This is a genomic window from Autumnicola patrickiae (assembly GCF_031846525.1).
GTDB lineage: Bacteria > Bacteroidota > Bacteroidia > Flavobacteriales > Flavobacteriaceae > Autumnicola > Autumnicola patrickiae.
Map to the genome: position 1 here is coordinate 1 of NZ_JAVRHM010000019.1, position 57,671 is coordinate 57,671.

A 57,671-nucleotide genomic window follows, 5' to 3' on the forward strand; every position below is an offset into this window, starting at 1 on the left:
AACAAAAACATTACAATTTTAAAAGAGTGTTTTTAAAATTTAATTAAACTCACGAAAAATTTGGGTGTAAGCCTACAACGCCGGGGTAACAACTCTACCACATGGTGATGGGTCCTGTGTTATAAAACAAGTATTTTTGAGAAAATTTATAGTAAGAAGAAAAATGAAAAATATTGAAATTGACAAGGTTACTCTTAAAAATACAGATCAACTGCGGGATATAGGAATAAAAACATTTGAAGATACATTTGGTACTCAAAACTCTTCAGCTTTTATGGCAGAATATTTAAAAAAAAGTTTCTCCAAAGAAAAAGTAAGTGGTGAAATATCTGATAAAAATTCAGAAATTTATTTTGCTAAAATTAATAAAAAAATTGTTGGATATCTTAAAGTAAATTTTGATCAATCACAAACAGAATTAAAAGATCGGAATGCTTTAGAAATTGAACGCATCTACGTATTAAAAGAATTTTTAGGTAAAAAGATTGGTCAAGCACTTTATAAAAAAGCAATTGATATCGCTAATCAGAAAAACCTTCATTATGTTTGGTTAGGGGTTTGGGAAGAAAATCAAAGAGCAATTCGATTTTATGAAAAAAACGGATTTCTAAAATTCGATGAACATATTTTTAATTTAGGTGGAGACAAACAAACTGATATTCTTATGAAAAAAGACTTAATTAAGTAATTTTTGATTATGGAAGCAGCTAATCGACTAGGCCACTCCACCATTAGCTAATTCGGAGTACAGCTCTCAAACCACCATACGTACTGATCTTGTATATGGCGGTTCGTAAACAATCCCTACAAACTTAAATCCACCCAAATTGCTGGATGCTCACTGGCCGCGTGAGCTTTACAATGTATACTTGGATATACCCACCACATGGGCCGTTTATCCGGCCAGATGCCTTTACGGTTTAATCCGCTGCTTTTAACTTTATCAAAAAGTTCAGGGGATAAAAGCAGGTAATCTTTTTGCTTGATATTTACTCCCATCCGGTAAGCTCCAAGACTGTAATAGCCAGCATCTTTTCCTTTGTCGAAATCCACATTAAAGGATGGATGCTTGGTGACTAACTTTAAATTGGTTCTTTGCAATAAAGGAGCAAGGGAATTACAATAAGAAATGGTATTGAGCGTACCCATTACTGCAATTTGCTTTTTACCCTCTGCATATAATTTATGATATACTTCAGCAATTTTTTCGGCCTGTGCTTTTCTTTTAGCATCTGAGTGTTCTTTATATTCTGTTTGCTCCTGTAAATGTGTAGCGAGGATCCAAAGAGAATTTCCTCTGGCAGTAAGTATTTCATATTCCATCAGGTCCTTATCAAAACCAATTTCTCCAGGAAAGTTTAAATCATAAACATGGCTTCGAACCGACTTAATCTCGTAACCTTTACGGGTAAGAATACCTATTTCCTGACCGCGTTTGCTATTTCCCTGCATTACGCAAGTTTTTTGGAATGGTTTGCAACCAAACCAGGAAAGAAACTCGTCATTAAATTCTTCAAGTGAGGCACGGTCTTCAATCTCCTGGAGAACTAAAATATCAGGATTCACATCTGCAATTACCCTCGCTTTATTTTCTACCGCTATAGGATCTAGAGGATAATTTTGAAGTGCTATCCAGCCGTTCCAATCTGTAAGTTCAGAGGCTCTTAATTCATTTAAATAATTCTTGCCTTTCAAAAAAAGAAAGCCGGCTTTTCTCCTTAAAACAGCGTAGGGTAACTGATAGCCATTATCCATTCCTACTAAAGGAGCCAATTCTCTGATCCGTTCATTATCTTGACTTGACTTAGTTGGTTTTTCCAACAACTGATCTACCTCCATTTCCCATTCCTCTTTGTTTTTATTGAATGGCTTTTCCAAAAAACTTCTGTCCCTATGGAATAAATTCTGAATATTAAAAGTTACTATTTTCATTTTTTCCAAATACTTTGTTATTCAGAAAATTATAATTAAATCACTTGAATTCCACCAGGTTACATCATTTTGTGAATAAAATTAAATTTGTACTTATTTGAGCTATTTTGATCTCAAATGAGATAAAATTTTATGAAATTCTCGAATTGAGTTGTTAATAAGTTTTAGGGCAGATGGAAAGTTGAAGGTTAAAAACGTCAGATTTGTGATTTTGAAGTTGTAAAATTGAGTATTTGAATACTTAGGCAAAAGTATAATTAAGATTTTTTCTATTTCCTCTTATCAATAGTTTTTTCATCAAATGAGATCAGGTTAAAAAGTTCGCGCATTCTACTCCTAACCCTCGAGCCATAGCGTTCTTCAAGTTCACCGGCATTTAAATTTGTTGTAGCGTGGGTTCTAACTTTATGATTCAAAAACAATTCATAACGGGAAAGGAGAATTTCGCCCATAACATTGCAATCTTTTCCGTAAAACCTGCCTTCTGGCTCAACCCCTAGATCATCAAAACATAGATAGCTGCTGTTCCCATAATCCTCAATTGTTTTATAGCCAAGATGATGAAAGGCAAAAGCGATATTTCTGCAGGGAATTACCTGATATTCTTTTTGGTGCGGTACCAGGTAGCGTAATAATTTTAGAAAACTTGTTTTTCCACAACCTACCGGACCTGTTAATAAAATTCCTTTGGCAGGATCGAGTTCAAATTTTTGACATTTTTCCTTATCTGCGATGATGTAATTGCAAAGCTTGAAAAGTAATTTTTCATCTTTTTTATACAGGTGAAAATCTTTACCAAAAAGGATTTTTCCTTTTATTTGCAGGTATTCGAGCATAAGAGGAAAATCATACAAAACTTCTTTTCCCTTAAATCTCCCGATCTTGTACACCACGCCGCCTTCAATTATTTCACAAGGGTTCTCCATAGTTTTTATTTTTTTTTATTTTTAAATGATCTGGATTTTTTGATTTTATATTCTGCTGGATCTCCTCGGCTTTTTTGATCCAACGCTTAGCTAAAGCCTGCCAGTTTACAACCTGAGTATTTCTATTAATTTTCCAACCAACAGCCTCATAGTGGAGATAGAACTTAGAAGCTTCATTATCTGGCCAACCATTCTTTTTAAAAAAATTCAAAACTTCTAATTCACTTTTTGGCCAATAAGTTTTATTCTGTTTAATATGTTTAATATTGTTTATTTCATATACCGGAGCTATTTCGCTACTCTTTCCGGACTCTTCTGCAACCTGTTCTAAAAAAGTCTCAAACTTATCCAGGTCATTTACACTACAAATTGAATGCTCATATTCTGCTTGTTCATCACTAGTCCAAAAAATGGATATCTTAACCTGGCTACCTTTTAAGGGGTTTTTAGAAGGCATATACAAAATGTAATTCCAATCACTTAGTTCTCTAATGCATTTATGGTAGGTTGAAAGTGAACCAACCTTTGAAGCTTCCATAATTTCCTGCCTTTGTATATAGAATTGCTTACAGAACCTAAATACGTTCCAATAATGGAATAAAGCATAATAAATACTCACGTGTGAAGGATTGAGCCGGCTATCCTCATTGAAGCGATAAAAAATCGCGGTAAGGTGTTTTATGTAATTCATAATTAATCACTATTATCTACCCTAAATTCATCCATAACTCGTTGTATATCTTCCCATTCATAGAAAATCGTACCTCCTATTTTTGTGTAAGGCAGATTCCCGTTAATTCGTATATTCTGTAAAGTTCCCCAACTAATATTAAGTAGTTTTCTCACTTCCCCTGATTTCACGTACCTTTTATGTTTTCCTTTAGACTGCTCATTAAAAAGTCTTTTAAGCTCATCGAATAACTCCAGCTTAAAAATCATTAGATCATCAGTAGTAATTATTTCTTTTGCCATTTTTAAAAAGTTTTAGTTTAAAATCCCACCGATGGTTATACTTTTTTACACGGCGGGATTTTGTTGATTTGACTTCTAGGCAAATTTGAGTAGCTTTAGGAAATTAATTTCACTATGTCTACCGGACTACGAGATAATTTAACACTTCCTGTAAATAGTAATATTTGGGAGCTTTACCGCGGAAAATAAATGGCAATAAATTAAAAAAGTAACTAAATATTGACAGAAAAATAGTTTTCGGAGTTACGTTCACCTACCGAAAATTATAGCTCATTTTCACGGTTCATTTTTTGTTCAAAATTCCAGGTGATTTCGTCCAAAAATTTGGTGATTCTACCTTTCCTACCCTTAATTTCAGAAAGCTTCTTATAGCAATTGCCCAACTTTTGATTAAAAATCACTTCAAAAAGGGAAACGATATCAATAATATTTGCAGAACCATTATTAATAGCTCCTGAGAAATGTAATGCATAAATGAGCTCAATAAGGTCCACTTTGGAGGCCGTCCAATGTAGATCGTGTTTATTGATATATTCAATTTGTGGGTGATCTAATAATTCCATTTGTCTCTGTAGAAACGGAAGCAGTCTTTTGTAGGCTCTTAAATAAGCTAAAAGAATATCGTGAGAAGTATTGAATTCAGGATCCCAATATAGCGAAGTATCATAGTGTGACACTTCATTTTGAAATTTCCGGGTAAAATAAAATTTATCCATACTGGTTTGTTCCAGATCAATATATAGCTGAAATTTCCTGTTACGTTGAAAAAACTTATTAATCTTTTTAATCTTCCTGGATAAATATTTCCTTTTGTATTTAACCGATGAAGTTGATTCAAGTTCAATCGTTCGAAGGCTTGTATAGTAAATAAGCTGACTAAGAGGAATTTGCTTTTCCTCCTTAAAAAACTTAATTTCATCAGAAGATGAATTAAATTTGAAGTTTCTAATATTCTTTCGGTAGTTTTCAAGAACTTCTCGGCAGTATTTTATAACCCTATTGAATGCATTTAGTCTAGAGGGTGAAGATTCCTCTATTTTTGAAATTTCTTTCAAAAGTTCTTCCGATGTTATTAGAAAATTCACCTCTTATGTTATAAACCATTCATTAAATTTCAGGCAAAAGAGGTTAGGATAAAAATTGGAAGGATTTCGGTTTATAAATCAAAATACTACATTTATAAACCAATATTATTAAGAAGTGCTTGCTGAATTATTCCTTTTATTAATAAATAAGTTCATTTATAAATGAATATAAATTTTTAAGCTATCGAACATAGCGAACAAAAATATTTGGAAGATGGGAAAGTGTGAAGCCAGATTGATCATGGCTATTAAAAGGATTGGGGAGTTGCTTAGTGATACTGTCTCATGTTACTCCTGGCAAAACTAAAAATTTTACTATAAAGCATCACGGTCTCATCGTTACCCTGGCCTTCGTGACCATAGCGGTAATCAATATCCATTAAAATGGGTGTTTCTTCCCCTGAAATGCTTTGTAATTTAGCTATATACTTACCGCTATCCCACAAAGGAATTCGGTCATCTTGAGATGCTGGCAGTATTAAAGTCGGTGGATATTTATTCTCCGAATTCAGATTGAAGTAGGGATCCATTTTAACCAGGCCTGCAAACTCCAGGCTGTCCTTTACAGTTCCATATTCCAAATAACTTGTACTACTGGCCGTAGCAGATGATTCCAGACCTAAAGGATTTAATCTAGGCACTTCAGCTATGTATGAAGAAAAAAGATCTGGACGTTCATTTACGGCCATACCTGCAGTAATTCCACCTGCACTGTATGTATATAATGAAATTAATCCTCTTTTGGTAAAACCTTTATCGATTAGTGCTTCAGTACAAGAAATAAGATCTCTCCAAGAATTATGCTTTAATGTTTTCTGACCCTGAATATGCCATTCTTTTCCCTTTTCTCCACCTCCTCTTACGTGAGGAAAAGCAAGAATACCTCCCTGAGCTGCCCAGTCCAAAATAATAGGATAGAAAAATGGACTTAAACTTTCTCCATAAGCTCCATAAACATAGATAAATACCTCATTCTGTGAATTTAGCAAGTTGGGGTCATAAATTAAAGATAATGGCACCTCTACCCCATCATGACCTTCAACCATTATTTGCTCTGCAATAAGATTTTCAAATTCAGGATAGAAGGTTTCTGTTTTCAATCCTTCTTTCTGTAAATTTTTATCTTCTGCAATAATGAACCTGGTATGGTTTGATATCCATCCATCTAATTCTATTCCAATATGATTAGTTTTTACTGATCCCCCAAAAAATGTGACATACCCCGGTACAAAAGGTGTTTTTAATTTGGTTATATTCTTTTCCTTATCAATTTCCCAGAGACTAACTTCAACACCTAACTTAGATTTTGAGTAATATATATGATCCTTAGTAACATTAAATTGGGTAATTGGATTTTCTTTAGTTCCTTCGGCAAGTACCTCTGGATTATTAAAATTGGGAGAATGGAATTGGATACGGCTTATTTGATTTCCGGTGTTATTTCCCTGCCGGAAAATAAATTCCTCACCCCTAACTTCTCCCTCAGTGGTATACACTTTCTGCTCTACATTAAAAAAAGGAATCCAATTAGCATTTCCTGATACTATATCTGAAACTTTAGCAAAATATGCGTCATAGTAATCATTGGAAGTAGCAGAATATCCAATGATATATTTATCCTGACTGGAACCAATTTTTACTTTTGGATAAAAATCTGCAGGGATATTAACTGTGTTACTATTCCCAAAAACTTTCATCTTTTTAGCAGGTATATTCCCTAATGTATGAAGAACAGAATAAGAATTCTTTTTATAGTCCGGTTTATTTTGATCTACTACTGGAAAATAGAGATAAATAAAACCCGAGCTATCAGGCAACCATTCAATCCCCCCAAATGATGGATTAATATTGGTGATCACTTCACTATAAAACTTCTTGTTTTTTACATCAAATATTCTAACTCGAGATGAAAAATTTTCATCGGATTGATATCCAATGGCAATTTTATCTCCATCGAATGAGGGTTCTAGATAAGTCACCTCTGTTATATCATCATAATTTCCAGGATCAAAAAGTTCCACCTCATCTGCTGAGAGATTTTTTTTAAAATATAATTTATCTGTACCAGATATATGATCATATTTTATGTAAAAATAGTTTCTCTCTTCATTCACTTTAATCATACTGATTGTTCCGTTCTCACGATTCTGATATTCTTCAAATTTTTCCTGATAATCTTGCAAAAGATCATTTTTAGAAAAATACTCTTCCGCTAGAGAGTCCTGGGCTTTTAACCATTGGTCTATTTTTGGGTCTTCAAGATTATTCAAGTTGGAATAGTCATCTGAAAGTGAAAAACCAAATTCATTTATGATCCTCACTTGCTTAGAAAGAGATGGGTAATAAGAATGAGTAAAGTTCTGTTGACCAAAAGAAATGGTTAATGATACTAAGCTCAAACATAGGATTAGGAGGTGATCTTTGTTTTTCATTACTCTAAATTTTGAAAAGCCCGGAACAGTCCGGGCTCATTTTAATTAAAACAGATAGTTTCTACTTACCCGGCTTAGGCCGTCTCACCTTGTCGCGATCAATTACAGGGTTTCCCCCTCCTTTAATTTTTTCTAAATTCTTTAAAGCTCTTCCCTGGTAATCTTTTAATGTTTTTTTCATGATTGAAAATTTTAATGGTTAATAAATATTTGTTTGCTACTAAATAACTACATCAGACAACAATTAGCAACATAGACATACCTTCCATTTATAAATGACCGTCCACTTTTCGTAAGTTCAACTCCTTTATGAATTTTGAAGGATATATACCGGTGTTCTTGTAAAAAGCTTTAGAAAAAGATTCACTTGTTTTAAATCCAAACACTTCAGCTAATCCCTGATTACTAAATCTCAAAAGGCTATGATCATTATTTAACATCCGGACGGCTTTTGCTATCCGAATATCTTTAAGATAATTAGGAAATGTTTTGCCTTTATATGAATTGATAATAACAGAAAGGTAAGAAGTATTTGTTTCCAGTTCCTGCGCTAACTTAGACATATCTAATTCCTTATCTAAAAACCTTTCCGAGTTTTCGAATTTTTCCAGTTTATTTAAAATATCTTTTTTAATATCTTCAGGTACAGAACTTGCATGGTTACCAACTGGTTGATCACTTATTATTTTTTTTCTTACTATCCCTTCTTCGAGTAAAACTTTCAACTTTCTTTGTATACGGATTGATCTCACGAAGAAGAATATTCCAGTAAAGCTTCCTAAACCGGCCAATAATCCAACTCCGGTTATAATTGTTCTTTTATTTTCAAGCTGTGCTTCTGCCTCTCGTTTTTGATGTTTTAAGTAAGGTATATCATAAGAAGCCATAGCTGCATTTATAACATTTTCCTGCTTTGTCGAGTGTAAACTATCGTAGGCAATTAATTTCCCGATATATTCTATCTGCCCATGTTTATCATCTTTGTCTATTGAGTTAAGAATTAGTTCATGATAAACATCTTTAACCTCGGGAAAAGGATCTCCCGTTGCGGTAACTATGGAATCAATTTCTTTAAAATATTTGATGGAAAGATTTTTATTATTCAGTTTATCCTCAATTTTACCTAGATAATATAATTTTATTGCTTTGCTGGTTCCATCCAGAGAGCCATTATATTTAAGGAGGGTATCCCTTGCTTTATCATAAGAACTATCATAATAATTAATTTGTGCATCTAAAAGAATAAAATCCTGAAAATTAGAATCATCCCTTAACTTTGAGGTTAATTTAATACCCTGATTAGCATAGAACCTAGCTGAATCTATTGACTGCAATCGAAGATGTGTTAGGGTGAGATTAAACAGCAATAAGGTGTAATCATCGTAATGTTGCGTCTCAAAATTCTCTTCGTTCTTCAATAATTTTAAATATTTATTGTAAAGTTCAACCGCGGCGTAATGTTGTCCGTACAGATTTCTAATTGCGGCTATTGCAAGAGCAAATTCCCTTTGCTGATCAACATTTTCTTTTGTTAAAGCGAGATTATATGCCTTTAGGTAATTGGTAAGTGCAACCTGAAAATTTCCCGATTCGTAATGGAGATGTCCTTTAATAGCATACCCAATCGCAGGATAATTGGGATGAGTACTCTCTTTAGTAATCTTAATTATAGAATCTGCATATACCAATGCAGGACTAGTTTTTTCTAAAGTTGTTTTATAATAATAAGCTCTGGCTTTTTCAATATTATTCTTCTCTAATGAAGCTTTTCGCAAGTGAATCTTGATCAATAATCCCAGAGCAGCAGTGTCTTTATCTATCAATGCCTCATATTCCAGATCTTGAATTTCTTCATAGGATAATTTGGTTGTCACGTTTTCAAGTCTCTTTGAAGGGATATCCTGAGAATAACCAATAAATGATATAGTACCACTTAACACAAACATTAAATAGAAGAAGATTGATTTATATGTTGTCGGGATTTGTGCCATACTTAAATAGAATTAGGTTGTCCAAAGCTGACGAAACTGGTAAAAAATGCGCTTAAGTAAAGTGACTTCTTCAAGCACTATTTCTGCGGTTCCTATTAATTCTTGATGGAGAATTAGCTCCTTTCCATAGGAAGTCACTAAACTATCTACATCTAAATAAACAATATATGCTGGCACTTCCGCTCTGCTGGGAACCTCTGAGATCGACTTAACGCTAGCTTTTATCATTCCCCATTCCCTGTATGGATAATTGTCAAGCTTTAAATAAACCTTCTGACCCTTATTTATCTGACCTGAATTTTGGACAGGAACGATACATTTACCTAGCAGATCTTTTCTCATAAAAGGAACAATGGTAAACACTACATCGCCTTCTTCAACATTCTGATGTACTCCCCAAACCTGATTATAAGAAAGCCTACCTGCAACGGGACTTTTTATAATATTTTTATCCTCCCACTCTGAAATCTCATTAAGAAGATTTTGCTTTGCAAAAACCAATTCCGCCTCCTGAAGGCTTAATTTTCTTTCTTCAGAAGATCTTAATATTTCAAGATCGCTTTTCGCCCTGCTCTTGTCGGCCTGTAACTGAATCATCTGCTGTTTCAGTAAAGAGTATTGTCGATTCTTCTCGGTAAATTCCAACTCAACCTTTTCCAAATCAAATTTTGAGATCACTCCTTTTTCAAATAATTGTCGATGGCGATTTATATTTTCAGTTGAAATAGAAAGACTGTTTTCCATCAATTGAAACTCCTCCTCTTTAGAATTTAAAATTGATCTCTGGTTATTAATATTTTGGAGTAAGCCTTGCTCCATTATTTGTTTATGACCAAGTGTATTTTCTAAAATAAGGTTGTGATATTCTTCTAAAAACCTATTGTATGCTGCCTGTAAGGAAGTTCCCAGACTTAAGTTTACCGGAAATTCGGTTAATAATGCTTCCAGTGATAATACCTTTAGAAAATCCTTCCCTAATCTTTCTTTTAGGAAAGTTATATCTTTTTGGCTTGCAGGATTATCAAGTACTGCAACAATATCTCCTGCTACTATTGAGTCTCCGGGTTTATAATAAATAGCAGAAAGCTTTCCGTCTCTTTTCACTTTAATTTCAACTGGAGGGTTCTTTGAAGTAAGAGTTACAGATCCTTTTACAACCTGATTAAAAGAAATAATGCCGGCCAGAATTAACACTAGAAAGAAGAATCCAAACATATAGGCCGTACCTCGGCGTAGTAAATAACCGGGTTCAATATTCAATGGGTTACTCCCGCTGCTATTATATTTCCTATTTTCCACCTTCTCAAATCTTTAGTTGATATTTAATCAGGTTATGGTAAACACCTTTATTTTGAATTAAATCCTGGTGATTCCCCCGTTCTACAATCTCACCCTTGTTCATAACCAGTATTTGATCAGCAGTCAAGACTGTAGATAGCCTATGGGCAATAATCACCACAGTTCTATTTTTATAGAAGGAAATTAAATTGTCAGTAATGAATTTTTCGTTTTCTGAATCTAAAGAGCTGGTAGCCTCGTCAAGAAATAAATAATCTGGATCTTTATAGATTGCCCTCGCAAGTAAAATTCTTTGTCTCTCTCCACCACTAAGGAGCTGTCCATTTTCCCCAATCTTAGTTTGATACCCAAGGGGAAGCTTCTCAATGAATTCATTTAGATTAACCATTTCCACAGCTTTTCGTAACGAGCTTCGATCCACAGGAATATCCGGTTGTGATTCTGTGATATTCCTCTCAATAGTATCGTTAAAAAGACAGCCGTCCTGCATTACAACTCCACATCTACTTCTCCAAAGGGATGTATTAATATCTCTAAGATCATCATCCCCAACTTTTAAATTACCCTTCCAGGGTATATAAAATTTCAGAAGCAGTTTTAACAAAGTTGTCTTTCCTGAACCGCTTGAACCAACAATTGCAGTAATCTTCCCCTTAGGGATAGTAATATTCAGTTCATTTAGCAATGGAGGTAAGGAAGGGTTTCCATATCCGAAACTTAGATTCCTTATGTTAAGATCTCCAGTGGGTAGGTTATTCTCATAGCCCCTTCTGTTATCTTCAGGTTTTTGATTATGGACTTCAGACAACCTGTCAAAAGAGAGTCTGGCGCTCTGATAATCTGTAAGAAAATTGATGATATTTGAAATAGGTAAGGATAATGAGCCGATAATAAATTGGATAGCCAGCATAGCCCCCAATGTAATTTGCCCTGTGATTACAGCCTTTGCAGACCAGAAGATTATTAAAATATTGGTTAATTCATTAAGGAATAAACCTCCTTTAATTTGAGCCTGTCCTACGCTTAAAATCTTTGACTTTATCCTGAAAAGACCATTTTGATTAACTTCCCACTCCCCTTTTCTCCTGTTTTCTGAATTGTTTAATTTAATTTCTGAAACTGCCAGAATGATCTGCAGAAATAGGGATTGGTCTTTCCTGTTAAGGTCGAAAAGCTGGTTATCCAAAAGTTCCTTCCTTTTCATAAATAATAGTGACCAACCGAAAAATAAACAAGTTCCTGTAAAAAAGATAAGTGCAATATGTGGATGAAAGTAGAACAGCACTATTCCGAATACTAAAATAGAAAAGATATCAAAAGGAATATTTAAACCACGGCCCGTTAGAAATTCATCTATCCTTTGATGATCATAGATTCTTTGCATAAAATCACCGGTGTTTTTTGATTCAAAATATGCTAAAGGAAGGCTTAGTAGTTTCCCCAAAAAATCTGAAAGCATTTGAATATTTATACGTGTACTTATATACAATAAAATCCAGTCTCTAATCACTTCTGATGCAGAACGCGTAAGAAACAAAAAGAACTGCGCTAATAATATAAGGTTGATAAAACCAAAGTCTTCATAATTAATTCCATAGTCCACCAGGCTTTGGGTAAGGAAAGGAAGCATTAACTGAATAGTGGCAGCAATTATTAAACCCAGGCATAACTGGTTTATATATCTTTTGTAAGGTTTTAGGTAATCAAGCAGGAATCCCAGACTACTTTTCTTATCCATTTCTGGAGGTTCTTCGTCCAGGAAGTGATCAGTGGGCTCTACAAGAAGAAGAACACCCTGTTTTTTCTCTGCTTCTGCCCATTTACTGATGAATTCACTGTGGCGGTATTTCAACTTGCCGTAGGCCGGGTCTGATACATAAATGAACTTGTGGTTAGCCTTATAAATAATTATAAAATGATTCCCTTCCCAATGTGCAATAGCGGGAAGAGGTACTTCCGAAATTAATTCCAGAAAACTTACTTTGATCCCAACAGATTCTATCCCTAATTTACTTAATGCTTCGGAAAGCCCTCCCAAAGAAGCACCATCCCTTTGCAGAAAGGAAATTTGTCTTAAATATTCCAGATCATATTTTTTTCCGAAGAATTCAGTGAGCATCTTGATGCAAGAGGGTCCACAATCCATCTGATCCAATTGGCGATATACAGGAAAATCGGCAGTCCTAAACATAACAAATGAAACTATTTACAGTTAAATTTAATTTGGAATTGAATAGATTCCATCTCAAATAATCGCTGATTTATAAATCACGTTCTTTTGGAATAGAAATAGGGGAATATCTTTTCCTATAATGTTGCTTATTATAAGATTTGTTTAATCGAGGGTATCTTTAAGCCTTCCAATCGATTGGGCAGTAGAAAATTAAGAAATAAAATAATATGTATGAGATATATTTTTATACTAAAATAAAAATTTTAAAAAATCACTAAATGATAAAAAAAGGAGGCAAAACTATAAACGATATTGCCCCCTTATATTTGCTCTTCAAGATGCAACATTTGAATTTTGAGTGGAATCTTCAACTTTCTTCTGTTTCAGAATTCCACGTAAAGCATTCATATCCTGACTAATCTTGTTTTCTAAAACTCTAGCATAAATTTGAGTTGTAGAAATTTTGGTATGTCCTAAGAGTTTAGAAACTGTTTCTATTGGTACACCATTACTTAAAGTAACCGTAGTTGCAAAGGTATGTCTAGCCATATGAAAGGTCAAATTCTTCTTTATTCCGCATAGAACAGCAACTTCTTTTAAGTAAACGTTTAATTTCTCATTAGTGATTTTAGGTAATAAGGTTCCTGAGACTAAGGTCATAGGATGATCTTCGTATTTCTTTATCAATTCTAAAACAGGATCTAATAAGGGTACTTTAATTGGTGTATTGGTTTTTTGCCTTTTTGAAATAATCCATTTATCCCCGTCAATTCCCATCGAAATATTATTTGCAGTAAGTTTTTTAATATCCACATAGCTGATACCAGTGTAAGAACTAAAAACAAACAAATCCCGAACGCGATCAAGCCTTTCTACTGGGAACTCATAAGTTTCTAAATTTGACAACTCGCCAACTGATAAAAATTCTCGATCTTTTTTCTCAAAAGTATTTTTCCATCGTCTAAAAGGGTCTTTATCTATCCATTCCATATTAAAGGCTAGTGTAACCATTTTCCGCAAACGCTGAATATGCTTCATAATAGTATTATGCCCCATAGCTTTTGGATGCCCTTTCGGATAGTATGAACTCAGAAAATCCTGGAAATCGCAGAGAAACTTATAATTCAATTCTCTTATATAAACATCAGTTGTCTTTTTTTCTGTCTTTAAAAATTTAAAAATATAACCTTCAGTTATTTTGAAGTTTTTAATAGTTCCTGGAGTTAAGGTGTGTTCAATTTTTCTGGAATGATAATCTATAAGATCCTGAAGTGATTTAGAGTTCTCATCCTCTCCTAGGTAAGTAGCTTTTATTAGCTGGGCAGTAATTTTCTTACCTTTAAACAGAAGCTCTTGATAACACTGGAAAAGTCTAGCCTGGACCTTATCTAAATAATGATTTAATTGTTTTGTTTCTGCAGAAGTTCCGCGTGCTCTTTTCTTTGCAGAGTCCCAACATTTTAAAGGGATTTTTCTTTTTAAACTGATTGTGGATCTTCTTTGGTTTACCGTAATTCTAACATAGATAGTTACCAAATCGCCGGAAATCTTTTTGGGATTAACCAAAAATAAAATTGAAAATGTGTTTGAAGTACTCATAGTTGTCATCTTTTAATTAAACAATTATTAATTAGATGAAGTCAAATCAACTATAAAGCTCAAATCAAATTAATTTCGAAAGACACCTTAGGTGTCTTTTGAAAATTTAGGTGTCCTGTGGTTATCTTTCCATTTCTAATTTAATCAAATTAAATGAAAACCAAAAACCTAAAAAACCGCACGAATCATAAGATTTGCGCGGTTTTGATAAGATTTGTTAATCTTAGAAGTGACCTTGCCAGGATTCAAACCTGGAACCTCCTGAGCCGTAATCAGGTGCGCTATTCAGTTGCGCCACAAGGCCTTTTTGCGGGTGCAAATATATAGTTTATTTTAATTTCTGAAAAGAATAGATGACATTTTTTAGATCAAACTATTTCCGCGCTTAAACCGGCATCTAAAATTTTAGAACATCTTGGCTCCAGATCTTCATAAGACCCCGTTTTTACAGTACATTTTCCTTTATAGTGAACCAATAGAGAGCACTGCTCTGCCTGCTCCGGGGTATGATCGCAGGTATAGATCAACGTTTCAATCACGTGATCAAAAGTATTATAATCATCGTTATAAAGTACAATCTCGTTCTCCTTGTGCGTCTTTGTTTTTGTACTTCTCTTTTCTAAAACTTCTTCTTGCGTGCTCATCTTCAATCTGTTATTATATACAAAGATTTAAGTTGCAAATATACAAATTCCACCTAAAAATCTAGCAGTAAAAACTTTACAGCCACCCAATTATTTCTTTCCACATGATTCATATAACTTAAACCCAGATCCATACAAGCTTTCTCAATTACTTTAAGATCTTCTGTATAAAAGCCACTTAAATAAATTTCTCCATCGCGATTAAGCGTTTTAACATAGACGGGCAAATCTTCTAAAAGTATATTTCTGTTTATATTGGCGAGAATGCGGTCGTACTTTTTCCCTTCCAACAGCTCCGCCCCGCCTTCCTCAACATTAATATGCTCACAATCGTTACGCTGAATGTTTTCCAGCGTATTCAGGTAACACCAATTATCAATATCTATAGCATCTACTTTATCCGCTCCTTTCATTGCCGCTAAAATGGCCAGTACACCTGTACCGCAGCCCATATCAAGAACAGATTTATTCTTCCATTCATTTTCCAGAATGAGCTTTATCATCATATGAGTAGTAGCGTGATGCCCTGTACCAAACGACATTTTCGGCTCGATCACAATATCATAATCAGTATCTGGTTTTGAATGGAAGGGTGCCCGTACACTGCAAATATCGCCCACAATTATCGAACTAAAATTCTTTTCCCATTCTTCATTCCAGTTTACCCGCTCAATTTCTTCCCGGGAATATGTAATCTGAAATTCTTCTGACTGTAATATATGTACGCCTGCAAAAAGGTCTTCTTCAAATTCTTCAGCAGGAATATAAGCGGTTATACCATCTTCATTTTCAACAAAACTCTCGAATCCAAGGTAGCCCAGCTCTGCTATCAGAATTTCTGAAGCCGGCTGGACAGGATCTATTTTGAATATGAATTCAAGATAATTTGATGCCATCTAGAATGAATTTACCAGTGCAATAAAATCAGTCGCCTTAAGGCTTGCCCCGCCAATAAGTCCGCCGTCCACATCTTTTTTGGCAAAAATTTCTTTTGCATTATTCGGCTTTACACTTCCACCGTAAAGGATAGAAACGTTCTCTGCAATCTCTTCGTTAAAATTTTCAGCAATATTTTTCCTAATAAAAGCGTGCATTTCCTGTGCCTGTTCCGGAGAAGCAGTCTCTCCCGTACCAATAGCCCAAACCGGTTCATAAGCAAGGATAACCTTACTCCATGCATCTTCAGAAATCTGATAAAGACTTTCTTTTAGCTGCTTCTCTACCACTTCAAAATGCTTATCACTTTTACGATCCTGAAGTTCTTCCCCGAAGCAGAAAATCACTTCCATATCATTTTCTATAGCCGTGTTTACTTTTTCTGCAAGGATATCATTGGTTTCATGAAAATGTGCTCTACGTTCGCTATGTCCTAAAATAACAGTAGTAACACCAATACTTTTAAGCATAGATGCCGAAATTTCTCCTGTAAAAGCACCGCTCTTACTCTGGTGCATGTTTTGAGCCGCAACTTTTATAGGTGTATCTTTTAAAGCTTCAAATGTGCTGTAAAGATTAGTAAAAGAAGGTGCCACCATTACTTCTGCTTCAGGTTTTTTCACCAGTTGCATTTTAATGTGGGAAAGAAGTTCCTGCGTTTCGGCAAGATCATTATTCATTTTCCAGTTTCCTGCTACTATTTGTTTTCTCATAATATTTTGGTTGGATCCATTTCAGGATAAAATTTTACTTAATTTTTCTTCAGTTTTACTGAATTTTACAAATATATTGATAACAAAAAACATAAGCACAAGGCTTTGCACTTAAGCTATTCTTTTTATCAATATTTTATCAGAATCTGCCTTTGATTTACAAATCTATATCGGCCGCATCAAACCAATGCTTCTTTTGGGTAATTGTGCCTCTTCGCAGAACCAGCAACCCGGGATTGGAACGCACAATTGTCTTTAAGGCCGTTTCATCACCCTGGTAAAACTCAAAGTTCAGGTTATATTTTTCGCTTATTTGCTGCTGAAGTTCTTCTCCAGAGGAGGTCACCCCCACAACTTTATAGCCTTTTTCCAAAGCTTCGTCGCTCAACCGCTTTACCGCTGCATAACCATCGCGTTCTGTACTTCTAAGATTATAGGCTACTATAAAAAAGACTTTTTCTGCTTCCAGTATTTCTGAAGTAAAATTTTCCCCGTCCTTCTGAATATAAAAGTCATGGATTGGCGGCTCATAACCCTTCTGTACCATTTCCGTTTCCACTCCAATAAATTCACCTTCCTGCTGTGGATACTGCCCATTGGTGGCGATAACAACTTCTTCCCCATCATGGAGGAATTTCCACTGGTATTCGTAAACCGCCTCCTGTGCACCTTCAGGAACTTCCATTCCCTCCTGAATATTCGCACCAATTTTATAGGCTCTAAAATCAAAAACCGGAAGGTGCATCAACACATAGTAGCAGAAAATAAAACTCAGCATAAACGATAGAAAGATAATCCATCTATGCGATGCCGGGACAAAAACCGGCGTGATCAATTTTCGTTTAACAAATAAGAAGACGATAAGCACCAGCAGGATCACATCTTTTATAAAAGACTGCCACGGTGTAAGTGGGATAGCATCTCCAAAGCAACCACAGTCGGTTACTTTATTAAAGTATGCCGAATAAAATGTGAGGAACGTAAAAAATATAATCATAAGGAGTAAGCTCCAGGTTGTAAACTTTGGCAGGTAGCCAATAAGCAGCATAATTCCCAGCACCAGCTCAAAAACGACCAGAAGGATCGCAATGACCAGCGCAAACGGAATAAGAACTTCAATGTTTAAAACACCCTGACTAAAATATTCCTGTAGTTTAAAAGAGAACCCAACGGGGTCGTTCAGCTTTATAAATCCCGAAAAAATAAATAAAACACCTACCACCACCCGGGCGATTCCCACTAATAATTTCATGTAAATTGATTTTATGCTACTCAGTTTCCTGCATCAAAATAAGTGCAAAAACGGAGTAATTAATCATATCCTGATAATTGGCATCTATACCTTCGCTCACTAACGTTTTTCCTTTATTATCCTCAATTTGTTTGACCCTTAGCAACTTTTGCAGAATAAGATCTGTAAGGGAACTAATGCGCATATCACGCCATGCCTCGCCATAATCGTGGTTTTTGTTCATCATTAAAGCCTTTGTTTCCGAAATTTTTTCATCGTACAAAACAGCGGCTTCATCAGCTTCTAAATCGGGTTGCTCTGCAATTCCTTTCTCCAACTGAATAAGTGCCATTACTGAATAATTTATGATCCCGATAAATTCAGATTTTTCGTCTTCATCTACTTTCCGCACCTCATTTTCCTGAAGTTTCCTTATCCTCTGTGCCTTAATAAAAATCTGGTCGGTAAGGGAAGGCAACCTTAAAATGCGCCAGGCACTTCCGTAATCTTTCATTTTATTCACGAAAAGGCTGCGGCAGGTTTCCACCACCTCATCATATTGTTTCGAAGTATCCTGCATAAAAGAGTAGTAATTTGCGTAAATTTCGGGCAAATATTCCGATTAGTCAAAGTTAATTTCATTCCGTTCTACACAGGCTAAATATATAAAAATGACGATAAACTGCAGGGGAAACCTCATCGACCTTTCAGAACCTAAAATTATGGGTATAATTAATATTACGCCCGACTCGTTTTTCTCCGGAAGCCGCACCGAAACCGAAAATGATATTCTGAAAAAAGCAGAGCAAATGCTTACTGAAGGTGCAGATTTTCTCGATGTTGGAGGTTACAGCAGCCGCCCGGGAGCCGAAGATATTTCAGTTGAAGCTGAAGTGGAGCGTGTAATTCCGGTAATTGAACTACTCCTGAAGAATTTTCCCGATGCGATCCTTTCCATAGACACTTTCCGCAGTAAAGTAGCCGAAGAATCAATTGAAGCGGGCGCTCACATCATTAATGATATTTCTGCCGGAAGCCTCGATAAAGATATGATGCCGATAATTGCCAAATTTCAGGTGCCTTATATTATGATGCATATGAAGGGAACACCGCAAACTATGAAGGAATTGAACCAATATGACGATCTAATTCAGGAAATTTTGTTCTATTTTTCAGAAAAAGTAAGAAAAGCACGCGATCTAGGCATAAATGACCTCATAATAGACCCCGGATTCGGTTTTGCGAAGAATATTCAGCAAAATTTTAACTTATTATCCAGCCTAGAAGCCTTTAAGATACTTGAATTGCCAATTTTGGCTGGTCTCTCCCGAAAATCACTAATTTACAAGACCTTTAATACCACTGCAGAGAACGCCTTAAACGGAACAACAGTTTTAAACACTATTTCCCTTCAGAAAGGAGCAAATATCCTGCGTGTTCACGATGTAAAAGAAGCCGCTGAATGTGTGAAATTGCTCTCGCGTATTAAAAAGTAGTTGTATATTTCATATTTTTACAAAAACCCAGACGAAATTGAACATTCTTGATCTTCGTATTCTCGATATCGTAGATATTGTTTTTGTTGCACTCCTACTCTATTATTTGTACAAACTCGTTAGGGGAACTGTGGCGGTAAATATCTTCCTGGGGATTGTGATTATTTACCTTGGCTGGTGGCTCACCCAGCTTCTTCAAATGGAGCTTTTAAGCAATGTGCTGGGAGAATTTATTGGTGTGGGAATGTTCGCCCTTATTGTGGTTTTTCAGCAGGAAATCAGGAAATTTTTGCTAATGATTGGATCCACAAATCTCACCCACAACAACAGGATTTTCAGGAACTGGCGTTTTTCCAGGGAAGATGAAGAAACAAGTACTAATGTAGAAGCTATTGTAAAAGCCTGTGAGGCGATGGGCAAAAGCCTTACCGGTGCTTTAATCGTGATTCAGAAAAGTACCAGCCTGGACTTTGTGAAAAATTCCGGCGACGATATGGATATAAAGCTCAACCAGCCAATCCTGCAGTCCATTTTCTATAAAAACAGTACACTTCACGATGGCGCAATTGTTATCGAGGACAACAAAATCACCGCAACCCGTGTAATTCTTCCGGTGTCCAACGACCGGTCCATCCCACTTCGCTTTGGTTTACGTCACCGTGCCGCAGTTGGTATTACTGAAAAAACCGATGCCCTTGCACTTGTTGTAAGCGAGGAAACAGGACAGATTTCTTATATAAAAGATGGGGAATTTGTGATGTTTGAAACCAACAAGGAACTTATAGAGAAACTGAAGGAAGATCTTTCTTAGGACACATATTTCTTATGTATCGTATTATACTGAAACGATAGTTATGAGATTTAACAATAATATTAGCTCACACACAATTGGTCATTGGAAGCTTCCGTATTCCTTAAGTGGACCGCAGCACAAAAGGAAAAAATGGGTAAATGAAAATGATACGGAAAAAATAGAACATTTCACTGGAGGACTTTTTATAACATATTTACGAGAAGTAGAAAAACGAAATGTATTGTATTACTCCCAGAACCTCAATGATGATCATAAAAATCCAGATCTACTTATACATATGGATGAAAGAATCCATACTGTACAGGTCACTCAAATAGTTTTAAACAACTACTTGACCAAATTCAACCAAACCAAAAGGTTATGTGAAAAAATTTCCAATTTTATTCGGGATGTTTACACACCACCAATTAAAATCAATATTCAGATTTACCCACCTTGGGAGATTGAAGAACCTCCAAAAGCACCAATAAAAGTATATAGGAGATTAAGTAAAACCATTGCTAAAAGCATTTCAGAAAACATAGAAAATTTATCGGCAAAAAATGAAATACTGAACTTTAAAACGGATGATATATTTAACAAGATCGCGGACGGATACAATTTACTTTCAGTTCCCAAGAATCGCGTATCTCATTATTTCGGAGATAAAAATGTATATGTGGATTATGAATTTGATGCAATAAAAATTTCTGTAGAAAATATTGAATCCGCTACCAATAAAATTTTTACAGATAAAAATAATGGAAATTCGGAAATACTTTTAATATGGGGAGATCAAAATCAATTTATGGGCACCGAGCAATTAATTATTAAAAATTTGAAAGATCAATTCGTAAAATCCACTTTCAAATCAATTTATTTTTTAGCATTTCAGAATACCTTAGAAGTTGAGAAAAGAGAGATATTATGTGTTAAAGTAATTTAATTACAAACATCCTAAACCTACACTTAGTCAAAGCGCCTCCTCCGCTTTAAACTGAACTTCATAAAGGTTTTTATAGTAGCCATTCTCCTTCTTCAGTAGTTCCTGATGAGTTCCCATTTCCACAATTTCACCGGCCTCCATCACCATAATCTTATCAGCTTTTTTGATGGTTGCCAGTCTGTGGGCAATAACAATTGAAGTACGTCCCTGCGTAATTTTATCTGTCGCATCCTGGATTAATTGTTCGCTATAGGAGTCTACTGAAGAAGTAGCCTCGTCCAGCACCAGGATACTGGGGTTACTCACAAAAGCACGCAGAAATGCTATAAGCTGGCGCTGCCCTGAAGAGAGCATCGCCCCCCTTTCTTTTACATTGTAATAATAGCCGTTCGGAAGCGTGTTTATAAAATCATGTATTCCTATACGCTTTGCGGCATTAATAACATCTTCTTCAGTAATATCGGGATTTTCCAATGTGATGTTATTCATAATAGTATCAGCAAACAGGAAAACGTTCTGAAGAACCACCGCAATTTGAGAGCGGAGGGATTTCAGCTTAATTTCATTTATATCCAGCCCATCAATAAAAATTTGTCCGCCGTTGATTTCGTAAAAACGGTTCAGCAAATTAATAATGGTAGATTTTCCGGCACCTGTTGCTCCAACAATTGCAATTGTTTCTCCAGCGTTGGCTTTAAAAGAAACTCCCTTCAGCACCTCTTCATCATCAACATAAGAAAACCGCACGTCTTTAAATTCAATATCGCCCCTTAAATCCTGAACCTCTTTTGTACCTTCATCCTTAATCGTGGATTTGGTATCCAGCACCCCAAAAACACGGTTTGCAGCCACCATTCCCATCTGCAAAGTATTGAACTTATCTGCAATTTGCCTAAGCGGTTTAAACAGCATCTGTGATAATTCTATAAACATAATTATCACCCCAAGACTAATTGCATCACTTTCTATAGCGCGCAATCCCCCGAACCATACAATTAAACCTATGGTTATGGATGTGGACATTTCTGCAATCGGGAAGAAAATAGAGTTATACCATACCGTCTTTACCCAGGCCTTTCGGTGCTTATCGTTAATATTTTTAAAGTTTTCGTACTCTTCTTTTTCGCGGGTAAAAAGCTGAACGATTTTCATCCCCGTGATACGCTCCTGAACAAAAGTATTAAGGTTAGCGACCTGAGTACGGACTTCTTCAAAAGCAATTTTCATTTTTCTCTGAAACACCCTTGTCGCATACAGGATAAACGGGAGCACAGTAAGCACAAGCAAAGTCAGTTGCCAGCTCTGATAGAACATCACCCCTAAAATCACCAGCATTTTTAATAAATCACTAATAATCATAAAAAGACCCTGACTAAAAATACTCGCAATGGTCTCTATATCACTAACAGCACGGGTAACCAGCCGCCCAACAGCAGATTTATCGAAATACTTCATTTTAAACTGAAGCATATGTTCAAAAAGGTTCACCCTTAAATCACGTACAACCTCCTGCCCCAGCCAGTTGGCGAAGTAAATAAAACAAAATTGAAAAAGAACTTCAGCGAGTAGCACGCCGCTCATTAGCAAAATATAGTAAAGAAGTTCACTGTAATCCTGCGGAACTATCGCCTGGTCTATGGTTACTTTAAGTAAATATGGACGTAAAACAGAGGCTACAGAGAGCAGGATAGCCGCAATCCCTACAAAATAAAAAGTCTTTCTGTAAGGATCTGTATATCTAAGCAAGCGCTTAAATAAATCAAAATCGAATGCATTTCCTGTTTTTGACGCCATTTACTCTACTGCTATTTTCGGGTATGTTATTTTGGTTAAAAATAAACCTTGAGCGGGAACAGAAGTTCCTGCCTTTCCCCGGTCTTCACTTTTTATTATTTCATGCAGATTGTCTACGGAACTTCTCCCCTGACCAATCTCTAATAAAGTGCCAACAATGGCACGAACCATATTCCGTAGGAATCTGTCGGCAGTAATTTGAAAAACCAACAAATCTCCTGAATTTTTCCAAACTGCCGACTCAATTTTACAATTATAAGTCTTTACGTCGGTTCTTGATTTCGAGAAACATTTAAAATTGGTATATATTTTTAAAATTTCTGCTGCTTTATTCATTTTGGCAATGTCCAAATCTTTCTTCAAATAGAAAGCCTGATCCATTACAAACGGATTTTTATGCTGAATAATATGGTATTCATAACTTCTGCTTAGAGCATCAAAACGCGCATGCGCATTTGGCCGTACCTTAAAAATGGCAATTATCGCAATATCTTTAGGAAGCATCGAATTCATTTTAAACCTGATTTCCTCTGCATCGAAAATTTCTTCAGCATCAAAATGAGCAAACAATTGTTTTGCATGCACACCGGCATCTGTTCTTCCCGCACCCACAATTTCGGCATTCCCCTGAAGCAGGCGTGTTAAAACTTCTTCAATTTTTTCCTGGACAGAAACGGCATTTGGCTGCCTTTGCCAGCCGTGATATGCTGTTCCTAAATAAGCCAGTTCCAAGAAATACCTCAACCTAAAAATATTATTTTTTACATTAGCGAAATGCAAAGATAAGGCAATTATTACAGCTGTAATCCCCGGAAGCTTTGCGTTTCTAAATGAGTGAATAAACGTAATCAATGCCGGTTTGAAAAAAATACTTTTACTAAGCGACACGCACAACCATATGGACGAAAGAATATTGCATTATGCAGGTGAGGCTGATGAAATATGGCATGCAGGTGATATTGGCAATGTTGGGGTGACAGACGTGCTTAAAAAAGTAAAACCTGTAATTGCGGTTTACGGAAATATTGACAATGCCGAAGTAAGAAAAGAATTCCCACTAAACCAGCGTTTTATGTGCGAAGACGTAGACGTCTGGATCACGCATATTGGTGGTTATCCAAAGAAATATTCACCTGCAATACGCGAGGAAATAAGAAGAAATCCACCGAAGCTGTTTATCTGCGGTCATTCCCATATTCTAAAAGTAATGAATGATAAGGACCTGGGATTGCTTCACATGAACCCGGGTGCCGCAGGTAAACAGGGCTTTCACAAGAAAAGAACAATGCTTCGGTTTAAAATTGAAAAAGATAAAATCTTTGATCTTGAAGTTATTGAGCTGGAATAATTTTTTTTCTGAAAAGAAAGCAGAACTTTAGCAGCTTTGATGATGCCCTGAAAATGGCAATTTTCGACCTTTATTTAAAAACCATAAATGTTTAGTTTACAAGACCTCAGGTTTTAAAAACCGGTAAGGTCTTCTTAAAGACCAATTTCCTAAACGCTACAAATCAAAAAACCCGAAGCTTTCACTTCGGGTTTTTCTACGCACTAATACTACTAAGATGATAGGCTTATCGCAATCGGTCCACAGATTTTACGAGATCTTCGTCCTTTTTTATAGCCTTATTGGCCAACACTAAAAAAACGATAGAAATTACCGGAAGAAGCATCCCAATACCCTTCTCTGAGATATCTTTCTCTCCAGGTACATTTAGCAACCAATAAACAAACAATCCTAGTAAAAAAAAGTTTAATATTATATTCAGTCGGCCCAGCACAAACTGTAGCTTCCTGTTTCTAAACATAAAAATACTTATTAAAGATAATGCACCCGATAAAAGGAACATTATAAATACCATTAATTCATCTTCGGCATAAACAGTTTCCCCAATGGAATTTTCCCAAAGATAAAAAACAAATATTAATCCAAGGCTTACTAAAGCCGCTAAAAAAAGATAAACCGATTGTATGCGTTGTAGCATGATTAAAATAGAATTTGACTCACAAAAATAGATATTCTTTTCAAAAAAGCTATTCGAAAATTAAAATAAAGTCGTATAATTGCAGGAACATTTTGTAACCAATTCAAAACAGGTTACTTAAGACTCCAAAAATATTTTCTATTCTTCCCGGAGAAGTTAAATCAATCCAAACAAACTTATTTGTAATTATTCATGTTTGAAATTTCAGAATTAAAAGCTAAGAAACTTCCTGAGCTTCAGGAGATAGCTAAAACCTTAAACGTCCCAAAGTTCAGAAGCCTTAAAAAATTAGATCTTGTATATCAAATTTTAGATTACCAGGCTTCCAACCCGGCAAAAGTAAAAGAGGTTTTAACCGAGGAGAACGAAGCACCTGCATCATCTTCTGCTTCATCAGAACCAGATAACAAGCCACAAAAAGCTAAAGGCGGAAAAATCGGAAGTAATAAAAAGCCGCCGAAAAAACAGGAGAAACCTTCAGCTTCTGAAGAAAATAAAGATTCCGGTCAGAAATCTGAGACTTCTTCAAATACAAATAAACCAACTTCTGATAAGTCTCAAAATACTCATAAGAACCAATCCAGAAGCAATACGCCCAAGGATTCGAAAGATGAGAAAAATACTCCTAAAGGCAACAAACCTAATCCAAGGGACAATAAGAAGGATACAAGAAGCAAAAAAGACAATAATAACTCTGGAAACAGGGATAATAACAATAATAATAGGGACAACAATAACCGGGACAACTCGAATTCCAATTCTGGCAAAAACAGTGGGAACAGAGACAACAGGAACCGTTACCGCGAACCCGATTATGAATTTGATGCAATTATAGAAAGTGAAGGCGTGCTGGATATTATGCAGGACAGCTATGGATTTTTAAGATCTTCAGATTATAATTATCTTACTTCTCCAGATGATATTTATGTATCGCAGTCACAAATCAGACTTTTTGGTCTGAAAACCGGAGATACTGTTTTAGGACAAATTCGCCCTCCAAAAGAAGGGGAAAAATATTTTCCGCTTATAAAAATCAGCAAAATTAATGGTCTTGATCCCCAGGTTGTTCGCGACAGGGTTTCTTTTGAACATTTAACGCCACTTTTCCCGACAGAAAAATTCAGCATTGCCGAAAAACAAAGCAGTATTTCTACCAGGATTATGGATCTTTTCTCCCCTATAGGAAAAGGACAACGTGGTATGATCGTTTCCCAGCCAAAAACGGGAAAAACAATGCTTCTTAAGGATATTGCCAATGCAATAGCTGCCAATCATCCTGAAGTTTACCAGATTGTATTGCTTATCGATGAACGCCCTGAAGAGGTTACCGATATGCAACGTAATGTAAAAGGTGAAGTTGTGGCTTCAACTTTCGATAAAGAAGCTCATGAGCACGTTAGAGTGGCAAATATCGTCCTGGAAAAAGCAAAAAGACTTGTAGAGTGTGGCCATGATGTGGTGATCCTTCTGGATTCTATCACAAGGCTTGCCCGTGCTTATAACACTGTACAACCTGCCAGTGGTAAGGTTTTAAGTGGTGGTGTGGATGCCAACGCTTTGCACAAACCAAAACGTTTCTTTGGTGCTGCCCGTAATATTGAAAACGGTGGATCTTTATCTATCATTGCAACCGCGCTTACTGAAACAGGTTCCAAAATGGATGAAGTAATCTTTGAAGAATTTAAAGGTACCGGTAACATGGAACTTCAGTTGGATAGAAGAATTTCCAACAGAAGGATTTTCCCTGCCATCGATCTTATCTCTTCAAGTACGCGTCGTGACGACCTGTTGCTGGATGAAGCCACAATACAACGTATGTGGGTATTGCGTAAATATCTTGCCGATATGAACCCAATTGAAGCTATGGAATTTATTAACGACAGGATAAAACAAACAAAAAACAACGAAGAATTCTTAATTTCCATGAATGGATAAGATTTTCTTCTGAATTTATATACTAACCGGACAGAAATGTCCGGTTTTTTTATAGGTTATACTGAAGGATTAATGAAGGGACAGGATTTCTCCCTAACTAAAACTTCACTTTAAAGCTTTTGTCCGTAAATCTGGGATCCGGCGCGGTTTCCTGCCGGGAAAGCCATTGCACATTTATAGAAACATAATCCAGTTCCTCGACAACGGTCCCACGGCATAGATATATTCCTTTGCTGTACAACGGATATTTTTCTGCGGAAGCCGGAAACTGAACAATATCAAAAATCTCACTGTCCTGGTCGTAGAAAGTTGAAAAGCACATATACTTCCCATTAGCCGTAGGAGTTTTTTTGGCTACAATTAAATTGCCATAGATCTCTATTTCTTTACCTATATACTGCTGAAGGTTTTTTGCTTTTACTGAAGGTTTCATAGGATTCTTTAGCAAATCAAAATGACTGGATAAAGGAAACCCCAGTAATTCCATTTGATCATAAGCTTCAATAAGTCGAGAATATTCAAATTCCGGAAGGTCAAAATCTTTATGTTCCGGTTTAAACAGAACCGCCTGGCTCGTTTTCCGTTTAGTTTTGCTCAGCTTAAAGTGTGCTTTCCACAACAAATGATGCTTATCCAGACCGGTAAATCTAAAAGCATCGATTTTCAGCAAAATACTTAGCTGTTCTATAGAAACAGAAATCCGGTCTATAAAATCATCCAAAGATTTAAAATCGCCAAAAAATTGTCGGTTTTCAAGAATTTGCTGAACTGCTTTTGCTTCCAATTCCTTTATATATCCCAGGCCCAGATATATTTCTTTCCCGTAAATCGTGTTTGGGTGGTCGCTCTTATTAATGCAGGGCGCATGTACAATCCCGCCACATTTTCTTATTTCCTCAATATAAGTTTCTACAGAATAGAATCCGCCGCCATTATTTAAAGCAGCGACCATAAACTCCAACGGAAAGTACTTTTTTAAATATAAACTCTGGTAACTCTCAACGGCATAAGAAGCAGAATGTCCCTTCGGAAAAGCATATCCCGCAAAGGAAGATATCTGTTCCCAAACCTCGTTAATAATGTTTTCACTATAGCCTTTTTCCCTGCAATTGTTTCTGAAGTTTTGCTCTATAAGCTCAATTTTTCCTTTAGAAGTTTTCTTCCCGCTCATCCCGCGCCGCAGCACATCGGCATCATCAAAACTAAGTCCGGCAAACTTGTGCGCGATCTTCATCACATCTTCCTGGTAAACCATAACTCCGTAAGTATCTTCAAGGATTTCCAGCATCACAGGATGTCCCTGTTTGCGCCTTTCGGGATCTCGGTGCCTCCTAATATATTCCTCCTTCATACCGCCATTGGAAATCCCGGGGCGTATTATCGAACTTGCGGCCACAAGGTTTAGGTAATTATCGGTTTGCAGTTTTAGGAAAAGTCCGCGCATGGCAGGCGATTCTATATAAAAAACGCCCATACAATCGCCGGTTCTTAACAGTTTGTTAATTTCGGGGTCATTTTTAAAAACCGAAATATTTTCCATCTCCTCTACTTCCGCATCAGGTTGATTAACCTTAATAATTTCAATAGCATCGGTAATTTTTGAAAGTCCACGTTGGGCAAGAATATCGAACTTATGAATACCGACTTCTTCAGCAATATTCATATCAATCTGTGTGGTAATAAACCCTTTCGGCGGAAGAAAAGTGCCTGTATAATTATAAACCGAATCATTAAGGATTAAAATTCCCCCGGAATGCACACTCAGATAATTCGGAAAACCTTCAATTAAAGCACTATATCGCAACACCAGTGTTTGCAGTTCATCCAGCTCTTTATACTTAAAATGTCCTGCAGAAAGTTTATCAATTTCTTCTTTTGGCAATCCAAAAACTTTACCGAGTTCCCGCGCCACGGCTCTTCGCTTAAAGGTCACATAAGTCCCCATTAATGCCGTGTTGCTGTAGGTTTTAAAAATATAGGCAGTGACATCGTTACGATCTTTCCACGAAAAATCAATATCAAAATCGGGCGGGGAATTCCGGCTCTCATTAATAAAACGTTCAAAATATAAATCCAGCTCAATGGGATCTACATTGGTAATTCCAAGTACATAAGCCACTACCGAATTTGCACCGCTGCCCCTGCCAATAAAAGGATAATTCCGGGATTTCGCATACTCCACAATATCCAGGTTAATAAGGAAAAATGATACAAAATTAAGCTTGATAATCGAGGAAAGTTCCCGCTCCACACGATCAAAAACATCCTTATTTGCATTGGGATAACGGCTGGGAAGGCGCTCGTAACATAACCTTTTCAGTTTCTCTTCATCCTCCTCCTTACTCGTCCCTGCCAGCAGCAAATTCCGGTTTTGTCCTTTCCCGAACTCAAAATCTACCTTGCAGCTTTGCATCAGCTTCTCCGTATTTTTCAGAATATGAGGGAAATTCTGAAAATGGGCAGTTAATTTTTCCTGCGGCAGCATTCGATCTGCAAACGATCCCTGCTCCCGCTCCGGAAGTTTGCTAAGTAATGTGTTATTGTCTATCGCCCGCAACAATCTATGCGCGTTGAAATCTCTTTTACTTCGGAAGCTCACGCTTTGCAAAAACACGAGCTTATCTTCTAAATGACGGTAGGTCCAAAATGGCAATTTTCGAAGGTCTGCTATAGAAATGCCTATAAATTCATTTTCTCTGAAGTCTTTCTTCTTCCGTTGCGCAACTTTTTCAAAAGGGTAAATGATGTAGCAATCCTGAAGAGCCGGTGCATCTGGCTCAAAAGCTCTTTCAGCATGTAAATAAGCAGAAAGATGCTCGTTTAATTTCCTAAATCCGGAATTATTTTTAGCAATTCCCACATATTGCTGATCTACGCCATTTCGGAAATCAATTCCTACGAGCGGATCAATTCCGTAGTCTTTTTTCGCAATTTTAATAAATTCAAGACAGGCAGAAGTATTGTTGATATCGGTAAGTGCCAGGCTTTCAACGCCATTACTTTGCGCCAGTTCACACAGCGCCTGTACGGGAAAAGTCCCGTAACGTAAAGAATAATATGTGTGGCAGTTTAAATACAACTCCTAATTATTATTCCAGATAAAACAAATCTGAAGCAATGCCGTCACTCAAAAATTTGCCTTTAGAAGTGACATGCAGCACCTGATTTTTATTCTTAATCAGTTCCTTTTCTAAAAGAACATCGGCATTCTTAAGAAGGTGATCTCTATATTTTACACCAAAAACTGCTTCAACTTCAGCGATATCCACTCCATATTGCGTTCGCAGTCGTGTCATCACATATTCATTATATTTATCAGTGGTCGTTAGCTCTTCGGTTTCTATAGGAAGTTCATTTTTTTCCAGTGCTTTTATGTAAAGCGAATTGTTGCTCACATTCCATTTTCTAAAGTTTCCGTCATACGAATGCGCTGAAGGTCCAATTCCCAGGTAAGATTTCCCAAGCCAGTATGCGGTGTTATTCTGAGAGAAATAGCCCTCTTTTCCAAAGTTCGAAAATTCATAATGCCGAAAATTGGCATTTTTAAGTATGCGCACCATAATCTCAAAATGGGCCTTCGCAACCTCATCGTCTACAGGTTTTATTTTTCCTTTTTCAATATATTTATGCAGCGCGGTATTTGGTTCTACCGTAAGCGCATAGCTGGAAATATGCGGCACCCCAAGATCCAGGGCAATTTGCAGATTTTGTTGCCATCTTTCTGCACTCATATCCGGAATTCCGTAAATTAAATCTATAGAAATATTATCGAAATATTTTGTCGCCAGCTGGATACTTTCCAGGGCCTCTTTAGCATTATGCGCGCGGTTCATCAGTTTTAGATCTTCTTCAAAAAATGACTGCACCCCAATACTGAGCCGGTTAATTTTTGAAGCTTTCAGCATTTTCAATTTTTCTTCGGAAAGATCGTCTGGATTGGCTTCGAGAGTGATTTCAGGATTTTCAGCAACCTGATAATTAGCAAAAATCGCAGTAAATATTTGCTGAAGTTCTTCCGAAGTCAATAAACTCGGAGTCCCGCCGCCAAAATAAATCGTCCTGATTTCCTTCTCCGGAAGTTCATTTTTCCGAAGCTCCAGTTCCCAGCAAAGCATATCCACCAGCTGATCTTTCTTCTTCATAGAAGTCGAAAAATGAAAATCACAGTAGTGACAGGCCTGCTTACAAAAAGGAATATGGATATAAATCCCAAAGCCCCTCCCAACCTCCCCGGAGGGGAGGAGTTTATCATCGATATTTTTATAATTGGAAGCAATTTTCATGAAAATTCTTTCTAGTTCCCAAGAGCTATTCCCCCTTCGGGGGCCAGAGGGCTTTTATTCTATTTTGAAAATGATTTTACATTTTCAAATTTTCAAATTGGCACATTTTCAAATTATTTTACCTTCCCCGGATTTTGTTTTACAAACGCAGCCCAGCCGGTGTAGCTTTTTCCGCCCACAACTTTGCCGGAATTGTAAAAATGGCAAACCGCAGCTGCTAGCCCGTCGGTTGAGTCGAGATTTTTTGGTAAAGTTTTCAGGTTAAGCAAACTTTGGAGCATTTTCGCAACCTGCTCTTTGCTGGCGTTTCCGTTGCCGGTAATAGCCATTTTTATTTTCTTCGGAAGGTATTCTGTAATCGGGATTTGCCTGGAAAGTCCTGCTGCCATTGCCACTCCTTGTGCACGACCAAGTTTGAGCATAGACTGCACATTTTTTCCGAAGAACGGTGCTTCAATCGCAATTTCATCAGGATGAAAGGTGTCGATAAGTTCTATTGTACGCTCAAAAATCAATTTCAGTTTAACGTAGGGATCATCGTATTTTTGAAGCTGAAGCTCATTCAACTGCAAAAACTGCATTTTTTTATCTTCCACTTTTATGAGTCCGAAACCCATAATTGTCGTTCCAGGATCTATACCTAAAATAATTCTTTCGCTCTTCAAAATTGCAGTTTTCGGGGTGAGGCTGTGGGAAAATATGTATTTTCGAACAGCCTCACAAAGCTAAGGAATTCTGTTTTGTTACTCTCATTTTTAAACCAGCATTAAAATTGCCAAATGGTGCTAAGTATCTTCATTTTTATCGCAGTTTGTTACCTGGTTTTGATAATTACGCTGATTTATGGCTGGAATCAGGTTCCTGAGTTTAAAACTGAACATTTTGAGCCGAAAATTGGCTTTTCTATTATAGTTCCCTTCAGAAATGAAGCTGAAAACCTTCCGGATTTACTAAAATCCCTCTCAAAACTGGAATATCCGGCTTCTCAGTTTGAAATTTTGCTTATTAATGATGCTTCTGAAGATAATTCGGTAAAAATTTGTTCAGAATTTCAGCTTGAACATCAAAATCTCAAAATCAACATTCTGGACAACGAATTATTGTCCGGATCACCAAAAAAAGACGCTTTAAAGCGGGGTATCGAAAATGGCAATTATCGACATATAGTAACCACAGACGCCGATTGTATTGTGCCTGAACTCTGGCTACAGACCTTTAACGATTTTATCCTGAAATCTAATGCCGACATGATCTGCGCACCGGTTCGTTATCGGGATTCTGAGAGAAAAAAGTTGTTTCAGAAGTTTGAAGAGCTGGATTTTATGAGCCTGCAGGCCACCACTGTTGGCGCATTTGGGATGGAGCAGCCTTTTATGTGCAACGGAGCGAATTTATGTTATAAAAAGGAGGCTTTTTTAGCCGCGGAAGGTTTTTCCGGTAACGAAAAAATCGCCAGCGGCGATGATGTCTTTTTACTTCAGAAATTTCAGGATAAAGGATTAAAAGTTGAATTTTTGAAATCTGAAAATTCAATTGTAGCAACAAAACCTCAGCAGACATTGGCTCAGCTTGTATCGCAGCGGGTGCGATGGGCCGCAAAAGCCCCTGCCTATACATCTACATTTTCGAAGTTTGCCGGGCTCAGTGTACTGCTAATGAATGTTTCGCTGATTCTAGCAGCATTTTTGGTGCTTTTTGAACAACTTCCGGAACAGCCAATCCTGGTAATTTTCCTGCTAAAATTTAACGCCGACTTTATCCTGATTTACTCGGCAGCAAAATTCTTTAAAAAAGAACTCCTGATGCGAAATTACTTTTGGTGCAGTATTGTTTATCCTTTCTTTTCTGGGTTTGTAGCCGTAAAATCACTGTTTTCAAGATTTGAGTGGAAAGGGAGAAGGTTTAAGAGTTGAATGGCGTACTTTAATCGTGTTACCACCGACATTGCGAGTGAAGTGCAACGGAGCGAAGCAATCTGTTGTGGCGGAACATGTTTTCATATTTGGAGTGTGTCTCATGAGATTGCTTCGGCCTTTAAGCCTAGCAATGCCGAATTCAGCTCTCACTCATAAAATAATTATCGTATTTTAGTTTCAGAATAAAACAGCTATGAATTATTACATCCTGAAATATCAACTTGAGGAAATCTACCTGGAAGACCGCGGAAAATATCGTACAGAGCATTTAAACCTGGCAAAGGAAACTGCCCAAACCGGAACGCTAGTTCTGGCCGGAGCCATGGATGATCCCGCAGATGAAGCACTGCTGATTTTTAAGGCCCCTGATGAGGCAGCGGCAAAAACTTTCGCCGAAAAAGATCCTTACGTGAAAAACGGACTTGTAAAAAAATGGAGCGTGAGAAAATGGAATGTGGCAGTGGGAGATACACACTAGCTAATTTCCACCCCGTCCTACGGACACCCCTCCGGCGGAGGGGAATAAATTTCCGTTTTCAATTCTCTACTCTGCTTTAATTAAAACCGGCATTCGAAACACTGTAGAGACCGGAATACCACGCTTGCTGGCAGGATAAATTTTTGGCAGGGAATCTATGCTCTGGTAAAGCCATTCCTCGATTTTTGGTAACTGATTGGTTAAAGTGGTGTCTATGGATACAATCGAATCGATTTTTGGACGACCCTGTTTGTTTATCTCGAGGTATAAATACAGGGTATCGTCAATACTTTCGGTCACTACCGGCTGTTGTTTAGCGAGGTAAGCATAGATATTTTCTGCTACTTTACTCTCAAAACAATTTTTCGCCTGTGCCAGTTCTGTTTCCTGTTGGCAATCTTCAAAAGCAGGATATTCGTCAACTTCTTTCCAGTTTAGCATTTTGCTTTCCTGGTCTAAAACCTCTTCCGAAGAAATTTTTTTGGTTTCGAAATTACAGGAAGTTAAAATAAGCAAACTTGAAAGTAGCAGTAAAGTTCTTTTCATTACCAATTGGCGATTGACTTTAAGCAAAAGTAATGAAAATGAGGAGAATCTAAAGGGAAGAAAATCGGCTTCTTTCTCTCTTGTTTTTAGCAGTCAAAAATCTTTTAAACAGCAAGAACCGAAGTGTAATACTCCGGCTCTACAGGCTGCAAAAAATTAAGTAAAAAAAATTATTCGTTTACCTGAAATACAATTGGCAGCGAATACATCACTCCTACAGGTCGCCCGTTTTGTTTTCCGGGTGTCATGGAAGGAAGGCTGTTGATCACACGTTCGGCTTCATCCTCCAGTTCTGGCGCAGCGGCACGGGATTTTACATCTTGGATGTTTCCGTTTTTATCTATTTTAAATTGAACGATTACCCGGTTTACTCCTGTTAATCCAAGCTTTTTGCCCATGCTGGAATCAAATTTTTCACTAACAAATTCGGTGATTTTTTGGGAAGTACATTCTTTTCTTTCTTCGTTGGAAGAAATATCCTCACACCCGGGAAAAGCCGGAACTTCATCTATTACAGCATAAGGAACGTCCCCCTCATTAGTTAGATTGGAAGATTCCGAGTTGCCACTATTCCTTTCCATGGTAATATTAGCTTCAGACTTATCGGGGTTTTCATGCCAGCGTACTAATTTGTCGCCATCCGTAATTTCAACAATATTATATCCTGGATTACCAGAAGCTTTTGTAATAGCTTCTTTCATTTTCTGACTTTCTTCAGAAGTTAAATTTTCAATGTCATTAACTTCCAGATAAAGCACTCCCTTTTCTACTTGCTGAGATGGAATTTCCGCAGAAGCTTTCTCTTCAGAACATGCCACATAAGTAAGCATTAGCGTCATTAGCGGAATAATTACTAAAAACTTGAATTTTGAAACTGTTGTTGATTTTGATTTTTGTAACATAACGATTCGTTTTTTGATTAATGAATGATTAAAAAATTGATTGATGAATGAAATATTCTGAGTATTAAACGCGGTATTGAGCAGCTGCTCGTAGTAATTCTTTTTTCCCGTGGCCTTCACCACTTCCTGATCGGCTATAAATTCGTGCAGCCCGGCAATCCTGGATTGGTAAATGTAAATGAGCGGATTAAACCAGAAGACGATTTTAAGTAGCTCGAAAAACATTAAATCCAGGCTATGCTTCTGCTTTACATGTACCAGCTCGTGAGAAAGAATTTGTTGTTTTTCTCCTTCGGAAAGTTGATCACCCAGAAAAATCGTATTAAAAAATGTGCAGGCGAGTTTGGAATTAGGAATTTCAATTATCCGGAAACCTTTCTCTTCTGAAGTTTTCCTAAACCTGAACAACCGGTTAAGATTGTAAGCTTTTTTTAGAAATAGTCCGCAACTCGCTACTAACCCAATGCTGTAAATTACCAGCCACCAGTTAATATTTGCGCCCTCTTCTGTAGAAAGATTTACTGCCGGCAGGATTTCCGCAGCTGGTTCTCCTCCGATTACCACAGCCGGCAGCATTATGTTCGTATTGGGTACTGCTTCTGCCAGGAACTCCAGCTTCAGCAAAGGCAACAGCAGTGCAATAACCGGCGTCAATAGTAAATACCACCTGTTATAATTAAAGAAGGTTTCTTTTTTCAGCAGCAATTCATATATCAGCAGGAAGCAAAGCTGAAAAAATATGGTTTGTAGTATATAGTGTAACATTACGAGTCCTTTTTATTAATTTCCTTTAAAATTGCCTCAAGGTCTTTGGTATCAAGTTCATTTTTCTTCATAAAAAAGGAAACCATACTTTTAAAAGAGCCATTAAAATAATTATTGATAAGCTTGTTCATGCTCTGGTTGCTATAGGTCTCTTTCTCAATTTTTGGAAAATAGATATAGCCTTTTCCCTTCTTCCTGTGATCTACAAACTCTTTGTTTTCCAAAATCCTCACAATTGTAGAGACGGTGTTATAGGCCGGTTTCGGTTCAGGAAGTTCTTCAATTATTGTAGCCACATTGGCTTCCTGTAAATCCCAGAGAACGTGCATAATCTCTTCTTCGGCCTTGGTCAATTGCTTCATAGTGGTTTTAATTTATTGTCTGTAAAGTGTTTTCTTCAGATTTAAGCTATTGCTAATATAACTAAATATTTAGTTTAAACTAATAAATTAGTTTAAAAATATTCCGCAGAAAAGATTTTTACGTTCCTCCACCTGTTAAATAAATTCCAAATATTGAGCAGAATAGGATTTTCCGTAGAAGAAAAATTAATTTAGGAGAACATCAGGAAATCAATACGAAACCTGAAGTTTTATAAATAACTAAATATGAAAAAAATAGTAACATTAACCGCAAATCCTGCATTAGACATATACTCTACCGTAGAAAAGGTAGAACCCGAAGTTAAAATGCGCTCGGAGTCTCCTAAAAAAGATCCCGGAGGAGGCGGTATAAATATTTCACGCGTGCTGCATCGTTTGGATCAGGAGAATAAAGCAATCTACACCTCCGGCGGATTCACAGGTGACATTTTCGCTCAACTTTTAGATGAAGAGCATATTAATCATGAACCTTTTGCAGTTAAAAACGATATGCGCCAGAATTTTGGGGTTTTTGAAAATTCCACTGGTGAGCTTTATCGGTTTGGTTTTCCGGGAGCAGAGATGGAAGAATCTGAAGCTGCCGGCCTCCTGGATAAATTAGAGGAAAATCTCGAGGATGCAGAATTTCTCGTCGCCAGCGGAAGTTTACCTCCGGGAATCTCAACCGACTTTTACGGGCGGGTAGCGAAATTAGCTCAGAAAAAAAATGTAAAGTTTATACTCGACAGTTCCGGCAAAGCTCTAGCCGAAGGTTTAAAACATGGTGCTTACCTGGTAAAGCCTAATCTGGACGAACTTCAGGATCTTACCGGCCAAAAAGCCGAAACAGCAGAACAGCGTAAAGAAATGCTGAAAAAGATACTGGAGGATTACCCTGTAGAAGTGGTCGTCCATTCCCTTGGTCCCGATGGCGCTTTCCTGGCGACAAAAAAGGAAATAAAGCACTTTCCCGCACCAAAAGTTAAAATTAATAGCTCTATTGGCGCAGGAGACAGTATGGTAGCAGGAATTGTTTATAGCCTCGCCAACAATAAATCGCTTGAGGAAGCGGTACTTTTCGGACTTGCTTGTGGTAGCGCCACGCTTATTTCTCCGGGAACAGAACTTCTGAAAAAAGAAGATGTAGAAAGGCTTTATAAGCAATTACTGGACAATCATAAAGACGCATAGGATAACAGGAGGTCGAAAATGGCAATTTTCGACCTCTGGTTTTGCAATTGCAGTTCCAAATCATAAAACTTCTAGAAATCCTTCAGAAAAAATTGAAAAACTAAAAACTACCAAAATGGCAAATCAACTCCCTTCTGCGCTAAAAAATGTAGAGGAACTAAAAGAAAAATTCAGAGTAAAAAAACCTTTACTTTTCCTCGATTTTGACGGGACGCTTGCTCCTATTGTAGAAAAGCATGAAGATGCGGCAATTTCTGAAGAAATGCGAGACCTGGTGAAGCAATTATCGCAGGTTCACCCTACAGCAGTAGTGAGTGGACGCGGAATGAAGGATGTGAGCCAAAGGGTTAACCTACCGGAGCTTTATTATGCCGGAAGCCATGGTTTTGAAATTTCAGGTCCGAGAAATTTTATCAAGGAAAATGATGAGGCACAAAAAGTACTGCCGATATTTGACAAAATCGAGCCTATACTTAAGGAGAAGTTACAGGATATTAAAGGCGTAGATTTTGAACGGAAAAAGTTCACACTCGCCATCCACTACCGCCAGGTAGACGAAAGCCGCGCTCCTGAAGTCCACAACCGTGTTTCTGAAATCCTAAAAGATTATCCGGAATTATTGAAAGCAGACGGAAAAAAAGTGATCGAGATACGCCCCGCTATAGACTGGCACAAAGGGAAAGCCGTGGAATTTTTAAAACTGCAGCTGGGGGAAAAGGATCAGAATTTTTCGGTTTATATAGGCGATGATGTTACAGATGAAGATGCTTTTAAATATATTGATGACGGCCTGGGAATTCTGGTTGGTGACCATGGAAATAAAACTTACGCAGATTATTCTTTAGAAGATTTAGACGAAGTAAAAGAATTTTTTAAACTTCTACTGAAAAATTAATCTCTGGTAAAGTAGCGTTAAACAACATGGACATCATCCTTATAAGTATTGCCGCTTTCTTTATGGTCCTGGGAATTATTGGAAGCATTCTACCCGTTTTGCCTGGCGTACCAATTAGCTGGCTTGGCCTTTTAATTTTTCACCTGGCACCATCTGTTCCTATAAATTACTTGTTCCTGGGTATAAGTCTCATAGTTGCTATTGTTATATATGCACTGGAACTATTAGTTCCCGCTATGGGAACAAAGCGCTTTGGAGGCAGCAGGGCAGGAATGATAGGAACTACTATTGGTCTAATTGCTGGGATTATCGCCCCAATTCCTTTTGGAATTTTAATTGGACCGTTTGTAGGTGCTTTTATCGGGGAACTTATTAATAAAAGCGATTCAAAAACTGCAGTAAAGGCAGCTTTCGGATCTTTTATCGGTTTCCTGGCGTCTACATTTATGGAATTTACAGTCGCTTTTATCTTTCTTATGCTCTTTCTATGGAAGTTGTGGGATTACCGAAGTTTTATTTTTTCGTAAACTTATTGAATTATTTCCGAAAAATATAAAATACGGTGATAGCCTGAAAATGGTAATTTTCAGTAAAAAACCGCCGAAAGATCCGGCGGTTGCAGGGCGGTAAGTTATAGTAGATGTAAACTAAACAATTTAACTAATCACCCAAAATATTATGCTATGAATGATTCATTGTGTTTGCGTAGACGCTTATTTAATATTTTAATTGTTTCTTTTGCTGCTAATTGAAAATCTGTATTCTTTGCAGAAGCAAAAACACCCGATCCCGGCATCTTCAATTCTATTTCACAAATTTTTCGTTTTCCTTCAGCATCATCAACATCTTTGAAGAATACTTCAGAAGCTTTTAGCCAGGAATATTGCTTTTCCAGCTTTAAAAGGTTTGCTATGACATATTGAAAAAGATCTCCTTTACAAGATACTCCTGCACAATTAATATCTACCGTCATAATAAAGGTTTTTTGATTAACACTTCAAATCTATGCAACAAAACACTTTTAAAATATGATTTTAGTCATATAAAGGTAAGAGGATCAAATATTTGAGAATTATATATTTTGAATATTACCTAATATCATTAAATTAAAAGTAGGATTTTCATTTTACAACCGTAGCGGCCCGTATCTGCGGAAAAAGCTAACTTTATTATTAACAATTGTTTAGTAGAGGTTTAATCCCTTCCCTCTCCAATTTTTCTTAATTTTAATTGATAACTAAATCAAAATACTTAAAAAAAGAAGATATGGCAGAAATAAGAGTAGAAAAGAAAAAACCGGTTTGGCCGTGGATATTACTAGCAATCCTTGTTATCCTGGCACTCCTTTATTTCTTCGTTTGGGCAGATGGAAATGAAACTGATGATGAAATGCAGGATGATGACCAAATTGAGCAACTGGAGCAATATGAAACCCAGGAAACCACAGATAATGCTTATCCAGAAAATGCTACAGCGGACTATTTGAGTTATATTGAAAACGAGGGAGACGAAGATAGCTTAGGCGTAAATCCGCAATATACCAGGGAAGCCTTTCAAAAACTAGGATTAGCTGTGAGCTCACAGACCAGTGGTATGGGCAGTGAACCGGAATCTGATCTGGAAAACTTAGCCGACTCTACAAGAGTTTCAAACGCTCCTCTTTCTAATGACAGTATTAAAAGTGCAGGAGAAATTATAGTGAGGAACCTTGAAGAAATTCAAAGAAACAGGTATCCGGAATTGTCTGATGAAATTGAAGACTTGAGGGAAACCCTTAATGCTATTGAAAGTACTACCACCCAGGCTTCTTCAGAAAATAGTGAAGCCGTTACGAGGTTTTTCAGAAGGGCTGCAGAAGTTCTGAGGGAAATACCCACAGAAAGAGCTGATTCCCGATTAACACCAGGTAACCCAACAACGGCAGATACTGCACAATACAGTACAGATATTGACACTATATCCGGAAATTAGAATTTGGAAATAGAAAATTTTATAGCCGCTTCCAATTTTGGAAGCGGTTTTTTTATAAGTATTATCCCCTGGTACAACGTTAAACCTAATGCAGCAATAGATGTTAGCCTTTTGCAAAAATTTTGAGCGGCAGGTAATTATCTGTTATTTTCACGCTTTATATATTATATGAAAGATCATTATATCGTTCTTGCCGGCCTTGGATTTGCCACACTCATTATGGCCTGGCTCCCTTCTATTGCCAAAAAGCTGAAGGTTAGTTCCCCAATCATTTTATTGTTAATCGGTCTTGCAATGCATGCTGTTGCCATCCCTCTGGGTTGGCCCGACCCATTGTGGAATGACAGGGAGCTAATGTATTTCTCTGAAGCTATTGTAATTATTTCCCTTATGGGCGCGGGGCTAAAAATTGGAGCTAAATACACCCTCAAGGCATGGAGAAAACCACTACTCCTGGTTTTTATTACAATGCCTATATGTATGATTTCTGCATATTTAATGGGTTCCTATTTTCTTGTGTTGAGTTTACCGTCTTCCCTTCTACTGGCGGCAATTCTTGCCCCAACAGATCCTGTTCTCGCTGCAGAAGTGCAATTAGACGATCCTCTTGCAGAAAAAAGTCCGGAAGATAACGTAAGATTTACTTTAACCGCAGAAGCTGGATTAAACGATGGTATAGCTTTCCCTTTTTCTTATATGGCCGTTTTAGTTGCACAGGCGGGAAGCTGGGCTGCCTTTGATCTAACGGGCTGGGTTCTCGACGAATTCTTGCTTAAAATTGCACTTGGTATTTTAATAGGTCTGGGGATCGGGAGGCTAATTGGTTACCTCTTCGACAGGTTGCACCATGTAACCGGGGTTAAAACTTTTGTAGGTTTTCTCTCCCTCTCCCTCACCATAATGACTTACGGTCTGAGTGAACTTTTACATGGCTACGGGTTTTTAGCTGTGTTTTTCGCCGGCTTTAGTTTACGGTATTATGAAAAAGTTAGTGGCGATTACAAGAAGAAACTCCATGACTTTATAACTGAAATAGAGCATTTATTACTGGTGGTTTGGATCATTCTTTTTGGCGGTTCTATTATGAATGGTGTGCTGGGCTTAACCGACTGGAAAGGAATTATCTTTGCTCTAATCTTTGTAGTACTCATTCGCCCACTTGCAGGAATGGTTCCTTTAATTTTTCTGAAAAAAGAAAAGATAAAGGAAAAACTGGCGATTAGTTATTTAGGAATTCGGGGAATAGGTTCCGTTTTCTACTTGTCCTGGGCTTTTTTGCAGTTTGATCATTTTGATTATAAACAAGAATTGTATGCAATTACCGCTTATATTATTCTATTTTCTATTATTCTCCATGGCCTCACCGCACCTTCTATAATTGCTTATTTTCGGGGAAAAGCAGAGCGATCATCAGATTTAGAGGATAAAAATGAAAATTAACTTCTATGCAGAAACTTCGCAAATTCATTTACTCCTATTCGTAAAAATCATTTAAGTCTGTTACATGGAGCTCCACCAGAAATTCTGAAATCATGGAAGTAGTAGCATCAAAAAATGCAGCTCCTTTTTCGGCAGTGGCTGCTTTTGGATTTCCCACTCCTGTATCTTTGGTGACTTTTGTCCACTCCCGTTGGGCTGTCGCCCAGCCTTCTTTAAGACCTCCTATTTTATAGTTTTTAGCAGCACCATCTCCCGCCTCCTCCAGCGGAAGCACCAAATCTGGAGCTAAATGCATCACGGTGGCTGTTTCCAGTTCTCCCGCATGGTCGCCGGGTTCATCAAAATATGGCTTTGGATTTACAGATTGCCACCAGTTGACAGCACATACAAAAACATTGGGAAATTCCACACTAAGCTCCCTTATCATTTGCTTAAAATTATTACCGCCATGGGCATTTAAAATTACGAGTTTATTAAGTTTATGTCCGTCAAGAACCTGTACTACATCTTTTAAAACAGCGTATTGCGTGGTGGGATTCATATTTATGCAGAATTTCACATCCATCTGCCCGGTATTTACCCCAAACGGAATCGTGGGCAGCACCAGGGTTTTAGCTTTCTCTTTCCAGGCTTTGCGGGCAGATTCTATAGCAACCCCTTCAGCTAAAATATTATCTGTTGCATAAGGTAGATGAAAATTATGTGCTTCGGTCGCTCCCCACGGGAGGATTGCCAACGTATACTCTTCATTTCTTACATTTTTCCAGTTGGTTTCTGCCAATACGTATGGCCGCATTTTCTTATTCATAGAATTGCTTTTTTAGATACATCACTTCAAGTTAGTGAAAGTTTAAAAGATTTAGCAGTATCTAAGAATAATCCTATTTTTGAACAAACTAACAGAATGCTGGATTTTATAGTTGTTGGAGCCGCACAGGCAGGTTTGTCTATGGCTTATTACTTAAAAAAACTGAATAAAAGCTTTCTTCTGGTAGATAAAGAAGCTTCAATAGGTGCTTCATGGCGCAATCGTTGGGATTCCCTTACCTTATTTACACCTTCGGAATTTAATAATCTTCCCGGTCTGGATTTTCCGGGAGCTAAAGGATATTATCCTTCTAAAGATGAGGTCGCAGAATATTTTCAAGCTTATGCAGAAGAATATGATTTTCCCATTCAGTTTAATACATTAATTGAAAAAATACTCCAGAGAGAAAACCATTTTCTTCTGAAAAGTCCGCAGGGAGATTTAAAGGCAAAAAATGTAATTGTCGCCACCGGACCATTTCATATACCCTACATCCCTTCTTTTTCTGAAAAAATTGATCCTGAAATTTTTCAGGTTCACAGCAACTATTACAAGAATCCAGATCAACTGAAGCCGGGGAAAACTATGGTGGTTGGTGCGGGAGATTCGGGATTTCAGATCCTGGACGAAATATCGCGAGGAGAATCTAATGTATATTTTTCCGGAACAAGCAACGTGAGAATCCTTCCGCAGGAAATATTAAGAAAAACATTATTCTGGTGGTTAAAAAAGTCCGGGATTCTTGGCTTCAGTAAAGATTCGTGGATAGGAAAGAAACTTAGCACCTCCAGACAGCCTATTATAGGAACCGATGTAAAGGCTATCCTCCGGCGGGAAAATGTAACGCTAGTTGGAAAGGTTAAAAATGCTGAAGGAAACATTGTTTACACTGAAAATAAAGAGATAACGGATCTGAAAAATATTGTTTGGGCAACTGGATATCGTCCAAACTTCACATGGATTGAAGGGCTGGAATTAACAGAAAACGGATATCCTGAACATCATCGCGGAGTAAGTAACATAGACGGACTCTATTTTATAGGGTTGCCCTGGCTCTACACCCGCGGCTCTGCCACACTTGGCGGAATAAAAAAAGATGCCAAATACCTTGCAGATTATATTTCCAACGAATAAACTCTTCTCTCCAATCTTACCACAAAAACTAGTGAAATTAAATTTCAACTAAAGTTAAAGTACCTTTAAAGGCTTTTGATAACCAACCTCTTTCCTGTAATTTGAAAAACCAATAGGATTGGGAAGATATTTCCATATAAGATTTAAACTTCCGCTCCGGTTAAATCAGAAAAAACAAATGTCTGAACACGTGCGCGAAATAAAAGGGATTAAATCCCCAACAAAAATTCAAGGCTCAGGATGGAAAAAGATAGGATTCAGCGTAAAGGATCAAATTGCTGAAGATAACGTTTCCATTGTTTCTGCCGGAGTCGCTTTTTACGCTTTTCTTGCAGTTTTCCCGGCAATTTTGGCGCTGATTTCCATCTACGGACTCGCCGTTAGCCCCGAGCAAATTCAGAGCCAATTATCACAATTATCGGGAATGATGCCGCAGGAAGCCTTTGGGATACTGGAAAGCCAGATAGAGAATTTTATGTCTACCTCGGGATCAACACTTGGATGGGGAACGGCTTTTGGTATCCTTTTCAGTTTATGGAGTGCCAACAAAGGAACAAAATCTTTATTTACAGGAGTAGACATTGCGTACGGACCTAACAAGCCACGCGGATTTATAAAAGAAAATGCGCTTACCCTACTGTTTACCTTAGGTGCCGTTATACTTATAATTATTAGTATGGCTCTTATTGTTGCGTTCCCGGCCATTGTACATATGTTGGGGCTCCCATCTGGGATTGAAACGCTAATTAGTTATGGACGCTGGTTACTACTTGCTGCCATCGTGGTCTTTTTTCTTTCGCTGGTATACAAATACGCTCCTCCCCGTACTACGCCCGCCTTCAAATGGGTATTACCCGGTGCTCTTCTAGCCACTATTCTGTGGTTAATCGCTTCCTGGGGCTTTTCATATTACGTAAGCAACTTTGGAAGTTATGGCGAAGTCTACGGCTCAATTTCCGCAGTAGTCGTACTTATGCTATGGCTTTTTCTTACCAGCTTTATCATTCTTCTTGGAGCTGAATTAAATTCTGAAACAGAAAAATATATCCGGAAGGAATCACATCCTGATAAGAAATAGGCCTCTTTTGGAGTCATATGTATTCAATATCAAATATTGGATCAGGATCTTTGCACTTCCTAGCTGTCTTCTCCTTTACTTTAAGCTTGTCGAATTCTTTAATAAGCTCTCTTTCACCATCATAGATTATAGAATCAAGAATTAAATTTCTATTCAGGTTATGAACCATTCGATAATCACTAAAAAACTTGTTCCCTTCCTCCCACTCAGGAGCATAAGCTACATAATTATAGAAGAGCATAAGTTGCTCGTAATTTGAAAGTTGTGCTCTAAGAAGATTCAGGTAATTCCTTTTTCTTTTATACTTTAAAAAAGTTTTTTTCTGATCTGCAACAAATTTTACAGTTTGAAAAAGGTGTCTGTAATAGTGTCCTAATTTATTTTCATGACCTTGTAAAATTTTATATTTGGCAATTACAAAACTTTTATAAAAATAATCTTCGGATTGTCCCTCTGTAAATTCCAGAAACCTGCTGGCATGTTCTTCTACAAGAGGGGTCAGTTCATCGAAGGCATGTGAGTTTATGGCTCCAAAAAAAAAAGAATGGTAAGCTGTGTCGAACTCTTTTCCCTTAAAACCTCCCTCTTTTAAAATGAAATTATAAATAATTCTCAATTCATTTTCTAAATATTGAAAAACATCTCTGCCATTCACTTCTTTATAGTCTAATTTCCCTTCGGAATTTCTTTCCGTAATCATCAGTTTAATTTCCTTTACATTTTCCTTATGTAAGCGAATCATCTCATAAAATTTTCCTTCAAATTGATTAATATTATTCTGTTGCTTTTGAAGTTTAATTTCTTTCTGAAAATTCTTTATCTGAATCTGGTTGGCTCGAAGCTGCATGTAAAATGCTAAAAACGTTCCTAATATTCCCGCAATGGCTAGAAAAGGAGTAGCCAATCCTTCTAAAAAATAATCCAGATAACCTGCTTCCTTGTGATCCCATTGAACTTCGGGAGTAATTGCTGCAACTAGCCAAGGAGCTATAAATGCAGTTAAAATTGCAAAAACAGAAAGACTAATCAATAACTTTACAGTCGTGTCCCATAGTTTTAATTCCTTATTTTCTTTCTTTTTTCCCACTACCTGACGAATTTATAAAGCAGTTCTCTTAAAATTTAGAAGAAGTACTAGCTAATTTTTGTTTCATTACAACACAATCTAAGGTATCACTCCAAACATACTTACTTCTAAAGATCTTTTGCAACTTTCTCTACCGCTGCGATGGTTTTATCCAGGTCTTCATAAGACAAGGCTTCGCTTATAAACCAGGTTTCAAAAGCACTCGGGGCAATATAAATTCCGTTTTCCAGTAATCCGTGGAAAAATTTATTGAATTTACCGTTGGATGCCGCCGTCGCTGCAGAAGCAAAATCGAGTACAGGCTCTTCAGAAAAATGAACCGAAATCATTGAGCCCATTCTGTTAATCGTATGAGGAACATCATTAGATTTCAGAGCCTTTTCTATTCCTTTATGTAAATATTCAGTTTTCTCGTCTATGCTTTTATAGATTTCAGGATTATCATGCAACTCCTGAAGCATCGCCATCCCGGCAGCCATCGCCAGCGGATTCCCACTTAAGGTTCCTGCCTGGTAAACCGGCCCAACCGGCGCCAGGTAATCCATAATTTCGTTGCGCGCAGCAAAAGCGCCGACTGGCAGTCCGCCTCCAATCACCTTTCCAAAACACACAATATCGGCATTTACTCCAAGTCTTTCCTGGACTCCACCTTGTGCAAGGCGGAATCCGGACATTACCTCATCAAAAATTAGTAGAATATCGTTTGCATCACACAATTCCCTTAGCCCTTCCAAAAATCCTTCTTTAGGAGGAATACAGCCCATATTTCCGGGAACAGGCTCAATAATTAGACAGGCAATTTCGCCTTTATTCGCGTCAATTAATTGTTTTACGCTTTCCAGGCTGTTATAGGTAGCAAGCAAAGTGTCTTTCGCGGTACCTTCAGTCACACCGGGACTATTTGGTGTCCCAAAAGTAATCGCTCCGCTTCCCGCCTGGATCAGAAAACTATCACTATGCCCGTGATAACAACCGGAAAATTTGATGATTTTTTCTTTTCCGGAGAAACCGCGTGCAAGTCGTACAGCACTCATACAAGCTTCAGTTCCGGAATTCACCATTCTTATTTTGTCGATATTCGGAACCATTTTTACCGCCAGTTCGGCTATTTTAGTCTCAATTTCGGTTGGAGTTCCAAAGGAAGTTCCCTTTTTCGCCCTTTCCACAAGCGCATCGATAACCGGTTTATGGGCATGCCCTAAAATAAGCGGACCCCAGGAATTAATATAGTCGATAAGCTCGTTGCCATCTTCATCATAAATATAAGCGCCCCTGGCTTCTTTTATAAAAATTGGCTCTCCGCCAACCGCTTTAAACGCTCGAACCGGAGAATTTACCCCACCGGGAATTACTTTTTGAGCTGAAGCGAATAACTCGCTGCTTCTTTTATAAATCATAAATACTGGATTCTAATTATTAATTAATATACAACAGCTGGCCAATGGAAATCGTGGTTCCATCCAGATCATTAGATCGTTGTAAATCGGCCACCGTCGTGTTATAGCGCTTTGCTATAGAATATAAAGTATCACCTTTTTGAACAAGGTGCGTGGTACCGCCCCTGTTTCCATCAGCGACATCTGCGTAACTTTTTGAAGGTCTACCCAAAACTTCTTCATCAAACCGCTGAAGCTGATATCTTTCAATCAAATCGATTAGCTTATTTGGATATTTTCGATCTGTAGCATAACCGGCTCTTTTTAAACCTCTCGCCCAGCCTTTGTAATCATCGATATCAAGTTCAAACAATTCGGCATAACGGCGTCTTTCGGCAAGAAAAAGAGAATGATCGCGATACGAATATTTTGGGTGATTATATTTTCTGAAGCATTCCTGGCTCGCATCATCGTCGTGATAAATCTTGCCACCGTTCCAGCCATGACATTTTATTCCGAAATGGTTATTTGCATTTCTGGACAACCTGCCTTTTCCCGCTCCAGATTCCAAAATACCCTGGGCAAGCGTAATACTCGCTGGAATTTTATAGAGTTGCATTTCTTCCTGCGCAATGGGAGCAAACATCGCGATGTACTGCTCCACACTTTCGGCGTGGCTAACGGGAGCCGGGGCACCTTCAGGAATGTGCCGTTCTGCTTCTCCCCGTACCACAACTTCCCTATCGGAAGTTCTTTCTGTGGTTGCCACTTTTTTCTTGCTTCCGCAGGAATAGATAAAAATACTCAGTACAAATAGTAAGAGAATTCGGTTTATCTTCATTTCAAATTTCAATTAGAGGTAAATTCTTTTTCGCCAAACGCCTGTTCATTCCTTCAATTCCCTGAAGTCCGCCGGTATGGATAGCCAGAATTTTAGCATTATCAGGAAAATCGCCATTTTCAATCATTGCAAAAATACCAAAAAGTAATTTGCCTGTGTAAACGGGATCGAGCTGAATGTGATATGTTTTTTTAAAATTATTTATAAAGTTGATAAGTTCCCGGTTCACCTTTGCATAACCACCAAAATGAAAGGAGGTCGAAATTTGCCAATTATCGGCCTTAGTGAACTTTTTTACTTCGGAAGTAAGAAAATCTCCCTTTAATGCTGAAAATCCGAGTACTTTTTGATCTTTTGAAGTTGAATTTATTATGCCGGCAATGGTGCCGCCCGTTCCCACTGAAGTACAGATGTAATCGAATGCTTTATCTTCAGGTTTAAGGATCTCTTCGCATCCTTTTATGGCCAGTTTATTGGTTCCGCCTTCCGGAACGAGGTAGAAATCGCCTAATTCCTGCCTTAGAGCTTCAAGAAAGTCCGGATCTTCCTTTTTTCGGTACTCCTCACGTGAAATAAACTTAAATTCCATTCCGCAGGAGCTGGCAAACTTAAGTGTAGGGTTAGATTTTAAAGTTTTCGGCAAATCCACAGCCAGTTCCTCTCCCCTAATCACTCCCACAGTATCGATATTTGCCATTTTTCCGGCAGCACCTGTGGCGGCGATATGGTTGGAAAACGCACCTCCAAAAGTGACAATTTTCGGCCTTCCCTGCGTAATTGCTTCCTGAATATTGTACTTAAGCTTTCTGAATTTATTTCCGGAAATTTCAGGATGTAAAAGATCTTCCCGCTTTAAGTAAACCGAAATATTCTTAGCCGAAAATTTCCCGATAAACTCGTTGGGAACAGCAATTTCTTCAGTTTTAAAAATATCAGCCATTTCACAAAGATCAAAAAGCGGAAGATGCAAAACAATGAATGTTACAGATAATTTAGAAAAGCCCAAAAACTTCTTCGGTTCAAATATTGGCCGTCACTTTCCATTTTATAAGCTTCCCGTTCAAAACTTATATTTAAATAAGCTTTATGAGAATCTTTATGTCTAAGCAAACGTATGAGAAATTCTATAAAATACCAGATATAAAAGAAAACAACGAGCAATTCCAATTGTTGCCGCAAATGGATGCGCTCGTGATTAATTAGCAGCCTGTCGTCCTTTAGCCACGGATATTTTAGAATTATAAAAGGCCAGAGGGTGATCCCTTTAAAGCCTTTGCCAAGCAAATATTTGTTCACGACCAGAATCATACTTTCAAGATAAGAATTGTATTTTTGTGCTATGAGTTTTTTTAAGAAAAAAATTCCGTTAGAAGAGGGCGATTATTACCTCACGCCTGAGGGCTACAAATGCTTTACAGAACAGTACCATTTAAAGCGTGGCTATTGCTGTGAAAGCGGTTGCCGGCACTGCCCGTATGGTTACAATAAAAAAACAAACCGGCAGGACTAGCCCTGAGAAACAGATTGCCAGAGCAACAAATTGTTTTTAATCGGCATGATTCTTGAGTCCTTTTTTGAAGGACGAAAAGCTTTTTCTTTGCTCCTTTTTTAAATTAAATGAGTAATAACCTATTTTTTTAGAAAGGTCAGAAAATTTTATTATCGCTAATATTTCGTTCCAAACAAGAACATATCATCAAAACTATACACCTATGAAAATCCTAAGATTTACACCGTTCCTGTTGCTTTTTGCAGTTTTGTTTACTTCCTGCAGTACGGTAAGAGTAGCTTCAGATTACGATCGCGAAGCAAATTTTGATTCTTATAACACCTTTGCTTTTTTTAAACCCGGTATTGATCGCGCAGAAATTTCTGACCTTGACAAAAAGAGGATTTTAAGAGCGATTGAGCAAGAAATGTTGGCGAAAGGCTTTACGAAATCTGAAGAACCAGACCTTTTAGTGAGCATCTTCACGAAAACCAACGAAAACATTAATGTTTATCAAAATAACATGATGCCTGGTTGGGGTTATGGCTGGGGATGGAATCCATGGTTCTGGGGATCTGGTTTTAACACCGTAAACCGCACCAGTGAAGGAACTTTGTACCTCGATCTTGTAGATGCCGAATCCCGAGAGCTTGTATGGCAGGGAATGGGAACTGCCGCTCTTGCTGAAAAAGTTGAAAGAAAACAGGAGAGAATAAACGAAATTGTAGCCAAAATCCTGGAGAAATATCCTCCCGGAACAAAAGAATAAATACGCTCTAAAGTATTATAGATTGAAGCCTCTTTTTTAGAGGCTTTTTTTATTTATATAGCTGCACCTGCGCTGCATGATTTTGCCAGCTGATTTTTGTATCTTTAATACAACGCATCGCTCTAATTTATGCTGAATAAAATACAGTCAAACGAAATCCTGGACCGTTTACCCGCGCATCTCCAGCAATACATAAAACCACAGAATTATGAGGAATACAGTTCTATAAACCAGGCGGTGTGGCGTTATGTGATGCGAAAAAACGTAAGTTACCTCAGCAAAGTAGCTCATTCTTCTTACCTGGAAGGTTTAAAAAAAACCGGAATCTCTATAGAACATATACCAAATATGTATGGGATGAACCGAATCTTGCAGGAAATTGGCTGGGCTGCGGTTGCTGTAGATGGTTTTATTCCGCCGGCTGCGTTTATGGAATTTCAGGCTTACAATGTACTGGTAATAGCGAGTGATATTCGGCAACTGGAGAATATTGAATACACTCCCGCGCCAGATATTATTCACGAAGGTGCAGGCCACGCTCCTATTATTGCCAATCCTGAATATGCGGAATATCTCAGGAGGTTTGGCGAAATTGGATGTAAAGCTATTTCCAGTTCCAGGGATTATGAAATGTATGAAGCCATTCGCCATCTTTCTATTTTAAAAGAGGCTGAAGGAATTCCTGAAGAAGACATCGCAGCTGCCCAGCAGAAAGTAGATTACCTCCAGAATAATATGGGTAAGGCGAGTGAAATGGCGAAAATCCGAAACCTGCATTGGTGGACGGTGGAGTACGGACTCATTGGCTCTTTGGAAAACCCAAAAATTTACGGCGCCGGACTTCTCTCCTCCATTGGAGAAAGCACCTGGTGTATGACAGATAAAGTGAAAAAACTGCCATACACCATAGCAGCTGCCGATCAGGAATTTGATATTACCAAACCTCAGCCACAATTATACGTGACACCAGATTTTGCACATCTGAGTCAGGTTTTGGAGGAATTTGCAAATACAATGGCATTGCGTACCGGTGGACTGCAAGGCGTTCAGAAACTGATAGACTCAAAAAACCTTGGAACTATAGAGTTGAGCACAGGTATCCAGATTTCCGGAGATTTTTCAGAAGTTATTTCCGGAGAAGGAAAACCGGTTTACATAAGTACTTCCGGAAAAACTGCACTTTCTTATAAAGAAAAGGAGCTGGTAGGTCATGGCTCTGAAAATCATCCTGAAGGTTTTGGCTCTCCGATAGGAAAACTCAAGGGAATTAATCTTGCTATCGAAGATATGAGCCCAAGAGATCTGAAGGCTTACGACATTTATGAAGGGAAAAATGTAAAACTGGAATTTGAAGGAGGAATAGTCGTAAATGGCGAAATTATCACGGGAACAAGAAATCTTCAGGGCAAAATTATCCTGATTAGCTTCAGGAATTGTACGGTGAGTTACGGCGATCGCATTCTATTTAAGCCGGAATGGGGAAAATATGATATGGCGGTTGGTAAAGAGGTGGTTTCTGCCTTTGCGGGTCCTGCAGATGTGTATTCTTTTGATTTGATTACCCACAAAACCTCTTCAACCACAATAAAAAGTGCAAAAAGTCCGGAAAAAGAAGAACTTGAAAACCTTTACGAATCTGTACGAAATATCAGGGAAGGGAAAAATGCAATGTTCTCTCTTTCTGCAGCATTCGATATTGTAAAGAAAGACCATCCCAAAGACTGGTTACTGTCCGTAGAAATTTATGAGCTGGCGGTTTATCAGGATCGAAAATTGGCAAAAAAAGCACTAGACCATTTAACGGACTTAAAAAAGAGGCGTCCCAAAATTTCGCATTTAATAGAAGATGGAATTGAACTTGTAGATTCCGCACTTGTGAGCTAGCTTTACATCTTTATTTCTTCAAATTCTCCTGAATCCTGGATAGGAATATTGTTGTAAGTTAATGTCCATCCCATGGAATTCGTAAGAATATAAATTTTCTGAAGCTCACTTACCAACCTGTTCCTGGCGTTTGACTTCAGGTTGGAATTTTCAACTTTCTTCTGAATAGATTTATTAATCCTTTCTTTGATCTTGTTATAATCTGAAGCATCAAACTGATTGAGATAATCCTGCGTGACGTCGTAATATTTTATATCTGGGTTTATAGAGATTTCCTCCTCCGGAATATGAATAATATTTACAGTTTTATTCTTTTCATCGACATGGGTTTGCAATTTGCTCAAATCGTAAGCCACGGTAACTTCTGCATTTACAACTATAAGTGCTTTCTTTCTGGCAGATAAAACATCAAAATAGAAACTTTTAGAATCGTTGTAAGAATAAACCTGTGAAAAAGAGCCTTCTGTTACCACTAATTTTCCTACATTTCTAATCTGCTCCTGGATAAGTACCGTATTCTCCTCAAGATTCTCCCGCTCAATCCTTTGATTTTCAAAATATCGATACCCAAAAAAAACAAGGATCACAATGAGTGCTCCAAGCAGTATTTTCTTCATAGCATAAGCTTTAGGCCAAGTTACAAAATTTTAGAATTGGAGGAATAATCTAACCGGAAAGGCTGAATACTGTTGTGGTTTAGAAAGAAACCTTATTTTAAAAATGCCAGTGGACGGCCCCACCCGTCCACTGACTTTTTAAATTTCTAAAATCTACCCCAACAAATTTTAGATTGCAGTTTTTAAAGATTTCCATTAAAAAGACTTATCTCTTTATTATTAACAGGTTAACCTCTGAAATCTGCAAAGTAAATGTACGGAATTTTTGAAATCCCGGAATAATTTGGAATTAATTTAACGTTACCAAAATTTAAATGTTTGACTACTTTGGTTTAGCAAATTTAATATGTGGAACTCTCGATTCAAGTTTATTGATCCTCGCCTGAAGCTTATCTTTAAACTTTTGATGCTCTTTAGATTTACCATTAAAAGGACGATGATTTAAGGCTCTCTGGATTTTTTCCACCTCATTCTTTGTCTCAGCGGTATTTTGGTTGATCCATACGTCATCAAAGCGACTCCAGATATAATCCACCGCTGTACTACTTGGATGTATCATATCCTCTGCGTAGAATCTATAATCCCTTAATTCGTCCATTACAATTTCGTAAGAAGGGAAATAAGAGAGGGTTTTCTTCCATTCTTCGTTCTGCTGAAACTCTCCCAAACATTGTTGTAATGCAGCCATAAGATTTGATTTACTCCATTGGTTTTCTGTAAAACCATCTTTTGTATGCCTTACCGGTGAAATATTAAAAATAACAGAGACTTTGGAATTGATCATATGAAGATAAGATAGGATCTTCAGCAGACTCTGTCGAATATCATCCACCATCATCAATTCCTTCTGAAATTCCTTCTGCGAAATTTTATGGCAGTTCGCCACCGTCCTGTCCAGATCCACCTGGCGATAACCCCAGGCTGTTCCAAGGGTGATCACCACATGAGTGGCAGAATTAAGAAACTTACCAGATTTTCTTACTCCCGAATTAAGATTTCTGATTAAATTTTTCTTGTTGGGGTTACTAAGTTCGCTGTGAGCATCAAAGCAATGCCATCTTTCTTGATGGAAAAAAACATCCTCATCGCTATATTTATACCTGGAAACCACACGCTCCAGAAAATTTTCTATGGCAACAGGATGAAATAAAATTCCGAAGGGATTCCGGTAATTCTGAAATTTATAATAATCCAGTTTACCACCAATATTGCCCACAAAGCAGGAGCCAAGCATAAAAATTTTAGAGTTATAATCTATCTTAGGTTCCTGCCCGGCAATTGGTATTTTCGTTCTAAACTCCATATCGTTCCTCTCCATCAGTTCTTAAAGTGCTGCAGGTTTATTTAATGTACTCTTTCGCCTTCTGCAAAGCATCGTTTAATCCGGCAGGATTTTTACCTCCTGCAGTGGCGAAAAATGGTTGACCGCCACCGCCTCCCTGGATATATTTACCGAGTTCACGAATTATAGTTCCCGCATTCAGATCTTTTTCTGCAACAAGGTTTTTTGAAATATAGCAGGAAAGCAAAGCTTTTCCATTCTGTTCTGTTCCAAACACAAGAAAAAGATTATCCATCTCGTTATCCAGCTGAAATGCCAGATCTTTAATTCCGCCGGCGTCAATATCCACAAGTTTTGCCAGGAAGTTTATTCCGTTAACCTCTTCAATTTCATTTTTAAGATCAGATTTTAAAGATTTAGCCTTATCCTTCAGTAGACTCTCTACCTGTTTCTTTAATTCTGAATTTTCTTCCTGCAGGTTACTAATGGATTTTACGGGGTCTTTGGAATTCTTCAGAAGGGTTTTCACCTCATCCATTGTTTTATCCTGTTCAGCAAAATAATCTTTTACTGCATCACCGGTAATGGCTTCTATCCTTCGAATTCCCGAAGCTACCGCACCTTCACTCACTATCTTAAAATGCCAAATATCGGCTGTATTCTTCACATGGATTCCGCCGCAAAGTTCCATAGACTCCCCAAACCGGATCGCCCTTACCGAGTCTCCGTATTTTTCACCAAAAAGTGCGATCGCTCCCTGATCCAGCGCATCCTGGTAAGCTATATTCCGTTGCTCGTTAAGTTCATGGTTTTCCCTGATCCGCGCATTTACAAAAGCTTCAACTTCCTCCAATTGTTCTTTGGAAACTTTGCTGAAATGAGAAAAGTCAAACCTCAAATACCCACTATGCACCATAGAACCTTTTTGTTCTACATGTTCACCAAGAATCTTTCGTAGCGCCTGGTGCAATAAATGCGTAGCGGTATGATTTGCGGCTGTCCTTGCCCGTTGAGATGCATCTACAACTGCTTTAAAAGTCGCTTCAGGATTTTTGGGAAGGGATTTGGCAAAATGAATAATCTGATTATTCTCCCTTTTTGTATCGATAATGTAAACAACATTTCCGTTCTCTGCTTCCAGGTAGCCTTTGTCACCAACCTGTCCTCCACCTTCCGGATAAAAAGGGGTCTTGTTAAGAACGATCTGGAACAATTCTCCCTGCTTCTTATTTTCCACCTTTCGATATTTGGCAATTTTCACCTCAGACTCGAGATGATCATAACCTATAAAAGCATCTTTTTCTACGGAATTTAACTCTGTCCAATCTCCGGCAGTAACTTGTGTCGCGGCGCGGGAACGGTCTTTTTGCTTCTTTAATTCCGCCTCAAATTCTTTTTCATCTAAATCGTATCCGCGTTCCCTAAGGATAAGCGCCGTTAAATCTATCGGAAAACCATAGGTGTCGTAAAGCTCAAAAGCTTTTTTTCCGGAAATTTTCTTCCCTTCAGCCTCCTCAATAATATTCTCCAGCAGCACCAACCCCTGATCCAAAGTTCTCAAGAAGGAAATCTCCTCTTCCCTGATTACGTTTTCACAAAGTTGTTTTTGAGACTTAAGTTCGGGGAAGGTTTCGCCTATTTGTCGGCTTAAAGTCGCTACCAGTTTATAAATAAACGGTTCTTTGGTGTCTAAAAATGTAAATCCGTAGCGGATAGCCCTTCTTAAAATTCTTCTTATTACATAACCGGCTCCCGTATTACTCGGCAACTGCCCGTCTGCAATAGAAAAAGCGACTGCTCTAACATGGTCAGCAATTACTCTAAAGGCGATATTTGCCTTTTCTGAGGTGCCGTATTCTTTATTGGTAACTGCCTCAATTTCCCGGATTAGCGGTGTAAAAACATCGGTTTCATAATTAGATTGCTTGCCCTGCAATACCATACACAAGCGCTCAAAGCCCATCCCGGTATCTATATGTTTTGCCGGCAACTCTTCAAGAGAACCGTCAGCTTTACGATTGTACTGCATAAAAACAAGGTTCCAGATTTCCACCACCTGGGGATGGTCTGCATTTACGAGTTCCCTTCCGGAAGTTTTAGCTTTTTCTTCATCAGAACGAATGTCGATATGAATTTCAGAACATGGTCCGCAGGGTCCCTGGTCACCCATTTCCCAAAAATTATCCTTTTTATTTCCGTAGATAATCCGCTCTTCAGGAACAATGGCTTTCCATAATTCCAAAGCTTCAGTATCAAGCTCCAGCTTATCGTTATCTTTACTGCCCTCAAAAACAGAAACGTAAAGATTTTCAGGATTGATTTTATAAACTTCAGTAAGTAATTCCCACGCCCACTGGATCGCTTCCTTTTTAAAATAATCTCCAAAACTCCAGTTTCCCAGCATTTCAAACATCGTGTGGTGGTATGTATCATGCCCTACCTCTTCCAGATCATTATGTTTACCACTAACCCTCAAACATTTTTGAGTATCTGTAACCCGGGAATTTTTTGGTTCTGAATTTCCTAAAAAGAATTCTTTGAACTGGTTCATCCCAGCATTGGTAAACATTAGCGTAGGATCATCCTTTATCACCATGGGCGCGGAAGAAACTATGGAATGGGATTTGCTTTTAAAAAATTGGAGAAATTGGTTTCGGACATCTTGCGATTTCATGAAGCTCTTTTGTTCTAAATTTTACAAAATTTATGACGGCGATGAAACAATTCATATATTTGTTCGTTTACCGTTTGAATTTGCACAATAATGTGCATTTATATAATGGCAAAAATAGCACAAATTTAACTCATGTCGAAGGTTAAATACTATTACGATAGCGAGACACTTTCCTATAAAAAAATTGAGCGCCGTCGGGGACGACGCTTAGGAATTATAATGCTGAGTATCCTCAGCTCCTTTCTGGCAGGTTTTATACTGCTGGTAATTTACCTTAACATCCCGCAGATTGAAACTCCCAAAGAAAAAGCCTTAAAAAGGGAATTGCAAAATATGCAACTGCAATATGGCCTTCTCAACAAAAAAATGAATCAGGTTCAGGATGTGCTGGCAAATATTGAAGACCGGGACAACAACATTTACAGGTTGTATTTTGAAGCCAATCCGGTTCCAGAGGAACAGCGGAAAGCTGGGTTTGGTGGAATAAACCGTTACAAAGACCTTGAAGGTTTCGATAATTCCAAGTTAATTATCGAAACTACCAAAAGAATGGACGTGCTTACAAAACAGATTGTGGTCCAATCCAAATCCCTGGATGAAATTGCGGAGCTCGCTAAGGAAAAAGGGGATTTACTCGCTTCGGTTCCAGCTATACAACCTGTAAAAAATGAAGACCTTAAAAGAATAGCCTCCGGATATGGATGGAGAACAGATCCTTTTACCAAGGTAAAAAAATTCCATTACGGGATGGACTTTACAGCACCCCGCGGCACACCGGTTTACGCTACCGGCGATGGAAGGGTCACCCGGGCAGACAACCGCTCTACAGGCTATGGCAACCATATAAGGATTGACCACGGTTATGGCTACACCAGCCTTTATGGACACCTCTATAAGTACAATGTACGTCGTGGGCAAGCAGTAAAACGCGGAGATGTTATTGGTTTTGTGGGAAGCACCGGAAGATCTGAAGCTCCACATTTACACTACGAAATCTTTAA

The 57,671-nt window shown here is 37.7% G+C and carries 53 protein-coding genes and 1 tRNA gene (1 of these 54 running past the window's edge); 19 read left to right on the forward strand and 35 right to left on the reverse strand.

The genetic code is table 11. The features are described from left to right. Positions 1-163: 163 nt before the first annotated feature. The gene (locus RM549_RS14820; RefSeq protein ID WP_432264718.1) at positions 164-688 is read left to right on the forward strand and encodes a GNAT family N-acetyltransferase; all 525 of its coding nucleotides are present in this window, start codon (positions 164-166) and stop codon (positions 686-688) included. Between the two features lie 116 nt (positions 689-804). Here the strand turns inward: RM549_RS14820 and RM549_RS14825 are convergent, their stop codons facing one another. The 16 genes from RM549_RS14825 to RM549_RS14900 form a co-directional block, all read right to left on the reverse strand. Next, positions 805-1,932, reverse strand: a complete 1,128-nt coding sequence (locus tag RM549_RS14825) for an endonuclease/exonuclease/phosphatase family protein (protein ID WP_311686205.1) — start codon at positions 1,930-1,932, stop codon at positions 805-807. A gap of 269 nt (positions 1,933-2,201) precedes the next feature. Further along, a complete protein-coding gene (locus RM549_RS14830) occupies positions 2,202-2,858 on the reverse strand; it encodes an ATPase (protein WP_093302874.1) in 657 nt (218 codons plus the stop codon). Then, positions 2,842-3,396 carry a hypothetical protein gene (locus RM549_RS14835; RefSeq protein WP_311686207.1) on the reverse strand — a complete coding sequence of 185 codons (555 nt, stop codon included), beginning with the start codon at positions 3,394-3,396 and terminating at the stop codon, positions 2,842-2,844. The genes RM549_RS14830 and RM549_RS14835 overlap by 17 nt, the downstream gene beginning before the upstream one ends. Before the next feature lie 155 nt (positions 3,397-3,551). Further along, positions 3,552-3,830, reverse strand: a complete 279-nt coding sequence (locus RM549_RS14840; RefSeq protein ID WP_075327802.1) for a MerR family transcriptional regulator — start codon at positions 3,828-3,830, stop codon at positions 3,552-3,554. A gap of 263 nt (positions 3,831-4,093) precedes the next feature. Continuing rightward, the gene (locus RM549_RS14845) at positions 4,094-4,915 is read right to left on the reverse strand and encodes an RteC domain-containing protein (RefSeq protein WP_311686210.1); all 822 of its coding nucleotides are present in this window, start codon (positions 4,913-4,915) and stop codon (positions 4,094-4,096) included. A 269-nt stretch (positions 4,916-5,184) separates the two neighbouring features. After that, positions 5,185-7,347 (reverse strand): prolyl oligopeptidase family serine peptidase, encoded by a 2,163-nt coding sequence (locus RM549_RS14850; RefSeq protein ID WP_311686212.1) that lies wholly within the window; start codon positions 7,345-7,347, stop codon positions 5,185-5,187. A gap of 269 nt (positions 7,348-7,616) precedes the next feature. Then, the gene (locus RM549_RS14855; RefSeq protein WP_311686214.1) at positions 7,617-9,338 is read right to left on the reverse strand and encodes a helix-turn-helix domain-containing protein; all 1,722 of its coding nucleotides are present in this window, start codon (positions 9,336-9,338) and stop codon (positions 7,617-7,619) included. Between the two features lie 12 nt (positions 9,339-9,350). Then, a complete protein-coding gene (locus tag RM549_RS14860; protein WP_311686217.1) occupies positions 9,351-10,637 on the reverse strand; it encodes an HlyD family efflux transporter periplasmic adaptor subunit in 1,287 nt (428 codons plus the stop codon). Between the two features lie 4 nt (positions 10,638-10,641). Then, positions 10,642-12,828 (reverse strand): peptidase domain-containing ABC transporter, encoded by a 2,187-nt coding sequence (locus RM549_RS14865; protein ID WP_311686219.1) that lies wholly within the window; start codon positions 12,826-12,828, stop codon positions 10,642-10,644. Positions 12,829-13,143: 315 nt separating this feature from the next. Continuing rightward, the gene (locus tag RM549_RS14870; protein WP_311686221.1) at positions 13,144-14,409 is read right to left on the reverse strand and encodes a site-specific integrase; all 1,266 of its coding nucleotides are present in this window, start codon (positions 14,407-14,409) and stop codon (positions 13,144-13,146) included. A 230-nt stretch (positions 14,410-14,639) separates the two neighbouring features. Then, positions 14,640-14,713, reverse strand: a tRNA-Arg gene (locus tag RM549_RS14875). 64 nt (positions 14,714-14,777) lie between these two features. After that, positions 14,778-15,053 (reverse strand): ATP-dependent Clp protease adaptor ClpS, encoded by a 276-nt coding sequence (locus RM549_RS14880; RefSeq protein ID WP_311686223.1) that lies wholly within the window; start codon positions 15,051-15,053, stop codon positions 14,778-14,780. Between the two features lie 53 nt (positions 15,054-15,106). Next, entirely contained in the window at positions 15,107-15,949 is an 843-nt protein-coding gene (gene prmA, locus RM549_RS14885; protein ID WP_311686225.1) for a 50S ribosomal protein L11 methyltransferase, read from the reverse strand. Next, positions 15,950-16,702 (reverse strand): triose-phosphate isomerase, encoded by a 753-nt coding sequence (gene tpiA, locus RM549_RS14890; RefSeq protein WP_311686227.1) that lies wholly within the window; start codon positions 16,700-16,702, stop codon positions 15,950-15,952. A 157-nt stretch (positions 16,703-16,859) separates the two neighbouring features. Then, a complete protein-coding gene (locus RM549_RS14895; RefSeq protein WP_311686229.1) occupies positions 16,860-17,954 on the reverse strand; it encodes a BT_3928 family protein in 1,095 nt (364 codons plus the stop codon). 16 nt (positions 17,955-17,970) lie between these two features. Continuing rightward, positions 17,971-18,513, reverse strand: a complete 543-nt coding sequence (locus tag RM549_RS14900; protein ID WP_311686333.1) for a DUF1599 domain-containing protein — start codon at positions 18,511-18,513, stop codon at positions 17,971-17,973. Between the two features lie 91 nt (positions 18,514-18,604). On the opposite strand from RM549_RS14900, the gene folP reads away from it, so the two are divergent. From folP to RM549_RS14915, 3 genes are read left to right on the forward strand one after another with little or no spacing between them, the layout of a single operon-like run. Continuing rightward, a complete protein-coding gene (gene folP / locus RM549_RS14905; protein ID WP_311686231.1) occupies positions 18,605-19,429 on the forward strand; it encodes a dihydropteroate synthase in 825 nt (274 codons plus the stop codon). 37 nt (positions 19,430-19,466) lie between these two features. Continuing rightward, positions 19,467-20,240, forward strand: coding sequence for a diadenylate cyclase CdaA (gene cdaA, locus RM549_RS14910; protein WP_311686233.1), 774 nt, complete (start codon positions 19,467-19,469; stop codon positions 20,238-20,240). A gap of 43 nt (positions 20,241-20,283) precedes the next feature. Continuing rightward, positions 20,284-21,168, forward strand: coding sequence for a hypothetical protein (locus RM549_RS14915; protein WP_311686235.1), 885 nt, complete (start codon positions 20,284-20,286; stop codon positions 21,166-21,168). Between the two features lie 27 nt (positions 21,169-21,195). On the opposite strand, the gene RM549_RS14920 is transcribed toward RM549_RS14915, so the two are convergent. Beyond that, the gene (locus tag RM549_RS14920) at positions 21,196-22,962 is read right to left on the reverse strand and encodes an ABC transporter ATP-binding protein (RefSeq protein WP_311686237.1); all 1,767 of its coding nucleotides are present in this window, start codon (positions 22,960-22,962) and stop codon (positions 21,196-21,198) included. Beyond that, complete coding sequence (truA, locus tag RM549_RS14925) at positions 22,963-23,706, reverse strand: tRNA pseudouridine(38-40) synthase TruA (RefSeq protein ID WP_311686239.1); 744 nt, start codon at positions 23,704-23,706, stop codon at positions 22,963-22,965. 115 nt (positions 23,707-23,821) lie between these two features. Here truA and RM549_RS14930 point away from each other — a divergent pair, with 115 nt between their 5' ends. Continuing rightward, positions 23,822-24,310, forward strand: coding sequence for a metallophosphoesterase family protein (locus RM549_RS14930; RefSeq protein WP_311686240.1), 489 nt, complete (start codon positions 23,822-23,824; stop codon positions 24,308-24,310). A gap of 226 nt (positions 24,311-24,536) precedes the next feature. Here the strand turns inward: RM549_RS14930 and RM549_RS14935 are convergent, their stop codons facing one another. Then, the gene (locus tag RM549_RS14935; protein ID WP_311686242.1) at positions 24,537-24,947 is read right to left on the reverse strand and encodes a DUF4293 domain-containing protein; all 411 of its coding nucleotides are present in this window, start codon (positions 24,945-24,947) and stop codon (positions 24,537-24,539) included. A gap of 192 nt (positions 24,948-25,139) precedes the next feature. On the opposite strand from RM549_RS14935, the gene rho reads away from it, so the two are divergent. Then, on the forward strand, positions 25,140-26,882 hold the full coding sequence (gene rho, locus RM549_RS14940; protein WP_311686244.1) for a transcription termination factor Rho: 1,743 nt from the start codon (positions 25,140-25,142) through the stop codon (positions 26,880-26,882). Between the two features lie 97 nt (positions 26,883-26,979). Here the strand turns inward: rho and RM549_RS14945 are convergent, their stop codons facing one another. The 3 genes from RM549_RS14945 to ruvC form a co-directional block, all read right to left on the reverse strand. Then, positions 26,980-29,961, reverse strand: a complete 2,982-nt coding sequence (locus RM549_RS14945) for a DNA polymerase III subunit alpha (protein WP_311686246.1) — start codon at positions 29,959-29,961, stop codon at positions 26,980-26,982. A gap of 10 nt (positions 29,962-29,971) precedes the next feature. Beyond that, positions 29,972-31,165 (reverse strand): radical SAM family heme chaperone HemW, encoded by a 1,194-nt coding sequence (hemW, locus tag RM549_RS14950; RefSeq protein ID WP_311686248.1) that lies wholly within the window; start codon positions 31,163-31,165, stop codon positions 29,972-29,974. Positions 31,166-31,278: 113 nt separating this feature from the next. Further along, the gene (gene ruvC, locus RM549_RS14955) at positions 31,279-31,830 is read right to left on the reverse strand and encodes a crossover junction endodeoxyribonuclease RuvC (RefSeq protein ID WP_311484400.1); all 552 of its coding nucleotides are present in this window, start codon (positions 31,828-31,830) and stop codon (positions 31,279-31,281) included. 114 nt (positions 31,831-31,944) lie between these two features. On the opposite strand from ruvC, the gene RM549_RS14960 reads away from it, so the two are divergent. Both RM549_RS14960 and RM549_RS14965 read left to right on the forward strand, forming a co-directional pair. After that, entirely contained in the window at positions 31,945-33,078 is a 1,134-nt protein-coding gene (locus tag RM549_RS14960; protein WP_311686250.1) for a glycosyltransferase family 2 protein, read from the forward strand. 196 nt (positions 33,079-33,274) lie between these two features. Next, positions 33,275-33,559 (forward strand): YciI-like protein, encoded by a 285-nt coding sequence (locus RM549_RS14965; protein WP_311686252.1) that lies wholly within the window; start codon positions 33,275-33,277, stop codon positions 33,557-33,559. 66 nt (positions 33,560-33,625) lie between these two features. Here RM549_RS14965 and RM549_RS14970 read toward each other — a convergent pair whose 3' ends face one another. From RM549_RS14970 to RM549_RS14980, 3 genes are all read right to left on the reverse strand, one after another. Then, positions 33,626-34,105, reverse strand: a complete 480-nt coding sequence (locus RM549_RS14970) for a lipoprotein (protein ID WP_311686254.1) — start codon at positions 34,103-34,105, stop codon at positions 33,626-33,628. A gap of 170 nt (positions 34,106-34,275) precedes the next feature. After that, positions 34,276-35,772 (reverse strand): M56 family metallopeptidase, encoded by a 1,497-nt coding sequence (locus RM549_RS14975; RefSeq protein WP_311686256.1) that lies wholly within the window; start codon positions 35,770-35,772, stop codon positions 34,276-34,278. Next, on the reverse strand, positions 35,772-36,134 hold the full coding sequence (locus RM549_RS14980; RefSeq protein ID WP_311686258.1) for a BlaI/MecI/CopY family transcriptional regulator: 363 nt from the start codon (positions 36,132-36,134) through the stop codon (positions 35,772-35,774). The genes RM549_RS14975 and RM549_RS14980 overlap by 1 nt, the downstream gene beginning before the upstream one ends. A 246-nt stretch (positions 36,135-36,380) precedes the next feature. Between RM549_RS14980 and RM549_RS14985 the strand changes: the two genes are divergently transcribed. The 3 genes from RM549_RS14985 to RM549_RS14995 all read left to right on the forward strand — a co-directional run bounded on the left by RM549_RS14985 (position 36,381) and on the right by RM549_RS14995 (position 38,747). Further along, positions 36,381-37,325 (forward strand): 1-phosphofructokinase family hexose kinase, encoded by a 945-nt coding sequence (locus RM549_RS14985; RefSeq protein ID WP_311686260.1) that lies wholly within the window; start codon positions 36,381-36,383, stop codon positions 37,323-37,325. A 115-nt stretch (positions 37,326-37,440) separates the two neighbouring features. After that, positions 37,441-38,220 carry a trehalose-phosphatase gene (gene otsB / locus RM549_RS14990; RefSeq protein WP_311686262.1) on the forward strand — a complete coding sequence of 260 codons (780 nt, stop codon included), beginning with the start codon at positions 37,441-37,443 and terminating at the stop codon, positions 38,218-38,220. 26 nt (positions 38,221-38,246) lie between these two features. Next, entirely contained in the window at positions 38,247-38,747 is a 501-nt protein-coding gene (locus RM549_RS14995) for a DUF456 domain-containing protein (protein WP_311686264.1), read from the forward strand. A gap of 149 nt (positions 38,748-38,896) precedes the next feature. On the opposite strand, the gene RM549_RS15000 is transcribed toward RM549_RS14995, so the two are convergent. Next, complete coding sequence (locus RM549_RS15000; RefSeq protein WP_311686266.1) at positions 38,897-39,193, reverse strand: HPF/RaiA family ribosome-associated protein; 297 nt, start codon at positions 39,191-39,193, stop codon at positions 38,897-38,899. Positions 39,194-39,486: 293 nt separating this feature from the next. Here RM549_RS15000 and RM549_RS15005 point away from each other — a divergent pair, with 293 nt between their 5' ends. Then, positions 39,487-40,191: a P-loop NTPase family protein gene (locus RM549_RS15005; protein ID WP_311686268.1), complete on the forward strand. Its 705-nt coding sequence runs from the start codon at positions 39,487-39,489 to the stop codon at positions 40,189-40,191. A 168-nt stretch (positions 40,192-40,359) separates the two neighbouring features. Beyond that, positions 40,360-41,631 carry a cation:proton antiporter gene (locus RM549_RS15010; protein ID WP_311686270.1) on the forward strand — a complete coding sequence of 424 codons (1,272 nt, stop codon included), beginning with the start codon at positions 40,360-40,362 and terminating at the stop codon, positions 41,629-41,631. A gap of 34 nt (positions 41,632-41,665) precedes the next feature. On the opposite strand, the gene RM549_RS15015 is transcribed toward RM549_RS15010, so the two are convergent. After that, positions 41,666-42,439, reverse strand: coding sequence for a creatininase family protein (locus RM549_RS15015; protein ID WP_311686272.1), 774 nt, complete (start codon positions 42,437-42,439; stop codon positions 41,666-41,668). A gap of 96 nt (positions 42,440-42,535) precedes the next feature. On the opposite strand from RM549_RS15015, the gene RM549_RS15020 reads away from it, so the two are divergent. Together RM549_RS15020 and RM549_RS15025 are read left to right on the forward strand one after the other, a co-directional pair. Beyond that, positions 42,536-43,573 (forward strand): flavin-containing monooxygenase, encoded by a 1,038-nt coding sequence (locus RM549_RS15020; RefSeq protein WP_311686274.1) that lies wholly within the window; start codon positions 42,536-42,538, stop codon positions 43,571-43,573. 178 nt (positions 43,574-43,751) lie between these two features. After that, a complete protein-coding gene (locus RM549_RS15025) occupies positions 43,752-44,651 on the forward strand; it encodes a YihY/virulence factor BrkB family protein (protein WP_311686276.1) in 900 nt (299 codons plus the stop codon). 13 nt (positions 44,652-44,664) lie between these two features. Here the strand turns inward: RM549_RS15025 and RM549_RS15030 are convergent, their stop codons facing one another. The 5 genes from RM549_RS15030 to RM549_RS15050 all read right to left on the reverse strand — a co-directional run bounded on the left by RM549_RS15030 (position 44,665) and on the right by RM549_RS15050 (position 49,251). Then, a complete protein-coding gene (locus RM549_RS15030; protein ID WP_311686278.1) occupies positions 44,665-45,738 on the reverse strand; it encodes a putative phage abortive infection protein in 1,074 nt (357 codons plus the stop codon). Positions 45,739-45,845: 107 nt separating this feature from the next. Then, on the reverse strand, positions 45,846-47,135 hold the full coding sequence (hemL, locus tag RM549_RS15035) for a glutamate-1-semialdehyde 2,1-aminomutase (RefSeq protein ID WP_311686280.1): 1,290 nt from the start codon (positions 47,133-47,135) through the stop codon (positions 45,846-45,848). Between the two features lie 19 nt (positions 47,136-47,154). Beyond that, positions 47,155-47,955 carry a glucosaminidase domain-containing protein gene (locus RM549_RS15040; RefSeq protein WP_311686282.1) on the reverse strand — a complete coding sequence of 267 codons (801 nt, stop codon included), beginning with the start codon at positions 47,953-47,955 and terminating at the stop codon, positions 47,155-47,157. Between the two features lies 1 nt (position 47,956). Then, positions 47,957-48,895 (reverse strand): 1-aminocyclopropane-1-carboxylate deaminase/D-cysteine desulfhydrase, encoded by a 939-nt coding sequence (locus RM549_RS15045; RefSeq protein ID WP_311686285.1) that lies wholly within the window; start codon positions 48,893-48,895, stop codon positions 47,957-47,959. A 41-nt stretch (positions 48,896-48,936) separates the two neighbouring features. Further along, positions 48,937-49,251 (reverse strand): hypothetical protein, encoded by a 315-nt coding sequence (locus RM549_RS15050; RefSeq protein ID WP_311686287.1) that lies wholly within the window; start codon positions 49,249-49,251, stop codon positions 48,937-48,939. Between the two features lie 43 nt (positions 49,252-49,294). Between RM549_RS15050 and RM549_RS15055 the strand changes: the two genes are divergently transcribed. The 3 genes from RM549_RS15055 (at position 49,295) to RM549_RS15065 (ending at position 52,097) form a co-directional block, all read left to right on the forward strand. Then, entirely contained in the window at positions 49,295-49,465 is a 171-nt protein-coding gene (locus RM549_RS15055) for a C1orf53 family protein (protein WP_311501335.1), read from the forward strand. Positions 49,466-49,667: 202 nt separating this feature from the next. Continuing rightward, entirely contained in the window at positions 49,668-50,213 is a 546-nt protein-coding gene (locus RM549_RS15060; RefSeq protein ID WP_311686289.1) for a DUF4136 domain-containing protein, read from the forward strand. A 129-nt stretch (positions 50,214-50,342) separates the two neighbouring features. Further along, entirely contained in the window at positions 50,343-52,097 is a 1,755-nt protein-coding gene (locus tag RM549_RS15065; protein ID WP_311686291.1) for an aromatic amino acid hydroxylase, read from the forward strand. 2 nt (positions 52,098-52,099) lie between these two features. On the opposite strand, the gene RM549_RS15070 is transcribed toward RM549_RS15065, so the two are convergent. The 3 genes from RM549_RS15070 to alaS form a co-directional block, all read right to left on the reverse strand. Further along, entirely contained in the window at positions 52,100-52,714 is a 615-nt protein-coding gene (locus RM549_RS15070; RefSeq protein ID WP_311686293.1) for a DUF4230 domain-containing protein, read from the reverse strand. A gap of 322 nt (positions 52,715-53,036) precedes the next feature. Next, positions 53,037-54,032, reverse strand: coding sequence for a GSCFA domain-containing protein (locus tag RM549_RS15075; RefSeq protein WP_311686295.1), 996 nt, complete (start codon positions 54,030-54,032; stop codon positions 53,037-53,039). A 22-nt stretch (positions 54,033-54,054) separates the two neighbouring features. After that, on the reverse strand, positions 54,055-56,670 hold the full coding sequence (alaS, locus tag RM549_RS15080) for an alanine--tRNA ligase (protein WP_311686297.1): 2,616 nt from the start codon (positions 56,668-56,670) through the stop codon (positions 54,055-54,057). A gap of 132 nt (positions 56,671-56,802) precedes the next feature. Between alaS and RM549_RS15085 the strand changes: the two genes are divergently transcribed. Further along, positions 56,803-57,671, forward strand: the 5' portion of a protein-coding gene (locus RM549_RS15085; protein WP_311686299.1) for a M23 family metallopeptidase. Its footprint extends 109 nt past the window's final position; the window shows 869 of its 978 coding nt (coding positions 1-869); it begins with the start codon at positions 56,803-56,805; its stop codon lies off the right edge, out of view.

Coding starts and splice junctions, on each gene's coding strand:
- hemW (WP_311686248.1), bottom strand. CDS start 31,165: ATGAAAATTGCTTCCAATTATAAAAATATCGATGATAAACTCCTCCCC.
- RM549_RS14850 (WP_311686212.1), bottom strand. CDS start 7,347: ATGAAAAACAAAGATCACCTCCTAATCCTATGTTTGAGCTTAGTATCA.
- RM549_RS15010 (WP_311686270.1), top strand. CDS start 40,360: ATGAAAGATCATTATATCGTTCTTGCCGGCCTTGGATTTGCCACACTC.
- RM549_RS14820 (WP_432264718.1), top strand. CDS start 164: ATGAAAAATATTGAAATTGACAAGGTTACTCTTAAAAATACAGATCAA.
- RM549_RS14935 (WP_311686242.1), bottom strand. CDS start 24,947: ATGCTACAACGCATACAATCGGTTTATCTTTTTTTAGCGGCTTTAGTA.
- RM549_RS14975 (WP_311686256.1), bottom strand. CDS start 35,772: ATGTTACACTATATACTACAAACCATATTTTTTCAGCTTTGCTTCCTG.
- otsB (WP_311686262.1), top strand. CDS start 37,441: ATGGCAAATCAACTCCCTTCTGCGCTAAAAAATGTAGAGGAACTAAAA.
- folP (WP_311686231.1), top strand. CDS start 18,605: ATGACGATAAACTGCAGGGGAAACCTCATCGACCTTTCAGAACCTAAA.
- RM549_RS15005 (WP_311686268.1), top strand. CDS start 39,487: ATGGCAGAAATAAGAGTAGAAAAGAAAAAACCGGTTTGGCCGTGGATA.
- RM549_RS15065 (WP_311686291.1), top strand. CDS start 50,343: ATGCTGAATAAAATACAGTCAAACGAAATCCTGGACCGTTTACCCGCG.
- tpiA (WP_311686227.1), bottom strand. CDS start 16,702: ATGAGAAAACAAATAGTAGCAGGAAACTGGAAAATGAATAATGATCTT.
- RM549_RS14895 (WP_311686229.1), bottom strand. CDS start 17,954: ATGAAATTATTAGTGGGAATCGCCCGGGTGGTGGTAGGTGTTTTATTT.
- RM549_RS15055 (WP_311501335.1), top strand. CDS start 49,295: ATGAGTTTTTTTAAGAAAAAAATTCCGTTAGAAGAGGGCGATTATTAC.
- RM549_RS14830 (WP_093302874.1), bottom strand. CDS start 2,858: ATGGAGAACCCTTGTGAAATAATTGAAGGCGGCGTGGTGTACAAGATC.
- rho (WP_311686244.1), top strand. CDS start 25,140: ATGTTTGAAATTTCAGAATTAAAAGCTAAGAAACTTCCTGAGCTTCAG.
- RM549_RS14825 (WP_311686205.1), bottom strand. CDS start 1,932: ATGAAAATAGTAACTTTTAATATTCAGAATTTATTCCATAGGGACAGA.
- alaS (WP_311686297.1), bottom strand. CDS start 56,670: ATGAAATCGCAAGATGTCCGAAACCAATTTCTCCAATTTTTTAAAAGC.
- RM549_RS15075 (WP_311686295.1), bottom strand. CDS start 54,032: ATGGAGAGGAACGATATGGAGTTTAGAACGAAAATACCAATTGCCGGG.
- RM549_RS14960 (WP_311686250.1), top strand. CDS start 31,945: ATGGTGCTAAGTATCTTCATTTTTATCGCAGTTTGTTACCTGGTTTTG.
- RM549_RS14870 (WP_311686221.1), bottom strand. CDS start 14,409: ATGAGTACTTCAAACACATTTTCAATTTTATTTTTGGTTAATCCCAAA.
- RM549_RS14900 (WP_311686333.1), bottom strand. CDS start 18,513: ATGCAGGATACTTCGAAACAATATGATGAGGTGGTGGAAACCTGCCGC.
- RM549_RS14880 (WP_311686223.1), bottom strand. CDS start 15,053: ATGAGCACGCAAGAAGAAGTTTTAGAAAAGAGAAGTACAAAAACAAAG.
- RM549_RS14835 (WP_311686207.1), bottom strand. CDS start 3,396: ATGGAAGCTTCAAAGGTTGGTTCACTTTCAACCTACCATAAATGCATT.
- RM549_RS14920 (WP_311686237.1), bottom strand. CDS start 22,962: ATGGCGTCAAAAACAGGAAATGCATTCGATTTTGATTTATTTAAGCGC.
- prmA (WP_311686225.1), bottom strand. CDS start 15,949: ATGGCATCAAATTATCTTGAATTCATATTCAAAATAGATCCTGTCCAG.
- RM549_RS14985 (WP_311686260.1), top strand. CDS start 36,381: ATGAAAAAAATAGTAACATTAACCGCAAATCCTGCATTAGACATATAC.
- RM549_RS15015 (WP_311686272.1), bottom strand. CDS start 42,439: ATGAATAAGAAAATGCGGCCATACGTATTGGCAGAAACCAACTGGAAA.
- RM549_RS15060 (WP_311686289.1), top strand. CDS start 49,668: ATGAAAATCCTAAGATTTACACCGTTCCTGTTGCTTTTTGCAGTTTTG.
- RM549_RS15020 (WP_311686274.1), top strand. CDS start 42,536: ATGCTGGATTTTATAGTTGTTGGAGCCGCACAGGCAGGTTTGTCTATG.
- RM549_RS14840 (WP_075327802.1), bottom strand. CDS start 3,830: ATGGCAAAAGAAATAATTACTACTGATGATCTAATGATTTTTAAGCTG.
- hemL (WP_311686280.1), bottom strand. CDS start 47,135: ATGATTTATAAAAGAAGCAGCGAGTTATTCGCTTCAGCTCAAAAAGTA.
- RM549_RS14915 (WP_311686235.1), top strand. CDS start 20,284: ATGAGATTTAACAATAATATTAGCTCACACACAATTGGTCATTGGAAG.
- RM549_RS14995 (WP_311686264.1), top strand. CDS start 38,247: ATGGACATCATCCTTATAAGTATTGCCGCTTTCTTTATGGTCCTGGGA.
- RM549_RS15045 (WP_311686285.1), bottom strand. CDS start 48,895: ATGGCTGATATTTTTAAAACTGAAGAAATTGCTGTTCCCAACGAGTTT.
- RM549_RS15040 (WP_311686282.1), bottom strand. CDS start 47,955: ATGAAGATAAACCGAATTCTCTTACTATTTGTACTGAGTATTTTTATC.
- RM549_RS14855 (WP_311686214.1), bottom strand. CDS start 9,338: ATGGCACAAATCCCGACAACATATAAATCAATCTTCTTCTATTTAATG.
- RM549_RS15000 (WP_311686266.1), bottom strand. CDS start 39,193: ATGACGGTAGATATTAATTGTGCAGGAGTATCTTGTAAAGGAGATCTT.
- RM549_RS14965 (WP_311686252.1), top strand. CDS start 33,275: ATGAATTATTACATCCTGAAATATCAACTTGAGGAAATCTACCTGGAA.
- RM549_RS14865 (WP_311686219.1), bottom strand. CDS start 12,828: ATGTTTAGGACTGCCGATTTTCCTGTATATCGCCAATTGGATCAGATG.
- RM549_RS15025 (WP_311686276.1), top strand. CDS start 43,752: ATGTCTGAACACGTGCGCGAAATAAAAGGGATTAAATCCCCAACAAAA.
- RM549_RS15070 (WP_311686293.1), bottom strand. CDS start 52,714: ATGAAGAAAATACTGCTTGGAGCACTCATTGTGATCCTTGTTTTTTTT.
- RM549_RS14970 (WP_311686254.1), bottom strand. CDS start 34,105: ATGAAAAGAACTTTACTGCTACTTTCAAGTTTGCTTATTTTAACTTCC.
- RM549_RS14980 (WP_311686258.1), bottom strand. CDS start 36,134: ATGAAGCAATTGACCAAGGCCGAAGAAGAGATTATGCACGTTCTCTGG.